Below are 55587 nucleotides of genomic sequence, written 5' to 3'. Positions count from 1 at the left end.
TGTGGCAGGTGATCCGCGATCGCCTGCCGCTGCTGGACGGCATCAGCGACGATGAAGACCGCTGGCTGCGTGAAGCCAGCGTGCTGTTCCTGCACGACAAACACCTGACCACCCTGGCGGGCGTCGAGCTGGACGACGAGCAGCGCCTGTTCCTCGCCGCCCAGGCCCAGCTGCCGCTGCTGCACCTGGGCGAGTTGAACTGGTACCAGGGCTTCCACGAGATCATCCTCTACCCCGACGATTTCAAGAGCCCCCAGCGCCATCGCGATGCCAGCGGCGTCGAACATGTCTGGGACGCCGAGCACAGCGGCGAGGCCTGGCAGCAGGGCCCGGTGATCCTGGCCTGGCCCGGCGTGCTGGCCAGCGGCGGCTGGGAAGCCTACAACCTGGTGATCCACGAACTGGCGCACAAGCTGGACATGCTCAACGGCGATGCCAACGGCCTGCCGCCGCTGCACCACGGCATGCGTGTCGAAGACTGGGCCCAGGCCATGCAACAGGCCTATGACGCGATGAATCGCCAGCTCGATGCCGACCCGGACGCCGAAACGGCCATCGACCCCTACGCCGCGGAAAACCCGGCCGAATTCTTCGCCGTTACCAGCGAATACTTCTTCAGCGCCCCCGACCTGCTGCACCAGGCCTGGCCGCAGGTCTACCAGCAGCTGACGCTGTTCTACCGCCAGGACCCGCTCGAGCGCCTGACGCGACTGCAGGCCGAACACCCGGACTACCGGGAACGCCACGCCTGAACGCCCGCACATCAGGCCGGGCGTGGCACCCACCGTGGGAATATGCCTATAATCGCCGCCACTTTTTTGATCAAACACGGGGGCATTGCCCAATGAGCTACAGCAAGATTCCAGCCGGCAAAGACCTGCCGAACGACATCTACGTCGCCATCGAAATCCCGGCCAACCACGCGCCGATCAAGTACGAGATCGACAAGGACAGCGATGCCCTGTTCGTCGACCGTTTCATGGCCACCCCGATGTTCTACCCGGCCAACTACGGCTACATCCCCAACACCCTGGCCGACGACGGTGATCCGCTGGACGTGCTGGTCGTGACCCCGTACCCAGTCGCTCCAGGCTCGGTGATCCGCGCCCGTCCGGTCGGCGTGCTGAACATGACCGACGACGGCGGCGGCGACGCCAAGGTCATCGCCGTACCGCACGACAAGCTGAGCCAGCTGTACGTCGACGTGAAGGAATACACCGACCTGCCAGCCCTGCTGATCCAGCAGATCGAACACTTCTTCGCGAACTACAAGGATCTCGAGAAGGGCAAGTGGGTCAAGATCGAAGGTTGGGAAGGCGCCGACGCCGCCCGCGCCGCGATCACCAAATCGGTCGCTGCCTACAAGGGCTGAGCCTGAAACACGAAAAGCCCTGCTTCTGCAGGGTTTTTTGTGGGCGCTCGCCAAGAGAATCAACCATCACCCAGACATAAAGCGAAACTTCTCACCTAGTCCTAGGCACCACCCTACAAACCGCCATTTTTCCTACAAACTCCCTCGACATCGGGTTGATTTCCACACCGTTCGAGGGCCTATAGACTCGGCACCATGAAAACATCCGGTGACCGTCTCAAAGCCCTCCTACTGGAGTGCAACCTGACCCCCTCCGACTTTGCCGCACAGCGCAAAGTTACACCGCAACACGTCAACAACTGGTTCAAGCGCGGCGTACCCCAGGCCCGGCTCGATGAAATCGCCGACCTGTTTTGCGTACGCAGGCGCTGGCTGCGCAGTGGCGAGGGAGCGAAACATCCGACGCCACTGGCCCCCGCATCAACGGCAACGCCAAACCTGGCCCTGCCGCCGCCGCTGCAAGCCCTTGACACAGATCTGCTCCACCTGCCATTGCACCAGGTACGGGAAGGCAAACTGATAGCCGTACCAGGGCACTACCAGCCAATACCCCGGAGAGCCCTGGAGTGCGTGCAGGTCAGCGCCGAAATGGCCATCTGCCTCGGCATGCCGGGCAACAACATGACACCGCTGCTGCCCCAGGGCGCCCTGTTGGCCATCGACCGCGACTGCACCCGGGTGGTCGACGGCGAATGCTACGCCCTGCTGCACAACGGCCGCCTGCGGGTACAGCACCTCACCCTTGGCCACAACGGCACGCTGTGCCTGCACAGCCATGACCGCCTCAACCACCCCAGCGAACGCTATACGGCCTATCAGCGCCGGGTGCAGAACGTGGAAATCCTCGGCTGGGTGTTCTGGTGGTCAAGCCTGCGCCCGGCACGCCCCGCCTGAAGCACCTCACTTTTTGCTGGGCATGTGTCGCACACACGGGTATGCTACGCCGCACATCACGCCCCCTGATGGTGCAAGCCGCATTCCAGAGGGCCTGGCGACGCCTCACACAGCCGTCCGCCATCTTTTTCAGGCCATGTTGCCAACCGTTTAAGGCGGTTGCGGCTTATCAAAAATGAGCCAAGACCGTCCCCGAGAAGCCGGCCACAAGCCGGCTTTTTAATGCCTGCCGAGCAGCTGCGCGCCCCTCAGAAACGCGCCACCATCCCCACCCGCCAGGTCCGCCCCGGTGCAGGCATGAAGCTCTGCGCCAGCGGGTCCAGGTAGTAACGATCCGTCAGGTTCTGCACCGATACATTCAGCTCGGTGTGCTCCAGCAGCTTGTACTTGAGGAACAGGTCGAACAACGCCACCGAGCGGTAGTCGATCTGCGGCGTGGTCGCGCCGGTCTGCCAGGGCTTATCCATCTGCGCGGTGGGCCCCGAGCTGTAGGTCATGCGCCCGCCCACGGTCAGTGCCTCGTCGAAGAAACGCATCCCGCCGAGCAGGTTGGCCGAGAAGCGCGGCGGGTTCTGGGTGTTGGTGTACGACCCCATGTAGCTGCCCGACGTGCAGTCCGGGGTGTCGTGGGTGCGCTGATACCGATTGGCGCTGGCGCGTAGCTTGGCGGCGAAGGCCGCGTCGCAGGTCTCGGTCATCAGGTAGTAGGTGGCCGAAAGGTCGGCGAACACGCGCCCGGCATCGTAGTGCGACTGCAGTTCCAGGCCACGGGTATGGAAGCTGTCGGTGTTGCTGAAGGTCATCTGGCCCCACAGGCCTGGGCTCGGGTCGTAGTAACGAGTGATGTAGTTCTTGATGTCGTTGTCGAACCAGGCCAGCTTGGCCGACGCCTCGTCGCCGGCGATCAGCAGGTCGCTGCGCAAGGCGCTCACCCCCACTTCCCAGCTGCGCGAGCGCTCGGGCTTGAGGTGCTTGCCCGGGGTGACCTGCTGGGTGCCCTGGCTGGTCTCGAACAGCGACGGCAGGCGCAGGCCTTCGGTGTAGGAGGCATAGACGAAGGTGTCCGGGAGGAACTCGACATTGATACCGAAGGCCGGTGCGAAGCCACCGCCGCGGCTTTTGCCCTGCGGGGTATAGTCGTAGCCGGTGACCACGTTGCTGATGCCTTCGGGGTGGACCTCCACGTTGGTCGCGCCGGACTCGTTGAACGGCACGCCATTGAACGGCTCGTTGCTGTTCTCGAAGACGATGCCGTTGTTCAGGCGTGGATCGGTGGCGTCGGTGTACTGGCCGTTCTGGTCGGGGAACCACATCATGCTGCCCCAGTGCCCCGGGCTGCTGGCGGTGATCCAGCGCATTTCCCGCTCCTCGCGGCGCGCCTCGGCCAGCACGGTGTTGTCCTTGGTCTGGTAGTGGGCATAGCGACCGCCGCCCCACAGCGTCAGCGTTTCAGTGGGCTTGAATTCCAGGTTGCCGTTGAAGCTGAACTCCTGGCGCGACGCGTCACGCAGCATGCGGTTGGCGTTGATGTCATGCTGGGTGGAGACCACGCTCTTCTGCGGCTGCAGGTCTTCGAGCTGGAAGGCGCCGCCCAGGTCGAGCTTGAAATCGCCATGGGCCGTGGTGAAGCGCGAAACGTTGTTCAGGTCGCCGCCGATGCGGCGATTGTCCTGGCGGGACCAGGCGCGGTCGGTACGGTACAGCTGCGACTTGGGCGCCATCCAGGCCGCGCTCAAGGTACTGGTCTTCGAGTCGGTCAGCCACAGCCTGCTGGTGAGGTCTACCCACGGATTGCCTTCGGGCAGGTAGTGATAGCGGGCGGTGTAGGTGTCGATCCGGATTTCGCTGGTGGGGTACTGGTAGATGCCGGCGGTACCGTAGCGGAAGATGTCCGACGGCATGATCTCGCCCATGTGTCCGTCGAACCGGCGGTAGCCCAGGTCCAGGGTATGGTCGTCGGCCAGCCGCCAAGTGGTCTTGAGCAGGTAGGAGTCGGTCTCGGACGACGAATTGAGCACCTCCTCGCCGGCGTTGTAGGTGTTGGCGACGCTCGGCTGTTCGTCACCGTCGCGGTCGTAGAGCCGGTAGCGGTCCTGGCCCTTCTTGCCGGAAAAGTAGTTGCCCTGGTTGCGGTGCGCATAGGCCGCCACCAGGTCGAAGCGTTCATGGGAGTAGCCGAAGGCGGCGCTGCCGGACTCGGCCTTGGAGCCGAACAGGCTGCCGCGTTGGTCGCGCGGTACCGCGCTCAGGTCCTCGTCCCTGGCGTTGCGGTTGCGGTGCTCGGGCTCCACGCCGTTGTTCCACAAGTTGCCGGTCAGGCGCACGCCGACATCCTTGCCATCGACCAGGATGTCCTCGACGCCGATGGTCTTCATCTCCACAGAGCCGCCGATCGCTCCCGAGCGGGTGCTGGGGCCCTTGTTCACGGTGACGCTGCTGATCAGGTCGGGGTCGATGTAGCTGCGCTGCTGGGTACCGCCGTAGCCCCGGTAGACATCCACCGCCTGCTCCGAGCCATCGACCCTGACCGCCACCCGGCTCTGCCCCTGGATGCCGCGGATGTTGACGTCCAGCGCGCCACCGTTGCGGCTGTCGCCCACCTGCACGCCGGCCACGCCCTTGAGCATGTCGCCCACCGAAACGGTGCTAAAGCGGTCGAGGTCTTCGCGCGACAGGTGCACCGTAGAGCGCGGCGCGCGGTAGGTGTCGCGCTGCGGGTCAACCAGCTCGCTGGCCGCGACCATGGTCGGCGTCAATTCCGTCGCTGTCGCCGATGCCTGGGCCTGTGGGATGAGGATGTACGCGCCCCGCGCGTTCGGCAGCAGTTGCAGGCCGCTGTTGGCCAGCAGCCGCCGGCCCCCTTCCTGCACGGTATAGCGCCCCTTGAGCGCCGGAGCCGCGCGGCCGCGGGTCAGCTCGGGGTCATAGGACAACAGCAGGCCCGATTGGCTGGCGAACACGCCCAGCGCGGTGCCCAGCGGCCCCTGGGCGATGTCGTAGTCGCGCGGCGTGGCATCGTCGAGCCGGGTGGACGCCACGGCCGGGGTATCGGCGGCCTGGGCCAGGGTCGAAGCCGTGCCCATCAGGCAGCCGAGCATCGCGCAACGCACGGCGAAGCTGATCGGGGACAAGTGTTGCGAAGGACGCGAAACAGGGGAAAGCCGACGAATTGCGGGCATGCTTTTCTCGCTCGTGAGGTCAGTGCCCGGCACTCGATGCGGGCTTGCACCCCTTCTGTCGCATGACGGCGAAAAAGGTATATGCGTGCGATTCGCATTTTCACTGGATCTTGTGATTTAACCAAATCTAGTGATAATTGTTTGCATTTGCGCCCTGACGCCTCCCAGCCATGACCCTTTTCAAGTCCCCGCCGCGGCCCGCCAAGCACTGCGCCGTCACCACGCTGTATATCGAGCACCACGCCTGGTTGCGCGGCTGGCTGGCGTACCGGTTGCGCTCCTGGGGGCGCGGCGTGGCCGACGATCTGGCCCAGGACATCTTCGTGCGCTTGCTCGCCAGCCGCGACAGCAACCAGCCCGACACCCTGCGCCAGCCGCGCGCCTACCTGACACGCATCGCCAACTGCGTGCTGGTCAGCTGGCGCCGCCGCCATTCGCTGGAGCAGGCCTGGCTCGAAGCGCTGGCGCTGGTGCCCGAGGCGCTGCAGCCGTCGCCCGAGCAGCAGAGCGTCATCCTCGAGACCCTGCATGAGATCGACGCGGTGCTCGACAGCCTGCGCCCACGGGTCAGGCAGGCGTTCCTGATGGCCAGCCTGGACGGCATGAAACAGAAAGACATTGCCCAGGCCCTGAACATCGCGCTGCCAACGGTGAAGAAGTACATCCACGAGGGCTACATGGCCTGCCTGAGCCAGATGCCCGATGAGTGACCAACCCGCCATTGCCCAGGCCGTGCTCGCCAAGGCCGCCGCCTGGCTGCTGCTGATGCAGGAAGGCCCGCTGACGCCAGCGCAACAGCTCGAGCTGGAACGCTGGCGGCGCCGCGACCCGGACCACGAACGCGCCTGGAAGCGCGCCGAGCGCCTGCTGACGCGCCTCGGCACCCTGCCACCGACCCTTGCCCGGCAGACACTCGTTCGCCCGCAGGACAGCAGCCGTCGCACCGTGCTGCGTGGCCTGCTGGTGCTGATCGGCGCGGCCCCGCTGGGCTGGTGGGTATGGCGGCAGACCCAGGAGGGTATCGACTACCAGACCGCAGTGGGCGAGCGCCGCGAACTGCTGCTGAGCGATGGCACCCAGGTCACTCTAAACAGCCACAGCGAGCTGCGAGTGGCGTATTCGGCCGAGGAGCGCCTGCTGCACCTGCGCCGTGGCGAGGCGTACATCGTCACCGCCGCGGACCCGTCGCGGCCGTTGCAGGTGCGGAGCGAACATGGCCTGATGCAGGCGCTGGGCACCCGCTTCAGCGTGCGCCAACGCCCTCGCGAGACTCAGCTCGCGGTCTATGAAGGCGCCGTGCGCGTCACCCCCGAGGCCGGCAGTGCCACCGTCATCCACGCAGGCTCGCAGGTGCGCTTCGACCGCGACCGGCTCGGCCTGGTGGAAATCGCCCGCGACACCCAGCTGGCCTGGCGCAATGGCTTGCTGGTGGTCGACGACATGCCGCTGTTGCAGTGGGCCCAGGAATTGATGCGCTACAGCGACCAGCGTCTGGTCTGCGACCCGGCCGTGGCCGAGTTGCGGGTCTCCGGCAGCTTCCCGGTCGATGACCTGCCTCTGGCCTTGGCCATGCTGAGCGAGAGCCATGGCCTGCGCGCGCGCGGCGAAGCTGGCGGGATGTTCATCAGTCGCTGAAACAGGGGCCAAAGGCCTCAACCACGCGACGAAATGCCAGCATCCGGCCATTGCCCCGGCACCATCGCCAATGGGATGATTCGTATTTGCAACGAATTCTCATCAAGGTCATGCCCGTGCCCCCCAAGCTCCTCCTCGCCGAAGACGACCCGCGCCTGCGCCAGGACCTGGAACAGCACTTCATGCGCCGTGGCTTCAGCGTCCGGACCTGCGAGAACGGCACCCAGGCATTGAACACGATGCAGCAGGCCCCCTTCGACCTGCTACTGCTGGACATCATGCTTCCCGGCATCGATGGCCTGAGCCTGCTCGACGAACTGCGCCGGCACCAGGCGGTACCGGTAATGCTGATGTCGGCCCTGGGCGCCGAGCAGGACCGCATCAGCGGCTTCACCCGCGGCGCCGACGACTACCTGCCCAAGCCCTTCAGCCTGGCCGAACTGGATGCCCGGATCGATGCGCTGCTGCGCCGGGTGGCGCTGGACCGGCGCCCGTCCATGCCACGCAATGCCTGCACGCTGACCTTCGATACCGCCAACCATGATGTCGCCCAGCATGGCCAGAGTGCCGGGCTGACCGGTTCCGAATACCGCTTGCTGGTGACCCTGCAAGCCCATCCCGGCGAGGCGCTGAGCAAGGCATTTCTGTACCAGAGCGTCCTGCACCGGGCCTATACCCGCCTCGACCGCGGCCTGGATGTGCATGTGTGCAACCTGCGCCGCAAGCTCGCCGCCATCGGCGCCAGCCACCTGGAAATCCAGGCCGTGCGCGGCCAGGGCTATATCCTGGTCGATGCGGGCAACACCTGATGCGCCGTCATCCGCTGCTGTGGAAACTGGCGCTGTTGCAGGTGTGCTTCTGCCTGCTGCTGACCTGGCTGATCTGGACCTGGGGCCTGTCGGTCGAACGCAGCACCTACTTCCTGGCCCCCGCCGACCGGGTGTTCCTCGCCGGCTTCGCCGAACAGGCCGAGCAGGCCTGGCGCGCGGAAGGTGCCGATGGCGTGGAACGCTTGCGCCGTCGGCTCGAAGCCGATGAGAACACCTGGGTCGCCATCATCGGCCCTCATCTGCAAAGCCTAGGCACTACCGCGCTGAGCGCCGATGAAGCCAGCCGCCTGACCTTCATGCGCAAACTCGACTGGCCGATGAGCCGGCGCCTGCAGGACGAGCTGCCATACGTGAGCATTGCCTTCCCCGAACACCCCGAGGACGGCCGCCTGGTCATCCAGCTCCCCGAACACCTGCTACCCACCGGCCTGACACCCTGGACCCACGTAGTCACCCACGGCGTGGCCCCCGCCCTGCTCGCCCTGTTGCTGGGCCTGGCGCTGTACCGCCATCTGGTCGTGCCACTCAATCGCCTTCGCGACCGCGCCGACGCCCTGCGGGCTGATGACCTGGATGGCCCCAGGCTGCCCCTGCAGGAACGCCGCGACGAACTGGGCGAGCTGGCCCAGGCCTTCGAGCACATGGCCGTGCGCCTGCGCAAAAGCCTCGACCAGCAACGCCTGCTGCTACGTACCCTGTCCCATGAACTGCGCACGCCGCTGGCGCGCCTGCGCATCGCCCACGACAGCGAATTGCCGGCGGAGCAACTGCGACAGCGCCTGGACCGCGAGGTGGACGACATGCAGAAACTGCTGGAGGACACCCTCGATCTGGCCTGGCTGGACACCGAGCAACCGCAACTGGCGACCGAGCCGGTACTGGTGCTCTCGGTCTGGGAGGCGCTGATCCAGGACAGCTGCTTCGAAAGCGGCTGGCCGGTCGAACGGCTGCCCTGCTCACTCGGCCTCGACTGCCAGGTGCAGGCGCACCTGGACAGCCTGGCCCAGGCCTTGGAAAACCTGCTGCGCAACGCCATCCGCCATTCGCCCGCCATTGGCCGGGTCGGCCTGGACGGTTGGCGCGAGGGCGCCTTCTGGCACCTGTGCCTGCGCGACCAAGGGCCCGGAGTACCAGAGGATGAACTTGAGCAGATCTTCCAGCCCTACCGCCGCCTGCCCGGCAGCGGCGCCGGCTTCGGCCTGGGCCTGGCCATCGCCCGGCGCGCCATCGAGCTGCAGGGCGGGCGCCTGTGGGCGAGCAATGGGCATCCTGGCCTGTGCCTGCACCTACTGTTGCCGGCAAGCGAAAGTGTTTAGAAAGTTAATGCGCTTTACTCTCAAATACGATTTATTAGCATCTGTGATTTCTTGAATTCAGCCCGCCGTGCCGGAGATCACACATGTCGCCCCGCCCGCTTCCTCTCGCCCCCTTCCTGCTGCTGTCCAGCTGCCTGCTGAGCAGCGCCGTACAGGCCGCCAACCAGCCAGAACCGATCGTGCTGGAAAGCCAGAACGTAGTGGCCACCGCCCTGGAGGAGACCAAGCAGGCGCCGGGTGTGTCGGTCATCACCGCCGAGGACATCCAGAAACGCCCACCGGCCAACGACCTGTCGCAGATCATCCGCACCATGCCAGGGGTCAACCTGACCGGCAACTCCACCAGCGGCCAGCGCGGCAACAACCGGCAGATCGATATCCGCGGCATGGGGCCGGAGAACACTCTGATCCTGGTCGACGGCAAGCCGGTCAGCAGCCGCAGCTCGGTGCGCTACGGCTGGCGCGGCGAACGCGACTCGCGCGGCGACACCAACTGGGTGCCGGCCGACCAGGTCGAGCGCATCGAGGTGATCCGCGGCCCGGCGGCGGCACGCTACGGCTCCGGCGCCATGGGCGGGGTGATCAACATCATCACCAAGCAACCGACGGGCGAACCCCACGGCAACATGACCGTGTACCAGAACTTCCCGCAGCACGGTGACGAAGGCGCCACCAAGCGCGTGAGCTTCGGCCTCAACGGCCCACTGACCGACACCCTGAGCTACCGCGTCTACGGCAACGTGGCCAAGACCGACGCGGACGACTGGGACATCAACGCCGGCCACCAGTCCGCGCGCACCGGCACCCAGGCCGGTACCTTGCCCGCCGGCCGCGAAGGCGTGCGCAACAAGGACCTCAACGGCCTGCTGAGCTGGCGCCTGACGCCGGAACAGACCCTGGAGCTCGAAGCCGGCTTCAGCCGCCAGGGCAACCTGTACGCGGGCGATACGCAGAACACCAACTCCAACGCCAACGTCAAAAGCATGCTCGGCAAGGAGACCAACATTCTTTACCGCGAGAACTTCGCCATCACCCACCGTGGCGATTGGGACTTCGGCAGCAGCATGGCCTTCCTGCAATACGAGAAGACCCGCAACCAGCGCATCAACGAAGGCCTGGCCGGCGGCACCGAAGGCATCTTCAGCAACACCAACTTCTACACATCGACGCTGCGCGACCTGACCGCCCACGGTGAGCTCAACCTGCCACTGCACGCCTGGCGCGACCAGACCCTGACCCTGGGCAGCGAGTGGAGCCAGCAGAAACTGGACGACCCCAGCGCCAACACCCAGACCACCAGCGAAGGCGGCAGCGTGCCCGGCCTGGCCAGCAGCGGCCGCAGCACCAGCAGCCAGGCGCAGATCTTCTCGCTGTTCGCCGAGGACAACATCGAACTGCTGCCCGGCACCATGCTCACTCCGGCGCTGCGCTTCGATCACCACAGCATCGTCGGCGACAACTGGAGCCCGTCGCTCAACCTGTCCCATGCGCTGAGCGACACCCTGACGCTCAAGGCCGGCATCGCCCGCGCCTACAAGGCGCCGAACCTGTACCAGCTCAACCCCGACTACCTGCTCTACAGCCGTGGCCAGGGCTGTTACGGGCAGAGCACCAGCTGCTACCTGCAGGGCAACGCGCACCTGGAAGCCGAGACCAGCGTCAACAAGGAACTGGGCATCGAGTTCCAGGACAACGGCTGGGTCGCCGGCCTGACGTACTTTCGCAACGACTACAAGAACAAGATCGACTCGGGCCTGAGCGGCATCGGACAGGCATCCGGCGGCGTCGGCGCCAACGCCAACGCCACCCTCTACCAGTGGGAGAACATCCCCAAGGCGTTGGTCGAGGGCCTCGAGGGTACCCTGACCATCCCGCTGAGCGAACAGCTGAAGTGGAGCAACAACTTCACCTACATGCTGCAGTCGAAGAACAAGACTACCGGTGAGACCCTGTCGGTGACTCCGGCCTACACCCTCAACTCGATGCTCGACTGGCAAGCATCGGGCGACCTGTCGCTGCAGCTGAGCGTGGCGTGGTACGGCAAGCAGACGCCGAAGAAGTACGACTACCAGGGCAAACGGGTCACCGGCACCGCCAACGACCAGGTGGCCCCTTACGCCCTGGTCGGCGCCAGCGGCACCTATGCGCTCACTAAAAACCTGAGCGTGACCGCCGGCATCGACAACCTGTTCGACAAACGCCTGTACCGGGCCGGCAACGCCCAGGCGGTGAACGGTATCGAGGGCGCGGGCGCGGCCACCTACAACGAACCCGGGCGCACCTTCTACACCAGCCTGACCGCCTCCTTCTGAACACGTGCCGCCGTTGCATCCGACGATGCCGCGGCGGCCTGTCAATGGATGACCTCACGAGAACGCCCGATGAAGATCCTTACCCTTGTCCTGGCACTGGTGCTGAGCGGTTCGGCCCTGGCCCAGCCGCAACCCGAGCAGAAGATGGACACGACCCTGCTGCAGCGCCAGGACCTGGCCTATCGCTTCAGCCACCTCGACCTGGATTCTCGCGACGGCCAGCGCCATTACCGCCTGTGGATCGGCCAGCCCCGGCGCCCGGCCCCCGCCAGCGGTTACCCGGTGCTATGGATGCTCGACGGCAACGCCGCCATCAGCGCCCTTGAGCCAGAGCAACTGCAGGCGCTGGCCGGCGGCCAGGCACCGCTGCTGGTCGCCATCGGTTACCAGACTGACCAACGCATCGAGCGTGCCGCCCGTACCTACGACTACACCCCCGTGGTGCCCGGGCTGGCCGAGCAACGCGATCCCCTGACCGGCCAGGCCAGCGGTGGCGCCGATGAATTCCTCGATCTGCTGGAGCAACGCATGCGTCCGATGGTCGCCGCTGTGGCGCCCGTCGACCCGCAACGACAGACACTTTGGGGCCACTCCTATGGCGGGCTGTTGACGCTGCACACACTGTTCACCCGCCCGTGGCTGTTCAGCGACTATGCAGCGGCCAGCCCATCGTTATGGTGGAACGACGGCGCCATCGTGGCCGAGATGCAAGGGTTGCAGGAGCGGCTGGGCAGCCACCAGCCTAGCCTGCTGCTGATGCGCGGCACGCGGGAACCGGCCAACCCCCGAGGGCCGCTGCAGGGCGATGTGCAACGACCTGCCCGGGCGCTGGTGGCCAGTCTGGCCGGAGTGAAGGGATTGTCAGCGACTTTCCAGCCATTCGACGGCCTGGACCACGGGCCAATGCTGCCGGCATCGCTGTGGTTCGTGATGGACAGGATGTCCAAGTCGGCTCAGTGAGCCGTCATCCAGCCTGGCGCACGGTGTCCCGCAGAAAATCATCCAGCAACCCGGTGTCCCCCCTCGTCACCGGTACTTCCCGCGCCTCTCCTGCCCGCGCCAGCTCGGCCTCGATGAACCCATGCAATACCTCATCCCGCGGTCCGTGCTCGGCCTCGCCGCTGCGGCGCTTCACAACCAGCAGCGCGTCGATCGCCGCCTGCAGCCGCGGGTCATCGACGGTACGCGCCATCAACGCGGCGAACGCCGTCGGCGGCATGCCCAGTCCCTGGTCGATCCAGCGCACCGCCAGCAACGGTCGCAGCACATACAGGTACTTCTTGAAACGCACCGTCTCGCCCATCAGGTAGCCGCGCAGGTTCTTGCGTGCCATCGACAGGTAGTGGTGGCGCACGGCGCGCGGCGAGTAGAAAGCCTCGCCCAGCTCGCGCAAACGCCCGGTAGCTTCGGCGTCGGCGCGGTACACCAGCGGCGAGCCCAGCCACTCGAGCAAGCTCGGGTTGGCGCCGCGCATCAGGCGCAGGGCCTTGCGCAGCTCCCAGCCGCTGATGTCCAGTTCGTCGCAGAGCGGCCGCTCGATCACATCGCGAGGCTCGTCCACCCGCAAGTACCAGTCGTTGCGCGGCACGTAGACAAAGCGCACATCATAATCGCTGTCCGGCGAAGCGAAGCCCCAGGCACGGCTGCCGGACTCGCAGGCATAGAGCACGTTCACCTCGTGCTCGCGCTCGATACGTTGCAATTCATCGAGCACCCGGGCATGCATGGCCTCGGGCAATGGGTGGGGGTCGTCCTGATACATGTCTTCGTTCCTTGTACAGGGCGCCATAGGGCGCCCATTTCAACCTTTCACGCACACCACCTGACGCAGGGTATGCACCACTTCGACCAACTCCCGCTGGGCCTGCATCACCGCATCGATGTCCTTGTAGGCCATCGGGATCTCGTCGATCACATCCTTGTCCTTGCGGCACTCCACATGGGCGGTGGCACGCTGCTGGTCCTCGACGGTGAAGCGGCTCTTGGCTTTGGTACGGCTCATCACCCGGCCCGCGCCGTGGCTGCACGAACAGAACGCCTCCTCGTTACCCAGACCACGGACGATGAAGCTCTTGGCGCCCATGGAGCCGGGAATGATGCCCAACTGGCCCTTCTGCGCCGACACCGCACCCTTGCGGGTCACCAGCACCTCGCGGCCGAAGTGCTGCTCCTTCTGCACATAGTTATGGTGGCAGTTGACCGCCTCGAGGCTGGCCTCGAACGGTTTGCCCAGCACCTTTCGGGTGGCGGCAACCACCGCCTGCATCATCAGCTCGCGGTTGTGCCGGGCGAAGTCCTGCGCCCACTCGACCGCCTCGACATAGTCAGCGAAATGCCGGCTGCCTTCCTCGAAGTACGCCAGGTCCCGGTCCGGCAGGTTGACCATGTGCTGGCGCATGTCGGCCTGTGCCAGTTCGATGAACAGGTTGCCGATGGCGTTACCGACACCACGCGAGCCGCTGTGCAGCATGAACCAGACCCGGTCGGCCTCGTCCAGGCAAACTTCGATGAAATGGTTGCCGCCCCCCAGTGTCCCCAGGTGCTGGCGGTTGTTGGTCTTCTCCAGCCGCGGTTGCTTGTCGGTGATCGCCTTGAAGCGCCCGGCCAGGCCGCTCCATACCTGGTCGGCCTGGTTCGGCACATTGTCCCAGGCGCCCTGGTCACGACGACCGAAGGTCTTGCCATGGGGCACGGCTTTTTCGATGGCCGTGCGCAGGCCGTGCAGGTTGTCCGGCAGGTCGCGGGCGTGCAGCGAGGTGCGGGCGGCGATCATGCCGCAGCCGATGTCCACGCCCACCGCCGCCGGAATGATCGCGCCCACGGTGGGGATCACGCTGCCGATGGTCGAGCCCTTGCCCAGGTGCACATCCGGCATCACCGCCAGGTGCTTGAAGATGAACGGCATCTTCGCCGTGTTCATCAGTTGCTTGCGGGCGTCGTCCTCGACCGGCACGCCGTCGGTCCACAGTTTGATCGGCTTGCCGCCCGCCACTTCGAGTATGTTCATTGCCTTGTTCCTTGTTGCGCTACGTCGTGTCGCAAAGGGTCAACCCGCCTTGAGGCTGACCATTCCATTCAATACCTGATCCAGACCACCGAACACCGAAATCCGGTCGATGCGCTCGGCCACCCGCTCCAGGGTTTCCAGCTCCTTCAGGCGCAGGGCCGTCGGGTTGCCTTCCATCACCTTGGCGGTGTTGAGCAGCGAACGGGTCGCCTGGGTTTCCTCACGGCGCCGGATCACGTTGGCCTGGGCGGCCTTTTCCGCCTCCACCACCTGCGCCAGCAGGGTCTTCATTTCGCCCGGCAGGATGATGTCGCGCAGCCCGAGGCTGCCCACCTCCAGGCCACTGCCCGGCAACTGCGCCTGCAGGTGCTCGGTAACGCTGTCGTCGATCAGTTGTTTGTTCTCCAACAGCTCATCGAGGGTGCGGGTACCCACCGCCGCACGCAGGCCGAACTGCAGCTCGCGGTACAGGTGCTCAACTGGCTTGCTCATCTGCCCATGGGCACCGAGCACGTCGGTATAACGCCAGTTGGCCACCAGGCTCAGGCGCAGGTTGACCTTGTCGCGGGTGAGGATCTCCTGGCCGCTCACCTCCAGCGCCTGCAGGCGGGTGTCGACCATCTCCACCGCTACCTGGCTGCCGCAGCGCCAGTAGCCATGCTGCCCGGGCTCGAGCAAACCGGCCACCACGCCGTCAATCTTCAGCACGCCGACATGGAAAGCCGGCACCAGCGCCAGCAGTACATGGTCCATGCCGGCGATTCCAGGACGATTCAGGCGGGTCACCAACTCGGCGTCCAGGCACTGGCCGTGGGTCAGGTCGATACGTTGCAGCTCGTGCCTGGCCTGGTCTTTCCAGTAGGCACGGCGGCTGTCCGGCGGCAGCACTTCGACCAGCTTGCCGTCCTCGAAGCGCAGCCCGACCTCATGCTCGCTCAGGTCCATGCACACCAGGTGCTGGTCCATGCCACGGGCGAGCAACTCCCGGACGTTGACGTCCGAAACCGGGCGACGCGTGTCCACCGTGTCCACCACCACCTGGGCGCCACAGCGCCAGAAGCCGTGCTGCCCGGCCGGCAGCAGGTCGACCACGACACCGTCGATGCGCAGCACACCGACACTGAAGGTCGGCACCGTCACCAGCAGCACGTTGTCCATGCCGGCGATTCCCGGTTTGTTCAGGCGTGCCAGCAGTTCGGCGTCCAGGCGCCGCCCCTGGGCCAGGTCGATCCGCGTCAGGCTCTGCCGGGTCGGGCCTTTCCATTGCAGGCGGCGGCTGTCGGCTGCCAGCAGTTCCTTCAACTGACCATCCTCGAAACGCAGGCCCACTTCGTTTTCGGCCATGTCCAGGGTAAGGAAATACTGCTCGACCAACGCCGGCTCATGTTGGCGCAGATAGCGCTCGAGGGGATAGTCGTGCAGCGGGGAATCCTGGGGGCAGTTCTTCAGCGTCAGCCGCCCCTGCCAATCGAAACGCTTGTACTGGCCCGGCTCGAGGATCGCCTCGAAATCGCCATCGTTCAGCAACAGGCCGTGTTCGTTCTTCTTCACTACAAAGCGCTTCAACATGTTCATCTTGCTCATCCTTTGTTCAATGTCCTTGGTTGCCGGTGGTCGCCAACCCAGCGGGCGTCGCGAGCGAAGCCTGGCGGAGTCCGGGGCCGGGAGCGTTGCTCCAGCGGCCACCCTCGTTGCGCCAAGCCCGGCCGGCGAGCCGGGTGGGCCAGCGGTGGGCCAGGCGTCCTTCGCAGTGACGGGCCGTCCTGGCCCTGCTTGCGTTGCCTGTGCCCCACCGGCGGGTGTTGCGGTTACAGCTACCTTAGGAGGGTAGTGCCGGGGCTTTGCCCGGCGAGCGTCTGCGCCAGCCTTTCCAGGGGCCCAGCGCAGCAATGACCGGTCGTTGCGGCGGCGGCATGCACGACACCGACACCTGAAGGTGGGTACGTGCACCGGCGGGGGGTTCCCCTTTCCCGAGGGCCTGCCTGGCGATGCGGTCGAGAGGGATATAGCGAGCGGCGTGCCAGGTTTTCATTTGGCATAGATAAGATTATTTAACTTATTGTTTTATATAGAATTATTTTTATCTTATTCATTTGCACACCACTGCAAGCACTCATGGAGATTCTTTTTTCGTATATCATCGGATAGCAATTTATCTTTTAGGATAATCAAGGATGCGCAAGCCTCTCGTCGCCATCGGCTTCCTCGGTACCACCCTCGACCGCAACGGCAAGGGCGCCGCACGCTGGAACCGCTGGCGGCCAACCATCGGCCTGTGCCAGCAAGCCGACCTGCCTCTGGACCGCCTGGAACTTATCCACGGCCACGGCGCCCGCGACCTCGGCCTGGCCGAGCGGATTCGCGCCGACATCCAGCAGGTCTCGCCCGGCACCGAAGTGCGCCTGCACCCGCTGGCGCTGCGCAACCCGTGGGACTTCGAGGAGGTCTACGGCGCCCTGCACGACTTCGCCAGCGGCTATACCTTCGACACCGAGCGCGAGGACTATCTGGTGCACATCACCACCGGTACCCACGTCGCGCAGATCTGCTGGTTCCTGCTCACCGAGGCGCGCTACCTGCCAGCGCGCCTGGTACAGACCTCGCCCTCGCGCAAGCAGGACGAAAACAGTGACCCGGCCGGCATCGCCACCCTGATCGACCTCGACCTGTCGCGCTACGACCCGATCGCCTCGCGCTTTCGCCGCGAGCAGGTCGAGGGGCAGTCGCTGCTCAAGTCCGGTATCGCCACGCGCAACCAGGATTTCAACCGCACCATCGAACAGATCGAGCGGGTCGCCCTGCGCTCGAAGGCCCCCATGCTGCTAGTCGGCCCGACCGGCGCCGGGAAGTCATTTCTGGCCCGCCGCGTCCATGAGCTCAAGCGCGGGCGCCATCAGCTGGGCGGGCGCTTCATCGAAGTGAACTGCGCCACCCTGCGCGGCGACGGTGCCATGTCGACCCTGTTCGGTCACGCCAAGGGCGCCTTCACCGGCGCCCAGAACGCCCGCGACGGCCTGCTGCGCGCCGCCGACGGAGGCATGCTGTTCCTCGACGAGATCGGTGAACTGGGCGCTGATGAGCAGGCCATGCTGCTCAAGGCCATCGAGGAAAAACGCTTCTTCCCGCTGGGCGCGGACCGCGAAGTGGAAAGCGACTTCCAGCTGATCGCCGGCACCCATCGCGACCTGCGCGCCAAGGTCGCCGACGGCTCGTTCCGCGAGGACCTGTTCGCCCGCATCAACCTGTGGACCTTCGCCCTCCCCGGCCTGGCCGAACGCCGCGAGGACATCGAGCCGAACCTCGATTTCGAACTGCAGCGCCATGCCCGCGAACAAGGGCGTCAGGTGCGTTTCAACCTCGAGGCCAAGCGCCGCTACCTGGCTTTCGCCCATGCCGGCGAGGCCCGCTGGGCCGGCAACTTCCGCGAGCTATCGGCGTCGATCACGCGCATGGCGACCCTGGCCGACAGCGGGCGTATCGATGAGGAAATGGTCGAGGAAGAGATTGCCCGGCTGCGCTATGCATGGGGCCTGGAGTCGGCCAGCGAGCCACTTTTGGCCGACCGCGCACTCGACCTGTTCGACCAGGTGCAGTTACAGGCGGTGATCGACGTCTGCCGCCGCGCACCGAGCCTGTCAGAAGCCGGGCGTCAGCTGTTCGCGGTATCGCGTCAGGAGAAGGCCAACCCCAACGACGCCGACCGCCTGCGCAAGTACCTGGCCCGCTTCGGGCTGGAGTGGCAGCAACTAAAGTCGTAGGGCTTGCCAGCCCGCTGGCACAGTGCTGTATGCTTGGCCGGTCTTCAGGGCGGGGTGAAAGTCCCCACCGGCGGTAAATCGAAAGATGAGCCCGCGAGCGCCCCGGCCATGCCGGGGGTCAGCAGATCTGGTGCGACTCCAGAGCCGACGGTCATAGTCCGGATGAAAGAAGGCGTTTGGCAGGGGCCGTCCGGGCGCCCCTGCGCGCGCATTATGTTCGCCCCGAGACGTTCATCGATCATTCACGAGGAGCGTTTCATGTCCACCATGCTCAACACGCAATTCCCCAACGTCAGTGCCGCCATCGCCGCCTTCCAGGCCGGGCGCCCCGTGCTGCTGCTCGACGACGACGACCGCGAGGACGAAGCCGATATCGTCGCCGCCGCCGAGAACCTTTCGCTGCAGACCATGGCCATGATGATCCGCGACTGCAGCGGCATCGTCTGCCTGTGCCTGGACGAAGCCACCGTCGACGCCCTGCAGCTGGCGCCGATGGTGCAAAACAACCAGGCCCGCCATGGCACCGGCTTCACCGTCACCATCGAGGCCGCCGAAGGGGTCAGCACCGGCGTGTCGGCACAGGACCGCATCACCACCATCGAAGCCGCGCTGCGCTCGACCGCGCAGGAACGTCATATCGTCAGCCCAGGCCATGTGTTCCCGCTGCGCGCTCGCGATGGCGGCGTACTGACCCGCCGCGGCCACACCGAAGGCTCGGTGGACCTGGCCCGCCTGGCCGGCCTGCGCCCGGCGGCGGTGCTGTGCGAACTGATGAACCCCGACGGCAGCATGGCCCGCGGCGAGCAGGTGGCGGTGTATGCGCGGCAGTACAACCTGCCGGTGCTGACCATCGAGGAACTGGCGCGCTATCGCGAGACGATGGTCGAGTTGCAGGCCGAGCCGGCCTGATACCTGAGCAAGCCCGCCCCCGGTCAGCGTGGGAGCGGGCTTGCCCCGCGATGAGGCCAGGCCTCAACGCAACCCCAGCGGCCCCTTCAGAAACTCGTACAACCCCGCCGCACTCTTGCGATAGCCATCAGCCGTCAGGTGCACCAGATCCGGCCGCGCCAACCCACCTGCCTGCCAGCCGGCAATCGAGCACGGCCCACCCATGAACCCTTGCCAATCCCAGAACAGCGCCTTGTGCTTGTGCGCCATCTGCTTCTGGATACGGATCACCGAGGCCAGCGGTTGCGGCTGGCGCGCCGCACAGCTGCGCGCCTTGCGCTGCTTGATCGAGTCTGGCGGACCGACCAGCAGGATCGCCGCCTGCGGCAGGTCCTTGCGCAGGCCCGTGAGGGTCGCGTCCAGTTGCGTCTGGTACAGCGCCAGGTCGAGCTTGTCGTCGAACGCTTCATTGGTGCCGTAAGCCAGGATCACCAGGTCAGGCCGCACGACCTTGAGGCTGTCGCGCCAGCCCGGCTGCCACTTGTCCACCACGTCCAGGCGCGCGCCGTTGATGCCCAGCGCCGAGTAGGTCACCCCGGCATGCTTCTGCCCCTGGATGTACCAGCCACCCAAAGCGACACCCCGACCGCCCTCGACACTCAACTGCACCGGCAGGCCGACATTGGCGTAGGCCGGACTGAAGCGCCACTGGCCATTGCTGGCCGGCAGCACGCGGCGCTGGCCGCCATTGACGAAGAGGCTGGCGCTGGTGGTCGACTGGTACAGCGCCGAAACCTTGTAGCGCTGGCGATCCTCGTCCCGCGCCTGCAGCACCACGCTGGCACGATTGGCCAACGGCAGCGACAGGTAGCCCCCCAACGGAAACTGCGAGCTCTGCTGGTTGCGCGCCGACACCAGCTCCCACTGGCGCTTCTCGCTCTTGATGATCACCCGGTCGTTGCGGATCCCCGGCACTGGCGAAGCCGGCACCAGGCCGATGCCACCGTCGCCGTAGCGCGCCTGCAACAGCTTGCGCAGCTCGCCGCTGAACAGGTCGGCGGCGGTATGCGAGTCTCCCAGCTGGACGATGGCGACCGGCGCCCGGCCGGCATTGCGCAGCTTGCCGGCGAGCAAGGCCAGGTTGCCGTCCTGGCGGGTGGCTGGCGCGGCGGCTGGCCGGGCCGTGGGCTGGGCGCTCACGCTGTTGGCGCCGGTGCTGCAACCCGGCGCGGCGCTGATCAGCAGGGCCAGGCCCAGCAGGTGATGCCATTGGCGCATCTCAATGTCCTGTAACGGTCAGGCCCGGAAAACTGATCAGCGACAGAACCTGTTCGGCGATCATCTTCTGGCCTGTGATGGTGAAATGAATGCCGTCGTCGACCCGCACCTTGACCCGCTTGCCCTGCGGTGTCTGCACCGTATACGAGAAGTTGGCGTCGGGGTAGCCGAGGATCGGGTTGGCCGAGACATAGTGCTGGCCGAACAGCGCGGTCTGCTCCTGGTATAGCCCGCTGAGGTAGCCCATGGCCGTGGACAATCGCGCCTTCTCCATGTTCGGCGGCCCGACCCAGATCACCTGCACGTTGTGCGCGCGGGCCTGCTCGAGGATCGAATCGATACGGGCGCGGTAGGCGACCTCCCACTCCGGCGACTTGAAGCGCAGGAACGGCTTGCCCTTGCCCTGGGGCATGTCCCACGGGTCGTTGGGGCCGAGGAACACCACCATCAGGCGCACGTTCGGTTCGTGATCAAGGGTGTCGGCCACGGTCTTCGGCCAGTTGAAGAAGCCCGGGTAAGCAAGGCCGGTGCTTTGCTTGCTGAGGTTGACGGTGCGGATCTGGTAGCGCTTGCGCAGGCTGTTGGCCAGGTGCGGCGCCACGCCCTGCATCAGCGAGTCACCGACCAGGAACACGTCGTCGCCAGCGGCCAGCGAGGCCACGGTACCCGGCTGCAGCAATGCGGGTGCAGGCGCGGGCGGCGCAGGCTGGGCGACAACGACGGGGGCTGGCGCATGAAGCGGCGCAGGCGTCGGCTGCACATGCGCCGGCGTCGACACCGGTGGCAACGGCTTGGCCACGGCCGCCGGGGTTTCCAGATCGACCGTGACCACCGGCTGCGGTGCGGGCAGAACCTCGACCGCCGGCCCCTCGGCCAGTTGCGCCGCGGGCAGCAACTGCTCGAGCAGGTTATCGCGCTGCGCCTCCAGCATGGCCGTCAACTGCGCACCCATGCGCCAGGCCGGCATCTGGCCTAGCAGCGGTATCTCGCAGCTCTGGTGGTATTTCTGCTGGCAGTAGAGCTTGATCGAGTCCTGGTTCAGCCAGAACAGCAATGCGGTGGTGACCACGATCGCATACAAGCCACGGGCGGCGCCCATCTGCACCTGGAACAGCTGTTTGCTATCAGAAGCTTGCATAGATGAACCCCGGCACGCCCGACTGCGAAGCGAAAATCACCAGCGACACGCCGACCCCGAGCGGGATCGGGTACAGCTGCCACGGCAGACGCTGGAACAGCGCGCCACTCTGGCGCAACAGCGCCAGCCACTGTGGATAACTGGCCACGAACAGCACGCAGGCCAACAGCATCAGGCCGGTGGCGCTGTTCAGCCCCGCCAGGCTCAGCTGGCCGATGTCGCCGAGCATCTCAAGCGCGCCGTCCAGCGTCGGACTGCGGAAGAAGATCCAGGCGAAGGCCACGTAGTGGAAGGTCATCAGGCGCGCCAGCAGGCCGGAGCCCGGCAGCCGTGCGAAGCCCGGAAACCACTGGCTGAACAGCTTGGAAATGGCCAGGCCGACACCATGCAGCGCGCCCCAGATGATGAAGTTCACGCTCGCCCCGTGCCACAGGCCGGACACCAGCATCGCCAGCAGCATGTTCAGGTTGCCGCGCCATGCGCCCTTGCGATTGCCGCCCAGCGGGATGTACACGTAGTCGCGGATGAAGCGCGACAGGCTGATGTGCCAGCGCCCCCAGAATTCCTTGAGGTTGTGCGCGGCGTACGGCGCGTCGAAGTTGTCCGGCAGGCGAAAGCCCAGCAGCAGGGCGATACCGGTGACCAGGTTGGTGTAGCCGCTGAAGTTGAAGTAGATCAGCAAGCTGTAGCCGTACACGCTCAACAGCACCTGTTCGGGGCTGGCGCTGCCCGGGGTGTCGAACACCGGGTCGACCCACTCGCTGCCCAGCCAGGCGCTGAGGAAGAACAGCTTGACCACCGCCATCGCGATCAACCCCAGCGCCCGCTGCGGCTCCAGCACCTGGCGCATGGCCGGCGGACGGATCTGCGGCAGCATGTGCAGGGCACGGTTGACCGGCCCGGCCACCAGGCTGGGGAAGAACGCCAGGTACAGGGCCAGGTCCAGCGGCGCCGCCGGCGCCAGTTCGCGGCGGTTGATCGACACCAGGTAGCTGACCGAATGGAAGGTATAGAACGACAGCCCGATCGGCACCAGCACTTCCAGCAGCGGCAGCGACACCTCGAACCCGGCCGCCGCCAGGGCGCCCTGGGCGCCGCCGACGAAGAACTCCTGGTACTTGAACAGGTAGAAGCAGCCCAGCACCAGGGTCAGCAGCAGCACGCGACTGAACCAGCGCCCGGGATAGCGCCCCGCCAGCAGGCCGAGCAGGTACACCAGCGCGCTGTAGCCCAGCAGGATGTACAACGACTGCAGGCTGAAGCTCGCCACCAGGCCATAGCTGGCGGTCAGCAGCAGCAGGTTCTGCAACCGCACGCTCCAGCACAGGCTCCAATAAAGAATGAAGAACAGCGTGAAACAGAGGCCGAATTCGATCGAGAGGAAGCTCACAACGTAGTCCATTACATGACGTCGGGAAGAAAGGTCCCTGACCCTCGGGCCAGAGCGCGCGGATTATGGCAGAGGGCCGTCACCCCCACAATTCGATTGCATCGCCGATTGCAAGATGGCTCGCACCGAACAAGTGCAACAAAATGCGACGAACGATAGGCCCATGCAATTTGCTCCCCCTGCCCCGCTCTGCTAGTGTCGCGCCGTTCTGAATGCCACCGAGACAGTCGCCATGGCCCGCAAAAAAACCTCCATCGATTTCGAACAATCCCTCGCCGACCTGCAAGCCCTGGTCGAACGCCTGGAGAACGGCGAACTGTCGCTGGAAGAGTCGCTGGCCGCCTTCGAGCAGGGCATCGCCCTGACCCGCGATTGCCAGGGCGCCCTGGCCCAGGCCGAGCAGAAAGTGCAGATCTTGTTGGAGCGTGACGGCGAACTGGCTGCCCAGCCGTTCGACGCGGAGCCCGAGGCATGATCGCCCAGTACCAGCAGAGCGCCCAGGCACGGGTCGACGCCGCCCTCGAACCGTTGTTCCAGGCACCGTCGAAGGAACTCGAACGCCTCTATGCCGCCATGCGCTACAGCGTGATGAACGGCGGCAAGCGCGTGCGCCCGCTGCTGGCCTATGCCGCCTGCGAAGCCTTCGGTGTGCCTGCCGAGCATGCCAACGGCGCGGCCTGCGCGGTGGAACTGATCCACGCCTACTCGCTGGTGCATGACGACTTGCCGGCGATGGACGACGACGACCTGCGTCGCGGCCAGCCCACCACCCACAAGGCGTTCGATGAAGCCTGTGCGATCCTCGCCGGCGACGGGCTGCAGAGCCTGGCCTTCAGTGCCCTGCTCGACCCTCACCTGAGCCCGCAGGCCGACGCCATCCGCCTGCAGATGGTCCAGGCCCTGGCCAAAGCCGCCGGCCCCGCCGGCATGGTCGGCGGCCAGGCCATCGACCTCGGCTCGGTGGGCGTCAAGCTGGACCAGCAAGCCCTGGAGTACATGCACCGGCACAAGACCGGCGCGCTGATCGAAGCCAGCGTTCGCCTTGGCGCCCTGGCCAGCGCCCGCGCCGATCAGGCCCAGCTTGATGCCCTGCAGACTTATGCACAGGCCATCGGCCTGGCGTTCCAGGTGCAGGACGACATTCTTGACGTGGAGAGCGACACCGCCACCCTGGGCAAGCGCCAGGGCGCCGACATCGCCCGCGACAAGCCGACCTACCCGGCGCTGCTCGGGCTGGAAGCGGCCAAGGCCTATGCCCTGGAGCTGCGCGACCAGGCGCTGGCCGCGTTGGCAGGTTTCGGCGACAACGCTGAGCCGTTGCGAGCGCTCGCCCGCTATATTGTCGAGCGCCGCCACTAAGGCCTGACACATCCCCCTGTAGGAGCGGCCTTGTGTCGCGAAAGGGCTGCAAAGCAGCCCCAGATTCAGCATCAATGCAGAAATTGCCGGGGCCGCTGTGCGGCCCTATCGCGACACAAGGCCGCTGCTACAGGATATCTGCCGCACCGGTGGCCCTCATACACCCGTCCGAATGGGCAGCTTTTCCTACAATGGGGTAAACTGCCGCGTCTTCACACCTATAACGACACGCCTGATGCCCACGACGTTTCAAGAGATCCCCCGCGAACGCCCGGTCACGCCATTGCTGGACCGCGCCGATACGCCCGCCGGCCTGCGCCGGCTGGCCGAAGCCGACCTGGAGACCCTGGCCGACGAGCTGCGCCAGGAGCTGCTCTACACCGTCGGTCAGACCGGTGGGCATTTTGGCGCGGGCCTGGGCGTCATCGAGCTGACGATCGCCCTGCACTACGTCTTCGACACACCGGATGACCGGCTGGTGTGGGACGTCGGCCACCAGGCCTACCCGCACAAGATCCTCACCGGTCGCCGCGAGCGCATGCTCAGCCTGCGCCAGAAGGACGGCATCGCCGCCTTCCCGCGCCGCAGCGAGAGCGAATACGACACCTTCGGCGTCGGTCATTCCAGCACCTCGATCAGCGCCGCCCTGGGCATGGCCATCGCCGCCCGCCTGCAGAACGACCCACGCAAGTCGATCGCCGTGATCGGCGACGGCGCACTGACCGCCGGCATGGCCTTCGAGGCGCTGAACCACGCCCAGGAAGTGGATGCCGACATGCTGGTCATCCTCAACGACAACGACATGTCGATCTCGCGCAATGTCGGCGGCCTGTCCAACTACCTGGCCAAGATCCTCTCCAGCCGCACCTATGCCAGCATGCGCGAAGGCAGCAAGAAAGTGCTGTCGCGCCTGCCCGGGGCCTGGGAGATCGCCCGCCGCACCGAAGAGTACGCCAAGGGCATGCTGGTGCCCGGCACCCTGTTCGAGGAACTGGGCTGGAACTACATCGGCCCGATCGACGGCCACGACCTGCCGACCCTGATCGCCACCCTGCGCAACATGCGCGACCTCAAGGGTCCGCAATTCCTGCATGTGGTCACCAAGAAGGGCAAGGGCTTCGCCCCGGCCGAGGTCGACCCGATCGGCTACCACGCGATCACCAAGCTGGAGCCGGCCGACAAGCCGGTGGCGCCGAAGAAGGCCAGCGGGCCGAAGTATTCCGCCGTGTTCGGCCAGTGGCTGTGCGACATGGCCGCCGCCGACAACCGCCTGGTGGGCATCACCCCGGCGATGAAGGAAGGCTCGGACCTGGTCGACTTCAGCGAACGCTACCCCGAGCGCTACTTCGACGTCGCCATCGCCGAACAGCACGCGGTGACCTTTGCCGCGGGCATGGCCTGCGAAGGCGCCAAGCCGGTGGTGGCGATCTACTCCACCTTCCTGCAGCGCGCCTACGACCAACTGATTCACGATGTGGCGGTGCAGGACCTCGATGTGCTGTTCGCCATCGACCGCGCCGGCCTGGTCGGCGAGGACGGCCCGACTCACGCCGGCGCCTACGACCTCTCCTACTTGCGCTGCATCCCCGGCATGCTGGTGATGACCCCCAGCGACGAGAACGAGCTGCGCAAGATGCTCAGCACCGGCCACCACTACAAGGGCCCGGCCGCCGTGCGCTACCCGCGCGGCACCGGCCCGAATGCACCGATCAGCGGCGACCTCGAGCCGCTGGAGATCGGCAAGGGCGTGGTCCGTCGCCAGGGCGGCAAGGTCGCCCTGCTGGTGTTCGGCGTGCAACTGGCCGAGGCCCTGCAGGTGGCCGAGCAGATCGACGCCACCGTGGTCGACATGCGTTTCGTCAAACCGCTGGACGAGGCCCTGGTACTGGAGATGGCCGCCAGCCATGAGCTGCTGGTGACCATCGAGGAGAACGCCATCATGGGTGGCGCCGGCGCTGCCGTCGGCGAGTTCCTGGCCCGCGAGGGCGTGGTCAAGCCGCTGCTGCACCTGGGCCTGCCGGACATCTATGTCGAACATGCCAAGCCTGCGCAGATGCTGGCTGAATGTGGGTTGGATGTGGCTGGTATACAGGCGGCCGTCACTGCCCGCATGACCAAGCTCGGCCTGTAAAAACCGATCGCGGGGCAAGCCCGCTCCCACGAGGCCTGTCTGGTCGTCGTGGGAGCGGGTTTGTCCCGCGATCGCAATGGAACTGCCCATGAAGATCCGCGCCTTCTTCCTGCTCTGCCTCCCCGCCAGCGCCCTGGCCGCCGAACCCTCCCGCGATGACGCCCTGAAGCTTCCCGACGTGCTGATCAGCGCCAGCCGCCAGGTCGAGTCACGCACCGCCACCAGCGCCGCCAACACAGTGTTCACCCGTGCCGATATCGACCGCCTGCAGCCGAGCGGTGTCACCGACCTGCTCGCCCGTGTCCCCGGCGTGCAGGTTGCGCCCACCGGCGGTCGCGGCAGCCTGCCCGGGATCTTCATCCGCGGCACCAAGGCTGCCCAGACCCTGGTGCTGGTCGACGGCGTGCGCATCGCCAATGCCACCTCTGGCGACAGTGGCCTGCAGTTTCTCGACGTCGACCAGATCGAACGTGTGGAAGTGCTGCGCGGCTCGCGCTCGGCGGTCTACGGCAGCGACGCCATTGGTGGGGTAATCCAGATCTTCACCCGTCGTGGCGGCGCCCCGGGCCTGCAACCGCGCCTGCGCCTGGCCGCTGGCAGCAATCAGACCTGGCAACGCAGCCTGGGGCTGTCGGGTGGCGACGACACGACCCGCTTCAACCTCGGCGCCAGCCTGGACGAGACCGCCGGCATCGATTCGACCGGGCCGTCGCACGCCAGCGATGGCGACCATGACGCCTATCGCAATCGCTCTCTCAACCTGAGCTTGAGCCATACCTTCAACGAGCGTTTCGAGGCGGGCTTGAATCTGCTCGACAGCCGTGGGCGCAGTGAATACGACAATCCGTATGGACGGCTGGATGAGGTCACCTGGCTGAGTTATCCACAGCAACCCTATACCGACTTCAGTGTCAGCAGTCTTGGCTCCTGGTTCGACGCCCAGCTCAACGACACCTGGCACTCCAGGCTGGAACTGGGCCACAGCGAAAACCGCGACGACAAACGCGACAAGCTCAGCGACCAGCGCTTCATCTACAACACCTACCGTGATCAGGTCACCTGGCAGAACGAGTTTGCCCTGGACGAGCGCAACCAGCTGATGCTGGGTGGCGACTGGTATCAGGACCGCTTCCACGGCACGGCGAGCTTCAGCGAGGACAGCCGCTGGAACCGCGCCGCTTTCGCCCAGTACCGTTTCGCGGGGGAACGCTTCTCGAGCGAGCTCGGCGTGCGTCATGACCGCAACCAGCAGTACGGCGAGCAGACCACCTGGAATGCCAGCCTCACCGCCCCCTTAAATCCACGCAACGATGTGCTGGTGTCCTACAGCGAGGGGTTCCGTGCCCCGACCTTCAACGACCTGTATGACGTACAGTACGGCAACCCGGACCTGCGTCCCGAGCACTCGAAAAGCTACGAGCTGCAATGGCGCAGCCAACTGGCCAGCCATACCCGACTGGAGGCCTCGCTGTATCGCACCGACCTGCGCGACGCGATCAACTACGACCCCGCCCGCAGGCGCCCCGGCAATGTCGACAATGCACGCATCAACGGCCTGGAACTGTCGCTCATGCAGGAGTGGGCCGGCTGGACCTCTCAGTTGGGCCTGAGCATGATCGATCCGCGAGATCGTGAAACCGGCCATACCTTGCAACGGCGCGCTCGGCGCACATTGAGCCTGGACCTGGACCGTCAGTTCGAACGCTTCAACGTGGGCGCGAGCTGGCAAGCCGTCAGCGGCAGCTACGACGATCCATCCAACAACAATCGCATCGGTGGCTACGGACTACTCGGCCTGCGCGGCGGCATGGTCCTGACGGACGAGGTGAGGTTGGAGCTGAAGCTGGACAACCTGCTGGACAAGCAATACAGCCGTGCCCTGTACAGCTTCGACGGCAGCCAGTACGGCTATCGTGAAGAAGGCCGCACCTGGCTGGTGAGCCTTACCTGGACCCCGACCCTTTAGCCTCCAGCAGCGCGCACAACCGGGCGGTGGCCTCAATCATCTGCCCGCTGGGCCGCTCCAGGCCCTTGTCCGGTACCACCAGCAAGCCTTCCTCCTGCACGGCGCTCATCTGCGGCCAGCGACGCCAGCTGGCCAGCTGCGCCGCGTCACCCGCCAGGATCACCTCGGGATTGCGCAGCAGCACCGACTCCACGCTGACCTGTGGCGCGGGTTGGGTCAGGTCGTCGAACACATTGCGCGCCCCGCAGACGCGCAAGGCATCGCTGACCACCTGGCGCCCGCCCAGGGTGTACAGCGGATTGTCCCAGACCTGGTAGAACACCCGCAGCGGCGTGTCGCGCCGGTAGCGTTCCCGCAGCGCTTGTAGTCGCTCACGCAGGCCGGCGGCATAGGCATGGCCCCGCTCGTCCCGCCCAAGGCGCCGGGCGATGGCTTCGATCTGCTCGATCAACTGGTCGAGGTCGCCGGGCTCGCCGCTGAACGTGGCGATACCCAGGCGCTTGAGCTGGTCGCGCTGGGCCGGCGCGACACTGCCGGGCCAGAGCAGCAGCAGGTCAGGCTTGAGACTGAGCAGGCGCTCCATGTCCAGCTGGCCATGGCGCCCGACCGAGGGCAGGGCCTGAAGGCTCGGCGGACGCTCACCCGCGTCCAGCACGCCCACCAATAGGTCGCCGGCCTCCAGTTCGAGGACGATCTCGGTCATCGACGGCGCCAGGCTGACCACCCGCGGCCCGGCCTCGGCCAGGGTACCGAGGCACAACAATGCGAGGGAGGCGAGAAACGCCCGCATCAGCCGAGCTGGCGCGGGATACGGTAGAGGTACAGCACCACCAAGGTGGACAGGGCAAGGAGGATCTGCGGCACCGCCTCCAGCCCGACCAGCACCGACAGCGCCGCGACCCAGGCCGGGAAGCAGGCGAACAGCATGGCCAGGCGCCTGACCCGCGCCAGCTCGATCCAGGCACCGGGTTCGTCCGGCGAGCCCAACTGCTTGTCGGTGGCGATCAACGCCCGCTTGTAGGCGCCAAAGCGCGGCAGGCTGAGGAACATGGTCGCGGCTCCGGCGATGAACAAGGGCATGGCCAGCACCGGAATCAGCGGCTCTCCCCCGCCGAACGCCCAGGCCATTATCGGCAGTGGCATAAGGCCCACGGCCAGGTACTGCCACCAGGCCAGGGCCAGCCGGCGCTTCACCTCGCCTCGGGTCACGCCTGGGGCACCTCGCCCTGGTGCTTGTTGCCCATCATGTGACCGAGCTTGTCGGCCTTGGTGGCCAGGTACAGACGGTTGTGCGGATTGTGACCGGTATGCAGCGGCACGCGCTCGGAGACCTTGATGTTCATGTCGGTCAGCGCCTTGACCTTGCGCGGGTTGTTGGTCATCAGACGCAGCGACTTCACACCCAGGTGCTCGAGCATCGGCAGGCACATGGCGTAGTCGCGCTGGTCAGCGGCGAAGCCCAGGCGCTCGTTGGCCTCGACGGTGTCGGCGCCGCCGTCCTGCAGTTCGTAGGCGCGGATCTTGTTCAGCAGGCCAATGCCACGGCCCTCCTGGCGCAGGTACAGCAGCACGCCACGGCCTTCGCGGGCGATGGCCTGCAACGCGGCTTCGAGTTGCGAGCCGCAGTCGCAGCGCTGGCTGAACAGCGCATCGCCGGTCAGGCACTCGGAATGCAGGCGCCCCAGCACCGGCTCGCCGTCCGCGATGTCACCCAGGCTGAGCACCACGTGCTCGCGGCCAGTGGCTTCGTCGAGGAAGCCATGCATGGTGAAGGTCGCAAAGGGAGTCGGGAGTTTAGAGGCGGCAACAAAGACGACGGGCACGTTGTGCTCCTGGGTAGTAGGATTTTTCAGATCGGCCGATTGTATCAGCAGCCCGGCGCAGGTGCGCAGGAGGAATAGGGTGGCTTAAGATCGAAAAGTTCGATGCTTATGGTGTTGCTGACGCCTGCTCTAACGCCCCGCTACTCAGTGAGGCTGACTATCGCTGGTAAACGGATACGGCTGCTTCCAACGCTCGAAGATCGGCTTCAGCTCGCCACTACGGACCAGTTGCGCCATGCGCCGGTCGAACAGGTCACGCAGGGCCTCGCCCTGGGCACTGCGGGTGAAGGCCAGGTACAGCGGCAGCTCGGCGACGTGGGTGCTGCGAAAACGCTGGGGCTCGGGCGCCTGTCCGAGCACATATTCGACCTCGGTCTGCGCATCGACGTAGAAATCCACCCGGTCATGCTCAAGCATGGGCAGGATCCCTTCGCGGCGCTGGACCTCGCGGAAATTGTGCACGTTCGGCAGGTAGCTGGCGTAGTCATAGCCACGTACCCAGGCCAGGCGGTACTGGCCGATGGTGTCCAGCGTCGGCTGCGGCTTGCCCGCCAGGCCCAGGGCATAGATATGGTCCATGTCGAAATGCCAGCGCGGATAGAGATTGTCGTCGTTCTCTTCCTTGTAGGAGCCGACCCAGGCATCGGCCTCGCCCCGCTTCACCAGACCGACCGAGCGGCTGTACGGCGCGCTCAGTACCTTGACCTTGACGCCGGCCGGCTCGAACACCTTGCGCAGCACGTCCCAGGCCAGCCCGCTGCCATCGGCGTTGGTGTAGTCTAGCCACTCCTCGCTGACCAGGCGCACCTGCTGCTCCTGGGCCATGACACCGGGCACTGCGCAAAGCAGCACCCACGCCAGCAACACACTCCTCACGGCCATCGCAACGCTCCCTGTATCAGGCCACCGCCCACACCAGAACCTGCATGCCCAGCCAGGCGAACACGCCGGCCAGGATATCGTCGAGCATGATCCCGAACCCACCATGCACATGGCGATCGACCCAGCGGATCGGCCACGGCTTGAGGATGTCGAAGAAGCGGAACATCAGGAACCCCGCCAGCAGCCACTGCCAGCCTTCCGGCACCAGCCACAGGGTGATCCACATGCCGACGATCTCGTCCCAGACAATGCCCTCGTGATCGTGCACGCGCAAGTCGTTGGCCACCTTGCCGCACAGCCACACGCCGAACAGCATGCTGATGCCCAGCAGCAGCCAGTAGCCCCAGTCGGGCAGCATCTGCCACAGCGGGATGAACGGCAGCGCCACCAGCGAACCCCAGGTACCGGGGGCCTTGGGCAACGTACCGGAGCCGAAGCCGAAGGCGATGAAGTGCCACGGGTTGCGCCAGACCGAAGGCGGAACGAACTCCGCAGGCACCTGGTTGGGGTGGTCGGTCACGGTGTCTCCCTGAAATGTTGATAGCCCCGCTGTACGGGGGTGATGTCCAGGCCCTGCGGGTCACGCAGGGTCACGCCCTGCCCTTGCAGCACACGGCCGATGACGTGAACCTCGCGAGCCAGGGAGGTCAGTGCGCTTTCCGGCAGGGTGAAGGCCAGCACGTAGTCGTCGCCACCGGTGAGCGCCGCCTGCACTGCCGCCTCGTGCCCAAGGAAAGCCTGTAAAGGTGCGGACACGGGGACCAGCGACAGGTTCACCTCCAGCGCAACGCCGGACGCCTTGGCGATATGCCCGCAGTCGGCCAGCAGGCCGTCGGAGATATCCAGTGCCGCCGTGGCCAGGCCGCGCAGGCGCTCGCCCAGTTGCAGCTGGGGCAAGGGCGACCAGTAGTGATCCAGCAGCGGACCGGCCACCTCGGCAGCCGCCTCGCGCTCGCCCAGCACCAGCGGCAAGGCCCCCGCTGCGTTGCCCAAAAAACCGCCGACGCACAGCAGGTCGCCCGGCTGCGCGCCGCTGCGGCGCAGGGCCTGGCCCGTCGGTACCCGGCCGAACACGGTCACGGTGATGCTCAGCGGCCCACGGGTGGTGTCACCGCCGATCAAGGTCATGCGGCAACGGTGGGCCACGCGGCCGAGGCCATCGGCGAAGGCTGCCAGCCAGTCCGGGCCGAATTCGGGCAGGGTCAGAGCGAGGGTGAAGCCGATGGGCGTGGCGCCCATGGCCGCCAGGTCGCTGGCCGCCACGGCGAGCGAACGCTGGCCCAGCAGCAGCGGATCGCAGACGGCGGGGAAATGCACACCGGCCACCAGCGTGTCGGTGGAGATCGCCAGCTGCTCGCCGGCGGGCAGGTCCAGCAGGGCACAATCGTCGCCGATCCCCAGGGCCACGCCCTCGCCGCCCTGCGCACAAGGCGCGGCGGCGAAGTAGTGACGGATCAGCTCGAACTCACCCATGGCCGGTCAGCGCCGCGATCAGCGCTTGTTCGCCTTGACTTCCGCTTCACGCAGACGCGGAGCCAGCTTGTCCAGCACGCCGTTGACGAACTTGTGGCCGTCGGTGGCGCCGAAGACCTTGGCCAGTTCCACACCTTCGTTGATAACGACGCGGTACGGCACATCGACGCGCATCATGAACTCCCAGGTGGACAGGCGCAGCACGGCCAGCTCGACCGGGTCGAGTTCTTCCAGCGGCGTGTCCAGGCAAGGCTTGAGCGCCTCGTCGATCTCGACCTTCTTCGCCGGGACCCCGTGCAGGATCTCGCGGAAGTAGGCGCCGTCGACATCGGAGAAATCGTTATCGACCCGGAACTGCGCTTCCACTTCGTTCAGCGAGTGCTTGGCCATGTGCCACTGGTAGAGCGCTTGCGTGGCGAGCTTGCGGGCTTCGCGACGCTTGGCGCTCTTCGAGGGCTTGCCGGCATCCGCAGGTTTTGGATCGCGCGGGTTGAAACGATCGCTTTCGTCGCTAATCACTTGGCCTCCAACTGCGCCAGCAGACTGACCATTTCCAGGGCCGACAGGGCAGCTTCGGCACCTTTGTTGCCGGCCTTGGTGCCGGAACGCTCGATGGCCTGCTCGATGGAGTCAACGGTCAGGACGCCGAAGGCCACCGGAACACCGAACTCCATGGACACCTGGGCCAGGCCCTTGGTGCACTCGCCCGCCACGTATTCGAAGTGCGGGGTACCGCCACGGATCACCGCGCCCAGGGCGATGATCGCGTCATAAGCACCCTGCTGGGCGACTTTCTGCGCTACCAGCGGGATTTCGAACGCGCCCGGGGCACGGATGATGGTGATGTCGCTTTCGCTGACGCCGTGGCGTACCAGGGCATCGACTGCACCGCTTACCAGGCTTTCGACGACGAAGCTGTTGAAGCGGCCAACCACCAAAGCATAGCGACCTTTGGGGGCGATGAAGGTACCTTCGATGGTCTTCAGGGTCATTCCGGAGTTCTCATCTTCAAGAGCGAGGCCGCGCTGTGGCGGCCTCGGGAGGGTTTTGACTCGAGTCTAGGGGCGATCAGGCCGCCTCAAGTCACTCGGAGGGCACGTATTCTACAACTTCCAGATCGAATCCGGATATCGCATTGAACTTCATCGGCGAACTCATCAGGCGCATCTTGCGCACACCGAGATCGCGCAGGATCTGCGAGCCGGCACCGACGGTGCTGTAAGTGGTCGGCGCCTTGGGCTGCGTATCGCCGGCGCTCTCGCGGATATGCGCCAGCAACACGTCGCCGTCCAGCGGGTGGCCCAGCAGCAGCACCACGCCGCTGCCGGCCTCGGCCACGGCGCTCATGGCCGCGCGCAGGCTCCAGCGGCCCGGCTGCTTGACCATCAGCAGGTCGCGCAGCGGGTCCATGTTGTGCACCCGCACCAGGGTCGGCTCTTCGGCGCAGATCTTGCCCAGGGTCAGGGCCATGTGCACGTCGCCCTCCACCGCGTCGCGGTAGGTGACCAGGTTGAACTGGCCCAGCTCGCTCTCGATCGGCTGTTCGGAGACGCGCTGCACGGTGCGCTCGTGGATCATGCGGTAGTGGATCAGGTCGGCGATGGTGCCGATCTTCAGGCCATGCTCGGCAGCGAACACTTCCAGTTCGGCGCGACGCGACATGGTGCCGTCGTCGTTCATCACCTCACAGATCACCCCGCTCGGCTCGAAACCGGCCATGCGCGCCAGGTCGCAGGCGGCCTCGGTGTGGCCGGCGCGAGCCAGGGTACCGCCGGGCTGGGCCATCAGCGGGAAGATATGGCCGGGGCTGACGATGTCCTCGGCCTTGGCGTCCTTGGCGGCAGCGGCCTGCACGGTGCGAGCGCGGTCGGCGGCGGAGATGCCGGTGGTGACGCCTTCGGCGGCCTCGATCGACACGGTGAACTTGGTGCCGAAGCCCGAGCCGTTGCGTGGCGCCATCAGCGGCAGCTTCAGTGTTTCGCAGCGCTCGCGGGTCATCGGCATGCAGATCAGGCCACGGGCGTGCTTGGCCATGAAGTTGATGTGCTCGGGCAGGCAGCACTCGGCCGCCATGATGATGTCGCCTTCGTTCTCGCGGTCTTCGTCATCCATGAGGATGACCATTTTGCCCTGGCGGATGTCTTCGACCAGTTCTTCGATGCTGTTGAGCGCCACGCGGCACCCCCTTCTCAATCAGGATTTCAAGAAGCCGTTGGCGGCCAGGAAGCTTTCGGTGATGCCACTGCCTTTGCTCGGCTCGGCGGCCTTGTCGCCCAGCAGCAGACGCTCCAGGTAACGGGCCAGCAGGTCGACCTCAAGGTTCACCCGACGCCCTGCGCGGTAGTCGGCCATGATGGTTTCGGACAGGGTGTGCGGGACGATGGTCAGCTCGAACTCGGCGCCATCGACTTCGTTGACCGTCAGGCTGGTGCCGTCGACGGTGATCGAGCCCTTGTGGGCGATGTACTTGGCCAGTTCCTTGGGCGCGCGCACGCGGAACTGGATGGCGCGGGCGTTATCGGCACGCGAGACGATCTCGCCGACACCGTCGACGTGGCCGCTGACCAAGTGGCCACCCAGGCGGGTGGTGGGGGTCAGGGCCTTTTCCAGGTTGACCCGGCTGCCGCTCTTGAGATCGACCATGGCGGTGCGCTTGAGGGTCTCGACGCTGACGTCGGCCCAGAAGCCGTCGCCGGGCAGTTCGACGGCGGTCAGGCACACGCCGTTGACCGCGATGCTGTCGCCGAGCTTGACGTCGCCCAGGTCGAGCTTGCCGGTCTCTACGTAGACGCGCACGTCACCGCCCTTGGGGGTGAGGCTGCGGATGGTGCCGATGGATTCGATGATGCCGGTGAACATGGTGTTCTCCTAGATACGGGCTGCGCGAGGCAAGCCAGGCATTATACGCCGGGGGGCGGCAGGGGGATGGCAGTGACTCGCCAGTCATCGCCGACCGCGCGCATTTCGGTGATCTTCAGCCGCGGCGCCTCGCTCATTTTCGACAGCGGCCAGTCCAGCAACGGGCGGGCGTCGGAGCCGAGGAAGGTGCCGGCGACGAACAGCTGGTACTCGTCGACCAGGCCCTGGCGGGCGAAGGCGCCGACCAGGCCGGCGCCAGCCTCCAGCAGGATTTCGTTGACCCCGCGCCCGGCCAGGGTGCGCAGCAGTGCCGGCAGGTCGACGCGACCCTCGCTACCGGGCAGATTGATCAGTTCATGACCGGCGGCCGCATAGCGCGGGTCTTCACCAGCGGCGGTCACCACCAGCGCCGGGCCGGCCTGGAAGAAGGGCGCGTCCAGTGGCAAGCGCAGGCGCCCGTCGACCAGCACGCGCAACGGCGGGCGCGACAGGGCCAGAGTGGTGAGCGCGTCATCCAGGCCCAGTTCCTCGCCGCGCACGGTCATGCGGGCCTGGTCGAACAGCACGCTCTCGGCGCTGGTCAGTACCACGCTGGAGCGGGCGCGCAGGCGCTGCACCGCGGCACGCGCCGCGGGGCCGGTGATCCATTGGCTTTCGCCGCTGGCCATGGCGGTGCGGCCGTCCAGGCTCATCGCCAGCTTGGCGCGCACGAACGGCAGGCCCTGCTCCATGCGCTTGAGGAACCCCGGGTTGAGCGCGCGGGCCTCGGCCTCGAGCACGCCGCTGGCGACTTCGATGCCGGCCTCGCGCAGGCGCTGCAAGCCGTTGCCGGCCACTTGCGGATTGGGGTCCTGCATGGCCGCCACCACCCGTGCCACCCCGGCCTTGACCAGCGCATCGGCGCACGGCGGCGTGCGGCCATGGTGGCTGCAGGGCTCGAGGGTGACGTAGGCACAGGCGCCGCGGGCGCGCTCGCCGGCCTGGCGCAGGGCATGGACCTCGGCGTGCGGCTCGCCGGCGCGCACATGCCAGCCTTCGCCGACCACCTCGCCGTCACGCACGATCACGCAGCCCACGCGGGGGTTGGGGTGGGTGCTGTACAGGCCCTTGCGGGCCAGTTCCACGGCGCGGGCCATGTAGTGGGCGTCGAGAATGGCTTGGCTGGACATGCTTACTCTTTAGCCGGCTCGCGGGCCAGGCGGTCGATTTCTTCGCGGAATTCGTCGAGGTCCTGGAAGCGCCGGTAGACCGAGGCGAAACGGATGTAGGCCACCTCGTCGAGCTTGCGCAGCTCGGCCATCACCATCTCACCAACCACCAGCGACTTCACTTCGCGCTCGCCGGTGGCACGCAGGCGGCTCTTGATGTGCGCCAGCGCCGCTTCCAGGCGCTCGACGCTGACCGGGCGCTTCTCCAGCGCGCGCTGCATGCCGGCGCGCAGCTTGTCTTCGTCGAAGGGCTGGCGCGTGCCGTCCTGCTTGATCAGCCGGGGCAGGACCAGCTCGGCGGTTTCAAAGGTAGTGAAGCGCTCGCCGCAGGCGACGCATTCGCGCCGGCGACGCACCTGTTCGCCCTCGGCGACCAGACGCGAGTCGATGACCTTGGTGTCGTTGGCACCGCAAAACGGACAGTGCATGGTGGCAGGCAACAAAAAAAGGGAGGGCCATGGTAGCGCATTGCACTGGCAAGACAAGCCAAAGGGTTTACCATCCATGCAAATCTGCCCGTGAAGGACTACCTCATGCACCCTCGAGCGCTCGTCGTGCTGTGTTGCGCCGCCCTGCTCGCCGCCTGCGGCAGCGACCGCCCCAAGCCGGAACAGGCCCCGGCCCCGGTGCCGGCCAAGGTGGCGAAGAAAACCGAACCCCTGGGCCCGCTGCCGGCCTACCAGCGCGAGTTGAGCGGCACCCTGCTGGAAATCCCGGCAGGCGCTGACGTGGAGCTGGCCCTGCTGGTGATCGATGAGCGTGGCCGGCCCCAGCAACTGCTGGCCAGCAGCACCCTGAGCGGCACCGGCCAGGCCCTGCCCTACCGCCTGCGCTTCAACCCCGAAGCCTTCCCCGCCGGCGCCCGGGTCGAACTGCGCGGCCGTGCCAGCCGCTCCGGCCAGCTGATCCTGCACCTGCCGCCGGTTCGCATTGCCCAGGCCCAAACCCAGGCCACCGGTCCGCTGCGTTTCGAAAAGGCACCCTAGATGGCCCCGCCAACCCTGCGACAGGCCCTGAGCGGCCTGATCGGCGAAGCGCGCCTGATCGTCAGCGAACTGCCTGGGTGCGACCTGAAACTCTGGTTGATCGATGAACAGAACATGGACCGTGAGTTCAGCCGCGAGGAAACCCGGCGCATTCTCGAGGAGCCGCCCTACTGGAGCTTCTGCTGGGCCAGCGGCCTGGCCATGGCGCGCTACCTGGCCGAGCATCCGCAATGGGTGCGCGGCAAGCGCGTGCTGGATTTCGGCGCCGGCTCCGGCATCGCCGGGATCGCCGCCGCCCGCGCCGGCGCGCGGGAGGTAGTGGCCTGCGACCTCGACCCGCTGGCCCTGGACGCCTGCCGTGCCAACGCCGCGCTGAACGGCGTGACGCTGAACTACAGCAGCGATTTCTTTGCCGAGGCCGACCGCTTCGACCTGATCCTGGTCGCCGATGTACTCTACGACCGCGCCAACCTGCCGCTGCTGGACGAGTTCCTCAGCCGAGGTCGCCAGGCGCTGGTGGCCGATTCGCGGGTGCGCGATTTCAGCCACCCGCTGTACCGCCCGCTCGGGGTGCTCGAGGCGCTGACCCTGCCTGATCTGGCCGAGCCGCACGAATTCCGCCGGGTCAGCCTGTACCACGCCAGCCGCGAGCCCTTATAGTGGGGGTATTCACGGATTTGCGAGAGTCACGATGAGCCAGGAAACACCCTTTATCTTCGATGCCACCGATGCCACCTTCCAGCAACTGGTCATCGAGAACTCCTTCCACAAGCCGGTGCTGGTCGACTTCTGGGCCGAATGGTGCGCGCCGTGCAAGGCGCTGATGCCGCTGCTGGCGAAAATCGCCGAGGGCTACCAGGGCGAGCTGCTGCTGGCCAAGATCAACTGCGACGTCGAGCAGCATGTCGTCGCCCAGTTCGGCATTCGCAGCCTGCCGACCGTGGTGCTGTTCAAGGACGGCCAGCCGGTCGACGGTTTCGCCGGCGCGCAACCCGAGTCGGCCATCCGCGCCATGCTCGAACCCCACGTGCAGATGCCCGCGCCGCCCGCCGCCGCGCCGCTGGAGCAGGCCAAGGCGCTGTTCGCCGAGAGCCGCTTCAGCGAAGCCGAAGCCCTGCTGCAGGTGCTGCTGGGTGAAGACAACAGCAATGCCGAGGCGCTGATCCTCTATGCCCGCTGCCTAGCCGAACGGGGCGAGCTGGGCGAGGCCCAAGTGGTGCTCGACGCGGTCAAGACCGACGAGCACAAGGCCGCCCTGGCCGGCGCCAAGGCCCAGCTGACCTTCCTGCGCCAGGCCGCCAGCCTGCCGGAAGCCGCCGAGCTGAAGAGCCGCCTGGCGCAGAACCCGCAGGACGACGAGGCGGCCTACCAGCTGTGCATCCAGCAGTTGGCGCGCCAGCAGTACGAGGCCGCGATGGAGGGGCTGCTGAAGCTGTTCCAGCGCAACCGCGCCTACGAGAACGGCTTGCCGCAGAAGGCGCTGCTGCAGGTGTTCGAACTACTGGGCAACGCTCACCCGCTGGTCAGCCTGTATCGCCGCAAGCTGTCCGCTGCGCTGTTCTGAGGCTGTTGGGGCTGCTTTGCAGCCCCTCACCCCACCCAGCGATAAACCGGCGCATCCACGCCGCTTTCCACCTTCACATCACTGCTGTGGCGCAAGCGCACCAGCAGCCGCTTGCCCGCCGCCACGTTCCCGGCCAGCCCCTCCAGGCGCTCCAGCAGCGCCGGCCCGCTCATCTGCCCCGCCTGGCGCAGCACGTCACGCGCCGCTGCCCATTGTCCGTCATCCTGCCGAGGTGCCGGGCTGGTGGTGACCGGCACCGCCTCGACAGACGCCGGCACTTCCAGTCGACGCCCCAGCTGCGCCCACTCCTCCGGCGCCAGCTCAATGGTCAGGTCCACCGGCCATTCACCGATCTGTCCACGAATTCTCACGATAGGTACCCTGCCTCCAGTCTCGATGCCGCCATGCTCCCACGAACATGAAACCTGTGCCAGGCAGGCTGGCGGGGCAAAGAAAAATTGTTATAACATCACATAATCTTTCCCAAACCGCCTGTGGAGCCGTCCATGCGTCGTCTGTTGCTCGCCCTGCCCTTCGCCCTGCTGCCCCTGGCCGTGGCCCATGCCCACGACGACCACGACCACGACCACGATCATGACCACGCCCATGGCTCCCTCGGTGCCCACGAGCATGGCGTGGCCAAGCTCAACGCGGTGCTCGACGGCAACACCCTCGAGCTGGAACTGGACAGCCCGGCGATGAACATTGTCGGCTTCGAGCACGTGGCCAGCAACGATACCGACAAGGCCAAGGTCGCCGCCGCCCGCCAGCAGCTCGAACAGCCCTTGAAACTGTTCGGCGTTGCCCCGGCAGCCGGCTGCAAGGAAGACGCCCAGGAGCTGGAAAGCCCGCTGTTCGGCGACGCCGCCCAGGCCGACGAGGATGGCGACAGCCATGAGCATGAGCACGGTCACGCCGACGTCAACGCCCACTACCAGCTGACCTGCGCCACCCCGGACAAACTCACCCAGATCGACCTCGGCCCGCTGTTCAAGACCTTCCCGCAGACCCAGAAGATCAACGTGCAACTGATCGGCCCCAACGGCCAGAAAGGCATCGAGGCCACCCCCGCCAAGGCCGTGGTCGCGTTCTGAATGAACCAGCCGCTGATCGAACTGCATGACCTGGTGTTCGCCTGGCCCGGCCAGGCGCCGCTGCTGGAAATCCCTGCATTTCGCCTGGAGCCCGGCGAGGCGCTGTTCCTCAAGGGCCCCAGCGGCAGCGGCAAGACCACCCTGCTCGGCCTGCTGGGAGGGGTCAACCGCCCCGGACAAGGCAGCATCCGCCTGCTTGGCCAGGACCTTGCGGCCCTGGGCCAGGGTGCGCGCGACCGTTTCCGGGTCGATCACACCGGCTACATCTTCCAGCAGTTCAACCTCCTGCCGTTCCTGTCGGTGCGGGAGAATGTCGAGCTGCCTTGTCGCTTCTCGAAAAGCCGCGCGGCCCGCGCCGCCCAGCGCCATGGCAGCATCGACCAGGCCGCTGCCCAACTGCTCGCCCACCTTGGCCTGGACAACCCGGCGCTGCTCGCCCGCCGCGCCGACAGCCTGTCGATCGGCCAGCAGCAGCGGGTTGCCGCGGCCCGGGCGCTGATCGGTCAGCCCGAGCTGGTGATTGCCGACGAGCCCACCTCGGCCCTCGACGCCGACACCCGCGAGGCCTTCATCCGCCTGCTGTTCGACGAATGCCGCGACGCGGGTGCCAGCCTGCTGTTCGTCAGCCATGACCAGAGCCTGGCGCCGCTGTTCGACCGGCACCTGTCCCTGGCCGAGCTCAACCGCGCCGCCAAGCCCCGGGAGGCCTGATGTACCTGCTTCGCCTTGCCCTGGCCAGCCTGGCCAACCGCCGCTTCACCGCCCTGCTCACCGCGTTCGCCATCGCCCTGTCGGTGTGCCTGCTGCTGGCCGTCGAGCGGGTGCGCACCGAGGCCCGCGCCAGCTTCGCCAGCACCATCAGCGGCACCGACCTGATCGTCGGCGCCCGCTCGGGGTCGGTGAACCTGCTGCTGTACTCGGTGTTTCGCATCGGCAACGCCACCAACAACATCCGCTGGGACAGCTACCAGCACTACGCCAGCGACCCGCGGGTGAAATGGGCCATCCCCATTTCCCTGGGTGACTCGCACCGTGGCTACCGGGTGATGGGCACCACCACCGACTATTTCAGCCACTACCAGTTCGGCCGCCGTCAGCACCTGGCACTCGACCAGGGCCGGGCGTTCGCCGACGATCCGTTCGAGGTGGTGCTCGGCGCCGAAGTGGCCCAGGCGCTGCACTACAAGCTCGGCGACAAGCTGGTCCTGGCGCATGGTGTAGCCGCCATCAGCCTGGTCAAGCACGACGACAAGCCGTTCACCGTGGTCGGCGTGCTCGAGCGCACCGGCACCCCGGTGGACCGCACCCTGCACATCAGCCTGGCCGGCATGGAGGCGATCCACATCGACTGGCACAACGGCGTGCCGGCCCGTGGCGCCGGGCGCATCAGCGCCGAGCAGGCCCGCACCATGGACCTGCAGCCTGCGGCCATCACCGCGTTCATGCTCGGGCTCAACAGCAAGATCGCCACGTTCAGCCTGCAGCGCGAGATCAACGAATACCGCGCCGAACCGCTGCTGGCGATCCTGCCCGGCGTGGCCCTGCAGGAGCTGTGGAGCCTGATGGGCACGGCGGAGCAGGCCTTGTTCGTGGTGTCGCTGTTCGTTGTGCTCACCGGCCTGATCGGCATGCTCACGGCCATTCTCACCAGCCTCAACGAGCGCCGCCGGGAAATGGCCATCCTGCGATCGGTGGGTGCCCGTCCCTGGCATATCGCCGGATTGCTGGTGCTCGAGGCGCTGGCCTTGGCGCTGGCAGGCATCGCCGCCGGGCTGGGGTTGCTGTACGCAGGCATAGCCCTGGCCCAGGGCTATGTGCAGGCCAACTATGGGCTATACCTGCCACTGGCCTGGCCGAGCGCCCACGAGTGGACGTTGCTGGCCATCATCCTCGGCGCGGCGCTGCTGATGGGTAGCGTGCCGGCCTGGCGCGCCTATCGGCAGTCGTTGGCCGATGGTTTGTCGATCCACCTTTAAGAGACAGACATGATCCTAGACTTCACCACCCTCTTCGCGGGTAAACCCGCGAAGAGGGCAAGACCGATCATTCAGTATCTGCTGCTCACGATCCTGCTGATGACTTCGCTGCCCCTCTGGGCCGCCGACCCGCGCGAGCTGGACTGGCCCGCCCTGATCCCCGAGGGCGCGCCGGTCATCCCGCCACAACTGACGCCCCTGCACGATCTGTCGCAGATCAGCGACGCGCTGTCCGCCGAGGCCGCCCCCGCCGCCCGCCAGCAGGCGCCCAACGCGCCGGTGGTGAAAGCCCTGGACGGCCAGCAGGTGAAGATACCCGGCTACATCGTGCCGCTGGAAGTCAGCGACGAAGGCCGCACCACCGAGTTCCTCCTGGTGCCCTACTACGGCGCCTGCATCCATGTGCCGCCACCGCCGTCGAACCAGATCGTGCATATCTTCAGCGAGATGGGCGTGCGCATCGAAGACCTGTACCAACCGTACTGGATCGAGGGCACGATGCAGGTCAAGGCCAGCAGCAGCGAACTGGCGGACGCCGGTTACCAGATGGAAGCAGAGAAAATCTACGCTTATGAGCTGAAGTGAGCATTGCGTCACCCCGATAGCACGGCTTCTTTGAGCTGGGTCAAACTTTCTGTTTAGTCAGCTTCGTACCATTGGACTACTCGATTACTCACGTCCTCTGGGAGCTTCCATGAACAAGTCCTTGCTCGGTGCCTCGCTCGTCGCGTTGGCGCTTGCAGCCCCTGTCGCCCACGCCCACCAGGCGGGGGATTTCATCCTCCGCGCCGGCGCCATCACCACCGCGCCCAACGAGAACAGCGGCGACATCAAGCTCGACGGCGCCAAGGTCTCGGGCACCAAGGCGACTCTGGACAGTGACACCCAGCTGGGCCTGGCCTTCGCCTACATGCTCACCGACCACATCGGTCTCGAGCTGCTGGCCGCCACCCCGTTCCAGCACAAAGTCGGCGTCAAGGGCCTCGGCCCTGGCCTGGACGGCAAGCTGGCCGACATCAAGCAACTGCCGCCGACCCTGTCGCTGCAGTACTACCCGATGGCGCCGTCCTCGAAGTTCCAGCCATACGCCGGCGTGGGCATCAACTACACGATGTTCTTCGATGAGGACCTGACCAGCGACCGTAAGGCCCAGGGCTTCAGCAACATGAAGCTGAAGGACTCGGTCGGCATCGCCGGCCAGTTGGGCATGGACTACATGCTCACCGACAACCTGCTGCTCAACGCCGCGGTCTGGTACGTCGACATCGACACCAAGGCCAGCATCGATGGCCCGAGCGCCCTGGGCGTCGGCAAGACCAAAGTCGACGTCGATGTCGATCCGTGGGTCTACATGGTCGGTATCGGCTACAAGTTCTGATCCGCAGGCGCGCCTGCTCCCTCTGGAGCGGGCGCGCCACGCATCGTCTCGACGCTCCAGAGATACCCCCAATAGCCCCAGGCCAGCGCGCTTATCCCCGCCCCCACCCCGCACACCGCCACCCAGCCCCACTGTCCGTAAACCCAGGTCGCCACGACCGCCCCTACCCCGCTGCCGAGCGAATAGCAGCACATGTAGGCGCCGATCAGCCGGCTGGCCATCTCGCCGCGCCCCGCCAGCAGCAGGCTCTGGTTAGTCACGTGCACCGCCTGCACGGCCAGGTCCAGCATCAGAATCCCGACTACCAGCGCCAGCAATGATTGCTCAAGGTAGGCGATGGGCAGCCACGACAGGGTCAGCAGACCCAATGCCCAGCCAGTCACCCGCCGTCCATGTCCGTGATCCGCCAGACGCCCGGCACGCGATGCCGCCAGTGCCCCCGCCACGCCGGCCAGACCGAACAGCCCGACTTGCGTGTGATCCAGTGCCAGTGGCGCGGCGCTCAAGGGCAGCACCATCGCACTCCACAGCACGCTGAACGCCGCGAACACCAGCACCGCGAACACACCGCGCTCACGCAGCAGACGGTCATGTCGATACAGCCGCAGCACCGATGCCAGCAACGCCCGATAGCGCTGCCTCTGCCCCTGCGGCCTGGCGACAGGCAAGCGCCAGGCGAGCAGCCCCGCCATTGCCAGCGCAAGCACCGCCGCCAGGCCATACACACCCTGCCAGCCGAGCAGGTCGGCTACCGCGCCTGATACCAGGCGCGCCGAGAGGATGCCCAACACCACGCCGCTGGTCACCGTGCCCACTACTTGCCCTTGTTCGGCGGGCGTGGCGAGCGTGGCGGCATGCGCCACCATCACTTGCACCACCACCGCGGCCAGGCCGATCAGGGCCATTGCGGCCAGCAGCACGGCCCAGTCCACGGCAAAGGCTACGGCCAGCAAGGCGCCGGACGAGACGAGCAATTGGCCGAGGATCAGCTGCTTGCGATCAAGCAGATCCCCCAGCGGCACGATCAGCAGCAACCCCAAGGCATAGCCAGCCTGGGTCATCCCCACTATCAGGCCGGCGCGGGCGCTACTCACCCCAAGGCTCGCTGCCATCGACTCCAGCAGCGGCTGGGCGAGATACACCGTGGCCACGGCCAGTGCGCAGGCGGCGGCCAACAACAACGTCAATCCACGGGTGAGCGTCGACATCGGAGACTTCCTTTCAAGTCTGGTTTCAATTTAAAACCACATGACTGGCTTTCTAGCAAAGGTGGTTTTATTCTGCAACCAGATAAACACCCAAGGATCGCGCCATGCTCGACGAGAACAACCAGCAATGCCCCGTGGCCCGCGCCCTGGAGGTGATCGGCGACCGTTGGGCGCTGATGATCCTGCGCGATGCCTTTGACGGCCTGCGCCGCTTCAGCGAATTGCAGAAGAACCTGGGGCTGGCGAAGAACATCCTCGCTTCGCGCTTGAAGCTGCTGGTGGAGGCGGAACTGCTGGTGCAGCAGCCGGCCTCGGATGGCAGTGCCTACAAGGAATATGTGCTGACCGAACGGGGGCGCTCGGTGTTTCCGATCGTGATCGGCTTGCGCCAGTGGGGGGAGCGCTACCTGTTCACGGCGGGGGAATCACGCTCGCAGGTGGTGGATGATCGTGGCCAAGGCCTGGAGACGCTGCAGGTGCGGGCCCGGGATGGGCGGGAGGTGCGGCCGGAGGATTGCCGGCGGCAAGTGGTCCGGCATTCGTGATGCCATCGCGGGGCAAGCCCGCTCCCACCAGCCCCCATGGCGACGTGGGAGTGGGCTTGCCCCGCGATGGGGATTCAGACCTTGCCGAGCAACCGCGCCAGCCCCTCGACGAACGGCGTCGGCTCAGGGAACGCGAAACGCGCCAGCAAGCGCGAATTGTCTGCCCGCGAATGGCGGATATCGCCCGAGCGGGCCTGACCGTAGCTGACCGCCGGCAAACCGCCCACCACCTGCTCCAGTGCCTTGAGCAACTGGTTCAGCGAAGTCGCCTGGTTCAGGCCGATATTCACCGCGCCCTCTTCCACCACCGGCTGTTCAAGTGCCTGCACCATCACCTGGACCAGATCGCCGACGAACAGGAAGTCGCGGGTCTGCTCGCCATCACCGAACACGGTGATCGGCGTACCCTGGGTGGCGCGCTCGCAGAAGATGCTGATCACCCCCGAATACGGCGAGGAAGGATCCTGGCGCGGCCCGAAGATATTGAAGAAGCGGAACACCACCGGCTCCAGCCCATGCTGGCGGCGGTAGAAGTCCAGGTACTGCTCGCTGGCCAGCTTGTCCACCGCATAGGGAGTCAACGGTGCCTTGGGCGTGTCCTCGGCAATCGACTGGCCTTCGCCATTGTTGCCGTACACCGCCGCGCTGGAGGCGAACAGCACGCGACGGATGCCATTCAGGCGCATCGCCTCGCAGACATTGAGCGTGCCGATGAAGTTGCTCTGGTGGGTCTTCACCGGATTTTCCACCGAGGCCTGCACCGAGGCTACCGCAGCCAGGTGCACTACCGCCTGGCAACCAGTGGCGGCACGGGCCACCAGGGCGGCGTCGGCGACATCGCCTTCGAGCAGTTCAAGACGCGGATGGCCGAGCTGCAGGTTGCTGCGCTTGCCGGTCGACAGGTCGTCTAGGATACGCACCGCGTAGCCTTTCTCCAGCAACGCATCGCACAGGTGGGAGCCAATGAAGCCGGCACCGCCGGTGATCAGGATGGGGGCGTCAGCCATGTCGGTAGAATCGGTCCAGTAGGGGCGGCAAGCCGGCGCGCCAGGCGCGGGGCTTGATGCCGAAAGTGTGAAGGATCTTCTTGCAGGCCAGCACCGCGTGCTGTGGCTCCTCGCTGGCATCCGGGCGGGCGGCGTGGGCCTGGGCGGTCGGCGCCTGAACGGCCAGCTTGCGCCACTGGGTGGCCTCGGTGAGGATCGCCTGGCCGAGCACCAGCGGCGTGGTAGCCTCGTTGCCAGCATAGTGGTAGGTGCCCCACAGCGGCGCCTGGCAATCGAGCTGCTTGAGCACCGAGAGGATCACCCGCGCGGCGTCGTCCACCGGCGTCGGGTTGCCGCGGCGGTCATCGGCCAGCAGCAATTCCTGGGGCTGTTCGGCGCGGGTCAGGAAGCGCCCGAGCGCGCCGTCGATGCTTTCGTCCAGCAGCCAGCCGAAGCGCAGCAGCACATGCTGCGGGCAGGTGGCGCGCACGCTCTGCTCGATGCGCCAGAGCGCCTGGCCGCGCAGGCCGAGTGGCACCGGCTCGTCCTTCTCGCTGTAGGCAGTGGCGCGCGAGCCATCGAACACACGGTAGCTGGACGGTTGCACAAGGATCATCTCGTGGTGCTGGCACAGCTCGGCGAGCCGCTCCACCGCCCGCTCCTGCTGGGCCAGGCGTTGCTCGCTGACGGACTCGGCCTGGAACCAGTCGAAATAATAGGCCAGGTTGACCACGGCGTGCGGACGTTGCTCGTCGAGCAGCAGGGTCAGGCTGGCCGGATCCCAGCCGTTTTCCGGCGGGCGAGGCGCCAGGAAGGCGATATCTTCCTCGGCCCCAAGACGAATCAGCGCTTGCCCGAGGGCATTGCCACCACCCAACAGCATCAGGCGCATACGCATAGAGTCAACAGGTCCGGTTGGTCGATGGAGGAAAGGGGTTCATTTTGCTGTTTCCGACAGGGGAAGTCCAACCCAGGCAAGGCCTGGCGCGCGCCGCGTGGCGATTGGCACCGGTCGGGGCGGTATTCCGCCTTTGCCGACAGCTACTTATACTGCGCCAGGCCTGTTCAAGGAGATCAACATGGATGCCGAACTGAACACTGCACAGCGCGCCAGATGGCAATTCGACGAGCCCGCGCCCGGCCCGGAGCGGTTCATTGACGAGGATTTTGCCGACTATCGCCAGCAGGCACGCCTGCTGCTGCCAGACGCCGAGCGTGCCCCCTCGGTATTCGTGGTCGGCGGCGCACGCTCCGACTTCACCCGCCTCAACCCGTTGCTCTACCGCCTCCAGCAGCAGGGCATCGGCTCGTTGACCGGCAACCTGTCCGGCCACAGCCTGGCCAGCGAACCAGGGGCCAAGGACGCCTCGTTGGACATCAACCTGCAGGAGGCCCTGCGCTTTCACCGGCATCTGGACACGCGCAGCGACACCCTGGTCGGCCACAGCCTGGGCGCGTCCATAGCCCTGAAGCTGGCCGCCCAGCGCCCCAGCGTGCGCAAGCTGGTGCTGATCTGCCCGGCGGTCTACCCCGACGCGGCGCATGCCGCGCCCTTCGGGCCGGCCTTCAGCGAGGCCATCCGCAAGCCTTATGCCTTCCTCGACTGCGACAGCTACGCCTTCCTGCGCCAGTTCCAGGGCCGCGTGCTGCTGGTGATCGGCGAATACGACGGGCTCAACTCCAGGGTCCACGGCCAGGGGCCCGGCACCTCGGCCGGTACCCGGCGGCTGGCGGGCGTCGAGCGCTACAGCCCGATTCCCGAGGAGGTCACCCACGCGTTGCTGCGCTCGGTGCCGGCGCCCCATGTGGAGTGCCTGATGCTCACCGACTGCGACCACGGCATCGCCGCGCACCTGCGGGCCCGGCCGGAGGTCGCGGACCAGGTGGCCGATGCGGTGGCGGCGTTCATTCTCGACTAGTCCTGCGGCGCCCGCTCCCAATGCGCGGCCAATGATGGCTCACTCGATCTCGAACAACCCGTTGCTGACCATCCCCGCGCTCAGCCGATCACGGATGTCGTCATCGATGCGCGGATCGTCCGGGCGGTATAGCTTGATCTGCCGGTAGGCGTTGATGCGGTTGATCTCCTCGCCTAGGTATTCCCACACCACCCGGGTGCACGCCGGATTGCGCCGGTCACCGCTGGAAACCCCGGTCTTGAGGCCGTTCAGGCGGCTGATGCGGCTCTTGAAGCTGGGGATGAGAATCGTCTGGCTCATCTCGTTGAAGGTCAGCGACTCGTAGTCGATCAGGAACATCCGGTCCTGCAGCTGGAACGCCGCGCCCAGGTAGCGGCAACGCACCTCGGCGTGCTGGTCGAGGCCGCTGCTGCGCTCCTGGCGTTCCTGGCGCTCGAACAAAAAGCTGCCGCGCTCCTCCCACAGATGCACCAGCGACACCAGGATCGAGCCTGGCACCGACATGCAGTTGGAATATTCGAAGTAGTAGCCGCAATAGCGCGACAGGTTGCCGGCTTCTTTATGCAGCGGCTTGAACAGTTCGCTGATCGGGTCGTCCTGAGGACCGACACGCTGTTCCTGGGTGCGTGCGCCGATCAAGCGGGCGAACTGTTCGGCCGGCAGACCCAGCTCGTAATCCTCGACGCCGAAGAAATCGCCGATGCGTTTGAGGTTGTAAGCCGTCGGACGGCTCTGACCGCTCAGGTACTTGTTGAACTGCGCGCGATTGATCGACAGCTGCCGGCAAACCTCGGAGATAGAGCGGTAGTGGCTACAGGCCAATTTGAGGTTGATAGCGAAATGATCGCCCATGATGCGCAGGTCCGGATGATGCGAGTGACGCCATTCTAGCATCAAGTCGCACCAAAACGGAGCAACCCGCGAAATTGTAACCACAGTTGTCATAGCCAACCATGCGCCCCCAATGAAAAGCGGTGCGCCTGCCGCCCGCTGGTCTTTCCACGCGAAGAATAAGAATCGAGGTCATTTTCCAATGCTCGAAGCACTCAACGATTTCCTCTCGGGGAAACTGCTCATCGTGCTGATCGTCGGACTCGGCGGTTACTTCACCATCCGCTCGCGGTTCGTCCAGTTCCGCCATTTCGGCCACATGTTCGGTGTCTTCAAGGAATCCCTTCGCGGCCAGGCAGGCCAACTGAGCTCGTTCCAGGCCTTGATGCTGAGCCTGGCCGGTCGCGTCGGCGCCGGTAACATCGCCGGTGTCGGTATCGCCGTGACCCTCGGTGGCCCGGGCGCCGTGTTCTGGATGTGGGTCACCGCGCTGGTGGGCATGTCCAGCAGCTTCTTCGAATGCACCCTGGCCCAGGTCTACAAGCGCGCCGATGGCGATGGCCTGTACCGCGGCGGCCCGGCGTACTACATCCAGCACGGCCTGAAGCTGAAAAGCATGGCGATCGTGTTCTCGATCCTGCTGCTGGTCACCTACGGCTTCGCCTTCATCGGCCTGCAGTCGTACACCGTGACCCACTCGCTGCAGAACGCCTTTGCCTTCGATCCGAAACACACCGGTATCGTCTTGGCAGCCCTGCTGGCCCTGACCTTCATCGGCGGTATCAAGCGCATCGCCGCAGTGTCCGACCTGCTGGTACCGGTCAAGACCCTGGCCTACATCGGCGTGACCCTGTACGTGATCGGCACCCAGATCGAACACGTCCCGGCCATGCTGGAAACCATCTTCAAGAGCGCCTTCGGTCTCGACCCTGCGTTCGCTGGCCTGCTCGGCAGCGCCATCGTCATGGGCGTGAAGCGTGGCGTGTTCGCCAACGAAGCAGGCCTGGGCAGCGCGCCGAACGTCGCCGCCGTGGCCGCCGTGAAGCACCCGGGCGCCCAAGGCGTAGTCCAGGCCTTCAGCGTGTTCCTCGACACCTTCGTGATCTGCACCTGCACCGCGCTGCTGATCCTGCTGTCGGGCTTCTATACCCCGGGCTTCGAAGGTGACGGCATCGTCCTGACCCAGAACTCGCTGGCCGCCGTGGTCGGTGACTGGGGCCGCATCTTCGTCAGCGTCGCGCTGTCGCTGTTCGTCTTCACCTGCATTCTCTACAACTACTACCTGGGCGAAAACAGCCTGCAGTTCCTCAGCCGCAACCGCTCCGTGCTGATGACTTTCCGCGGCCTGGTACTGGCGCTGGTGGTGTGGGGTTCGACGCAGGACCTGTCGACCGTGTTCGCCTTCGCCGACATCACCATGACCTGCCTGGCATTCGTCAACCTGATCGCCCTGGCCATGCTGTTCAAAGTCGGCCTACGCGTCATGCGCGACTACGACGCTCAGCGCAAGGCTGGTATCAAGCAGCCAGTGTTCGACTCCAGCAAGTTCACCGACCTGGACCTGGACCGTGCCGCCTGGCCGGCCAATCCGCAGGCTGAAACAGCCACTGACAAAGCCGCCGTTCAGGCGCACGCTCAGCGCTGATATTCTCCCCTGCCCCAGCCGCCCCGTCCGTGGGCGGCTGCCTCTTCCTTCGCTACATCGCTACGGAAAATTCCCATGCGTGCAGTCAAGAATCTTCTCGTCCTTTACACCGGTGGCACAATCGGCATGCTACAGACCGCCGAAGGCCTCGCGCCGGCCGGTGGCTTCGAAGCGCGCATGCGTGACCACTTCGCCAACTGCGGCGACGCGCCAAAGGTGCACTGGTCGCTGCGTGAGCTGAACCCACTGATCGACAGCGCCAACATGCAACAGGCCAACTGGCTGGCGATGCGCGATGCCATCGTCGAGGCGGTCGAGCGTGATGGCCACGACGGCGTGCTGGTGCTGCATGGCACCGATACCCTGGCCTACAGCGCCGCGGCCCTGTCGTTCCTGTTGCTGGGCCTGCCAGCACCAGTGCTGTTGACCGGTTCCATGCTACCGGCCGGCGCGCCGGACAGCGATGCCTGGGCCAACCTCGTCGGCGCCCTGAACCTGTTCGAAAACGGCCTGGAAGACGGCGTGCAGCTGTACTTCCACGGTCAGCTGCTGCACGGCTGCCGCGCCTCGAAGTTGCGCAGCGAGGCGTTCGACGCCTTCACCGTGCTGCCCCGCCATCGCGAGGGCGAACACACTTCTGAGCTGCCGACCCGCCTGGACTACCGTCAGCCACGCCAGCCGGTCAAGCTGGCGGTCATGCCGGTGTTCCCTGGCCTTGCCGCCGAACATCTGCGTGGCCTGTTCGACAGTGGCATCCAGGGGCTGGTGCTGGAGTGCTACGGCAGTGGCACCGGCCCGTCCGACGACCAGGCACTGCTCGACGTGCTGCACGACGCCCGCCAGGGTGGGGTGATGATCGTTGCCATCAGCCAGTGTCCGGAAGGTTCGGTGGTATTCGACACCTATGCCGCCGGCAGCCGTCTGCGTGACACCGGTCTGGTCAGTGGCGGTGGCATGACCCGCGAGGCGGCGCTGGGCAAGCTGTTTGCGCTGTTGGGCGCAGGGTTGGACGTGCAGGCGGCGGAACATTGGTTCGCGCTGGACCTGTGCGGCGAGCGCGCCTGACTCGCAGATCGTCCGTTCGCCATCGCGGGGCAAGCCCGCTCCCACAAATCCGTGGGAGCGGGCTTGCCCCGCGATCGTTTCAGCCTCTGGAAAAGTGGCGGAAGGCAGCGGGAGTCGAACCTGCCCGGGAACGGCTGCCGTCCCCAACCGGGTTTGAAGCCCGGCCGCGCCACCGGGCGCGATTGCCTTCCTTGAAATCAGGGCCCGCGTTACGGTTGGGCCAGGGCGCTGTCGACGCGGATATGACGCAGGTCGCCAACTCGTCGGGTCAAGCCAACGCGGTCGAAATACTCGAGAATCTGCACAGTGCGCTTGCGACCGATGGCCAAACCATCGCGAAACGCCGCGACCTGCACTATCGGCGATGTCTCGGCCTGACGCAACAGCAGCTCTGCCATGCGCTTGAACGTCGTCTCCGGGTAAAACAGGTCACGCACCACCTGGTGCACCAGGCCCAACCGGGCAAGCTTGCGCAACAGCAGGCGCACGTCAGCCTCGTCGCAGCCCTCCTCGCCGGCCAGGGTCCGCACCCAGGGCGGATCGAACTCGCCCGCCAACAGGCGGGGCAACAGACGCGCCCACAACGCGGTATCCGCCTCGCTCAGCTGGACCCGGTGATCCGGCAGGTGCAGCCACGGGCCACTGCTGCTGATCGCGCCTTCGCCCAGCAACTCATCCAACAGGCTGACAAACGCAGGCCGCTCCAACGGCAATGCGGTAAAGCGGCGCAGTCGGTCACGGTCCGGGCCAAGCTGATCAGGCTCCTGTTCATGGAACTGCGCCAGGCGCTCCAGCACTTGTCGCTTGAGCGCCTGCCACTGTAGGCAATCGAACAGCAACTGACCTTGACGCGTGGCAATCACCAGCACCGCATCCGGCAACTGCCAGGTCTCACGCAGGCGATTGAACTGACGCTCCAGACGCCGGGGCTCGAGCCCGCCCGGGGCTGCCTCCAGCAAGGCCGGCAACGCCCGCTCGAGGCCGTCGGCATTGCGCAACACCTGCAACTGGCGCAAGCGCGCCTCGCTGCGCCGCTGCCGGCTCGGGGCGAATGGATCGAGCACACGGCCACCACCCAGCGTGCGCTGGGCGCGCTGGTCGCGCAGAACCAGACGATCCCCATGCACTGCCTGCAACGGTGCATTGAGCAGCAGTTGGGCGAACATGCGCTGGCCAGCCTCGAGCCGTTCCCCTTCGAGCAACGCGACCCGGGCAGTGACATCCTGGGTCCCCAGGTGCACGTGCACCGCGCTGAAGTGCTCGAACACGCGTGTTTCTCCGGCCAGCAAGGTGAGGTCGATATCCACTCGCACGCTGGGTGCATGCAACCACTCAGGTAGCAGCCAGTCGCCGCGATGTACCTGTTCGGCCGAGAGCTTTTCCGCGCTGATATTCAATGCCACCCGCTGCCCTGCCTCGGCTACCAATGCCGCCTGGTTTTGCGCGTGCAGGCCACGCACCCGCACCGGTTTGCCTACCTTGCCCAACAGCAAGGTGTCGCCGACGCTGACCCGCCCGGCCAGCGCCGTGCCGGTGACCACCACCCCTGCCCCGGAAACCGCGAAGGCCCGGTCCACGGCCAGGCGGAAACCGCCGCGCACGCTGCGCTGGCGAACATGCGCCTCGGCCGCCAGCAAGGCCTCGCGCAGGGCGTCGATTCCCGCGCCGGACAGGCTCGAAACCGGAAATTGCCTGGCCCCGGCATAGGGCCCAGGCGCGAGCAGTTCGGTGACCTGGGCCTGGACTTCGATCAACCGCGCCGGCTCGACCCGGTCGCATTTGCTGATGACCACCAGCGCCTGGGGAATACCCAGCAGTTCGATGATCGACAGGTGCTCACGAGTCTGCGGCATCACCCCGTCGTCGGCGGCCACCACCAGCAGCACCAGGTCGATGCCATGGGCGCCGGCAAGCATGTTGTGGATAAAACGCTCGTGGCCAGGCACATCGATAAAGCCTGTCAGCGGCGCGCCTTCGGCCAACGGGGCATAGCGGTAGCCAAGATCGATGGTCATGCCCCGGGCACGCTCCTCCTGGCGTGTGTCGCCGGCTTGGCCGGTCAGGGCCTGGAGCAGCGCGGTCTTGCCGTGGTCGATGTGGCCGGCGGTACCGACGATCACTGCACCGGCCCCAACTGCAACGCCGGCAGTTGCGCCAGCCACTGGGCCTCATCGTCCAACTGGCGCAGGTCGAGCCACAGGGCATCGTCATCGATGCGGCCGAGCACCGCCACCGGCAGGTCGCGCAGCGCCCGCTCCAACACATGCAGGCTGCGCCCGCGCAGTTTCTTCGACACCTGCGGGCGCAGGCACAAGGCCGCGCTGGGCAGGCGCGCCACGGGCTGGCTGCCGCTGCCGATCATGCCCAGGGCCGGTTCGACGCTAACCGTCCATTGCGTCCCCAGCCGTGCGGCCAGTTCAGGCGCCAGGCGCTCGGCCTGGGCGGCGATCTCGGCCTGGGGCCGGGTGAGCAGGCGCAGGCTCGGCAGGCGCTCGACCAGGCGGTCCGGGTTGCGATACAGCGCCAGCACGGCTTCGAGTGCCGCAAGGGTGATCTTGTCGACCCGCAGGGCACGCTTGAGCGGATTCTTCTTGATCTTCGCGATCAGCTCCTTGCGCCCGACGATGATCCCCGCCTGCGGCCCGCCGAGCAGTTTGTCGCCACTGAACGTGACGATGTCGGCGCCATCGGCCAGGGCCTGGCGCACGGTCGGCTCGGCCGGCAAGCCCCAGCGGGTCAGGTCGAGCAGGCTGCCGCTGCCCAGGTCTTCAAGCAGCGGCAACTCATGAGCATGAGCGATGCGCGCCAGTTCCGCGGTAGGCACCTGGGTAGTGAAACCCTGGATGCTGTAGTTGCTGCAATGCACGCGCATCAGCAGGCCCGTGCGCGGGTTGATCGCGGCTTCATAGTCGCGGGCGTGAGTGCGGTTGGTGGTGCCGATCTCGTGCAGCTTCACCCCCGCGCGAGCCATGATGTCGGGGATACGGAAGGCACCGCCGATCTCGATCAGTTCGCCCCGGGAGATGATCCCTTCCTTGCGCGCGCCCAGGCTGTTGAGCGCCAGCAGCACGGCGGCGGCGTTGTTGTTGACCACGGTGACGGCCTCGGCGCCGGTCAGCTCGCGGATCAGGCTTTCGATCAGGTCGTCGCGGTCGCCGCGCTTGCCGGTGTTGAGGTCGAACTCCAGGTTCAGCGGATAGCGGGCGGCGGTCTGCATGGCCTCGACCGCTTCCTCGGGCAGCAAGGCCCGGCCCAGGTTGGTGTGCAGCACCGTGCCGGTGAGGTTGAACACCCGGCGTACCTGGCTGCGCTGCTGGATGGCCAGGCGTTCGCCGGCTCGGCCCAGGAGCACTTCGGCGGTCAGTTCGGTGGCACTCAGTTGGCCGAGGCGAGCAGGCTCGCGCAGGTCGTCGAGCAACTGGCGCAGGGTGGCCAGCGTGGCGTCACGACCATGACGGTCGATCAGCGGGGCGCAGGCCGGATGGCGCAGCAAGGTGTCGATGGAAGGCAGGCGTGGGGTGTCGCTGGCGAGGGTTGAAGACATCAGTACTACCTTAAACAAATCCGTTGTCTGTTCCGGCCTCTTCGCGGGCAAGCCCGCTCCCACAGGTACTGTACGCTTCCTGTGAGAGCGGGCTTGCCCGCAAATCAGGCGACTCGGTATTGCAGTGTAGACACTACCCCGGCGCCAA

Annotated in this window: 53 protein-coding genes, 1 tRNA gene, 1 pseudogene and 1 riboswitch (2 of these 56 cut by a window edge); of the genes and pseudogenes, 27 read left to right on the top strand and 28 right to left on the bottom strand. The window is 66.2% G+C overall.

The features are described 5' to 3' along the window. The 3 genes from AC25ND_RS19825 to AC25ND_RS19815 form a co-directional block, all read left to right on the top strand. On the top strand, positions 1 to 752 hold the 3' portion of the coding sequence (locus AC25ND_RS19825) for a M90 family metallopeptidase (RefSeq protein ID WP_186596806.1). Its footprint begins 64 nt before the window's first position; the window shows 752 of its 816 coding nt (coding positions 65-816); the start codon falls outside the window, past its left edge; it ends in the stop codon at positions 750 to 752. 92 nt (positions 753 to 844) lie between these two features. Further along, a complete protein-coding gene (gene ppa / locus AC25ND_RS19820) occupies positions 845 to 1372 on the top strand; it encodes an inorganic diphosphatase (protein ID WP_028690314.1) in 528 nt (175 codons plus the stop codon). A gap of 195 nt (positions 1373 to 1567) precedes the next feature. Beyond that, positions 1568 to 2266 (top strand): LexA family transcriptional regulator, encoded by a 699-nt coding sequence (locus tag AC25ND_RS19815; RefSeq protein WP_486976539.1) that lies wholly within the window; start codon positions 1568 to 1570, stop codon positions 2264 to 2266. A 248-nt stretch (positions 2267 to 2514) separates the two neighbouring features. Here AC25ND_RS19815 and AC25ND_RS19810 read toward each other — a convergent pair whose 3' ends face one another. Beyond that, on the bottom strand, positions 2515 to 5445 hold the full coding sequence (locus tag AC25ND_RS19810; RefSeq protein ID WP_182323831.1) for a TonB-dependent receptor: 2931 nt from the start codon (positions 5443 to 5445) through the stop codon (positions 2515 to 2517). A 170-nt stretch (positions 5446 to 5615) separates the two neighbouring features. Here AC25ND_RS19810 and AC25ND_RS19805 point away from each other — a divergent pair, with 170 nt between their 5' ends. From AC25ND_RS19805 to AC25ND_RS19780, 6 genes are all read left to right on the top strand, one after another. Further along, positions 5616 to 6155 carry a sigma-70 family RNA polymerase sigma factor gene (locus tag AC25ND_RS19805; RefSeq protein WP_028690300.1) on the top strand — a complete coding sequence of 180 codons (540 nt, stop codon included), beginning with the start codon at positions 5616 to 5618 and terminating at the stop codon, positions 6153 to 6155. Next, positions 6148 to 7080, top strand: a complete 933-nt coding sequence (locus tag AC25ND_RS19800) for a FecR family protein (protein ID WP_028690299.1) — start codon at positions 6148 to 6150, stop codon at positions 7078 to 7080. Before AC25ND_RS19805 ends, AC25ND_RS19800 begins: the two co-directional genes overlap by 8 nt. Positions 7081 to 7196: 116 nt before the next feature. Continuing rightward, on the top strand, positions 7197 to 7889 hold the full coding sequence (locus AC25ND_RS19795; protein ID WP_028690298.1) for a response regulator transcription factor: 693 nt from the start codon (positions 7197 to 7199) through the stop codon (positions 7887 to 7889). Continuing rightward, complete coding sequence (locus tag AC25ND_RS19790) at positions 7889 to 9226, top strand: HAMP domain-containing sensor histidine kinase (RefSeq protein WP_486976538.1); 1338 nt, start codon at positions 7889 to 7891, stop codon at positions 9224 to 9226. The genes AC25ND_RS19795 and AC25ND_RS19790 overlap by 1 nt, the downstream gene beginning before the upstream one ends. A gap of 83 nt (positions 9227 to 9309) precedes the next feature. Further along, entirely contained in the window at positions 9310 to 11538 is a 2229-nt protein-coding gene (locus tag AC25ND_RS19785) for a TonB-dependent siderophore receptor (protein ID WP_486976537.1), read from the top strand. A gap of 69 nt (positions 11539 to 11607) precedes the next feature. After that, positions 11608 to 12498, top strand: coding sequence for an alpha/beta hydrolase (locus tag AC25ND_RS19780; protein ID WP_069016301.1), 891 nt, complete (start codon positions 11608 to 11610; stop codon positions 12496 to 12498). 4 nt (positions 12499 to 12502) lie between these two features. On the opposite strand, the gene AC25ND_RS19775 is transcribed toward AC25ND_RS19780, so the two are convergent. The 3 genes and pseudogenes from AC25ND_RS19775 to AC25ND_RS19765 all read right to left on the bottom strand — a co-directional run. Next, complete coding sequence (locus AC25ND_RS19775) at positions 12503 to 13300, bottom strand: nucleotidyltransferase domain-containing protein (protein WP_028690294.1); 798 nt, start codon at positions 13298 to 13300, stop codon at positions 12503 to 12505. A 39-nt stretch (positions 13301 to 13339) separates the two neighbouring features. Further along, the gene (locus tag AC25ND_RS19770; protein WP_069016302.1) at positions 13340 to 14545 is read right to left on the bottom strand and encodes an RtcB family protein; all 1206 of its coding nucleotides are present in this window, start codon (positions 14543 to 14545) and stop codon (positions 13340 to 13342) included. A gap of 39 nt (positions 14546 to 14584) precedes the next feature. Beyond that, positions 14585 to 15493, bottom strand: a pseudogene (locus tag AC25ND_RS19765) (slipin family protein); the annotation flags it as partial. A gap of 1226 nt (positions 15494 to 16719) precedes the next feature. Here AC25ND_RS19765 and rtcR point away from each other — a divergent pair. After that, positions 16720 to 18303, top strand: a complete 1584-nt coding sequence (gene rtcR, locus AC25ND_RS19760; RefSeq protein WP_486976536.1) for an RNA repair transcriptional activator RtcR — start codon at positions 16720 to 16722, stop codon at positions 18301 to 18303. 36 nt (positions 18304 to 18339) lie between these two features. Continuing rightward, positions 18340 to 18481, top strand: a riboswitch (FMN riboswitch). A gap of 80 nt (positions 18482 to 18561) precedes the next feature. Continuing rightward, positions 18562 to 19212: a 3,4-dihydroxy-2-butanone-4-phosphate synthase gene (gene ribB / locus AC25ND_RS19755; RefSeq protein ID WP_028690291.1), complete on the top strand. Its 651-nt coding sequence runs from the start codon at positions 18562 to 18564 to the stop codon at positions 19210 to 19212. A gap of 63 nt (positions 19213 to 19275) precedes the next feature. On the opposite strand, the gene AC25ND_RS19750 is transcribed toward ribB, so the two are convergent. Genes AC25ND_RS19750 through AC25ND_RS19740 form a run of 3 tightly spaced genes read right to left on the bottom strand, consistent with a single transcriptional unit; the run spans position 19276 to position 23009 of the window. Continuing rightward, entirely contained in the window at positions 19276 to 20469 is a 1194-nt protein-coding gene (locus AC25ND_RS19750; RefSeq protein ID WP_062361904.1) for an SGNH/GDSL hydrolase family protein, read from the bottom strand. Position 20470: 1 nt separating this feature from the next. Beyond that, positions 20471 to 21607, bottom strand: coding sequence for an SGNH/GDSL hydrolase family protein (locus AC25ND_RS19745; protein WP_062361901.1), 1137 nt, complete (start codon positions 21605 to 21607; stop codon positions 20471 to 20473). Continuing rightward, entirely contained in the window at positions 21594 to 23009 is a 1416-nt protein-coding gene (locus tag AC25ND_RS19740) for an MBOAT family O-acyltransferase (protein ID WP_232853696.1), read from the bottom strand. The genes AC25ND_RS19745 and AC25ND_RS19740 overlap by 14 nt, the downstream gene beginning before the upstream one ends. A 220-nt stretch (positions 23010 to 23229) precedes the next feature. On the opposite strand from AC25ND_RS19740, the gene AC25ND_RS19735 reads away from it, so the two are divergent. The 4 genes from AC25ND_RS19735 (at position 23230) to AC25ND_RS19720 (ending at position 28453) form a co-directional block, all read left to right on the top strand. Next, positions 23230 to 23472: an exodeoxyribonuclease VII small subunit gene (locus AC25ND_RS19735; protein WP_028690287.1), complete on the top strand. Its 243-nt coding sequence runs from the start codon at positions 23230 to 23232 to the stop codon at positions 23470 to 23472. Next, positions 23469 to 24356, top strand: coding sequence for a (2E,6E)-farnesyl diphosphate synthase (ispA, locus tag AC25ND_RS19730; RefSeq protein WP_069016307.1), 888 nt, complete (start codon positions 23469 to 23471; stop codon positions 24354 to 24356). Before AC25ND_RS19735 ends, ispA begins: the two co-directional genes overlap by 4 nt. A 235-nt stretch (positions 24357 to 24591) precedes the next feature. Then, on the top strand, positions 24592 to 26487 hold the full coding sequence (dxs, locus tag AC25ND_RS19725) for a 1-deoxy-D-xylulose-5-phosphate synthase (protein ID WP_028690285.1): 1896 nt from the start codon (positions 24592 to 24594) through the stop codon (positions 26485 to 26487). A gap of 76 nt (positions 26488 to 26563) precedes the next feature. Continuing rightward, positions 26564 to 28453, top strand: coding sequence for a TonB-dependent receptor plug domain-containing protein (locus tag AC25ND_RS19720; RefSeq protein WP_486976535.1), 1890 nt, complete (start codon positions 26564 to 26566; stop codon positions 28451 to 28453). Here AC25ND_RS19720 and AC25ND_RS19715 read toward each other — a convergent pair. The 12 genes from AC25ND_RS19715 to nrdR all read right to left on the bottom strand — a co-directional run bounded on the left by AC25ND_RS19715 (position 28431) and on the right by nrdR (position 37126). Then, a complete protein-coding gene (locus AC25ND_RS19715) occupies positions 28431 to 29243 on the bottom strand; it encodes a cobalamin-binding protein (RefSeq protein WP_463402180.1) in 813 nt (270 codons plus the stop codon). The two genes, AC25ND_RS19720 and AC25ND_RS19715, sit on opposite strands and share 23 nt — an antisense overlap. Then, complete coding sequence (locus AC25ND_RS19710) at positions 29243 to 29662, bottom strand: hypothetical protein (protein ID WP_028690282.1); 420 nt, start codon at positions 29660 to 29662, stop codon at positions 29243 to 29245. Before AC25ND_RS19710 ends, AC25ND_RS19715 begins: the two co-directional genes overlap by 1 nt. Beyond that, on the bottom strand, positions 29659 to 30276 hold the full coding sequence (gene ribA / locus AC25ND_RS19705) for a GTP cyclohydrolase II (RefSeq protein ID WP_028690281.1): 618 nt from the start codon (positions 30274 to 30276) through the stop codon (positions 29659 to 29661). The genes AC25ND_RS19710 and ribA overlap by 4 nt, the downstream gene beginning before the upstream one ends. A 144-nt stretch (positions 30277 to 30420) precedes the next feature. Further along, positions 30421 to 31158, bottom strand: coding sequence for a substrate-binding periplasmic protein (locus AC25ND_RS19700; protein ID WP_028690280.1), 738 nt, complete (start codon positions 31156 to 31158; stop codon positions 30421 to 30423). 16 nt (positions 31159 to 31174) lie between these two features. Continuing rightward, positions 31175 to 31678: a phosphatidylglycerophosphatase A family protein gene (locus AC25ND_RS19695; protein ID WP_023632630.1), complete on the bottom strand. Its 504-nt coding sequence runs from the start codon at positions 31676 to 31678 to the stop codon at positions 31175 to 31177. Continuing rightward, complete coding sequence (gene thiL, locus AC25ND_RS19690; protein ID WP_486976534.1) at positions 31675 to 32631, bottom strand: thiamine-phosphate kinase; 957 nt, start codon at positions 32629 to 32631, stop codon at positions 31675 to 31677. The genes AC25ND_RS19695 and thiL overlap by 4 nt, the downstream gene beginning before the upstream one ends. Before the next feature lie 18 nt (positions 32632 to 32649). Further along, entirely contained in the window at positions 32650 to 33150 is a 501-nt protein-coding gene (gene nusB / locus AC25ND_RS19685) for a transcription antitermination factor NusB (RefSeq protein ID WP_028690278.1), read from the bottom strand. Continuing rightward, complete coding sequence (ribH, locus tag AC25ND_RS19680; RefSeq protein ID WP_003255395.1) at positions 33147 to 33623, bottom strand: 6,7-dimethyl-8-ribityllumazine synthase; 477 nt, start codon at positions 33621 to 33623, stop codon at positions 33147 to 33149. The genes nusB and ribH overlap by 4 nt, the downstream gene beginning before the upstream one ends. 91 nt (positions 33624 to 33714) lie before the next feature. Further along, positions 33715 to 34806 carry a bifunctional 3,4-dihydroxy-2-butanone-4-phosphate synthase/GTP cyclohydrolase II gene (gene ribBA, locus AC25ND_RS19675; protein ID WP_028690277.1) on the bottom strand — a complete coding sequence of 364 codons (1092 nt, stop codon included), beginning with the start codon at positions 34804 to 34806 and terminating at the stop codon, positions 33715 to 33717. A gap of 18 nt (positions 34807 to 34824) precedes the next feature. After that, positions 34825 to 35490 carry a riboflavin synthase gene (locus AC25ND_RS19670; protein ID WP_028690276.1) on the bottom strand — a complete coding sequence of 222 codons (666 nt, stop codon included), beginning with the start codon at positions 35488 to 35490 and terminating at the stop codon, positions 34825 to 34827. A gap of 41 nt (positions 35491 to 35531) precedes the next feature. After that, on the bottom strand, positions 35532 to 36659 hold the full coding sequence (ribD, locus tag AC25ND_RS19665) for a bifunctional diaminohydroxyphosphoribosylaminopyrimidine deaminase/5-amino-6-(5-phosphoribosylamino)uracil reductase RibD (protein ID WP_028690275.1): 1128 nt from the start codon (positions 36657 to 36659) through the stop codon (positions 35532 to 35534). Positions 36660 to 36661: 2 nt separating this feature from the next. Next, entirely contained in the window at positions 36662 to 37126 is a 465-nt protein-coding gene (gene nrdR / locus AC25ND_RS19660; RefSeq protein WP_009685710.1) for a transcriptional regulator NrdR, read from the bottom strand. 105 nt (positions 37127 to 37231) lie between these two features. On the opposite strand from nrdR, the gene AC25ND_RS19655 reads away from it, so the two are divergent. Genes AC25ND_RS19655 through trxA form a run of 3 tightly spaced genes read left to right on the top strand, consistent with a single transcriptional unit; the run spans position 37232 to position 39248 of the window. Then, positions 37232 to 37684: a YbaY family lipoprotein gene (locus tag AC25ND_RS19655; protein ID WP_028690274.1), complete on the top strand. Its 453-nt coding sequence runs from the start codon at positions 37232 to 37234 to the stop codon at positions 37682 to 37684. Continuing rightward, positions 37685 to 38344, top strand: coding sequence for a class I SAM-dependent methyltransferase (locus AC25ND_RS19650; RefSeq protein ID WP_028690273.1), 660 nt, complete (start codon positions 37685 to 37687; stop codon positions 38342 to 38344). Between the two features lie 31 nt (positions 38345 to 38375). Then, complete coding sequence (gene trxA, locus AC25ND_RS19645) at positions 38376 to 39248, top strand: thioredoxin (RefSeq protein ID WP_486976533.1); 873 nt, start codon at positions 38376 to 38378, stop codon at positions 39246 to 39248. 26 nt (positions 39249 to 39274) lie between these two features. Here trxA and AC25ND_RS19640 read toward each other — a convergent pair whose 3' ends face one another. Then, complete coding sequence (locus tag AC25ND_RS19640; protein ID WP_486976532.1) at positions 39275 to 39619, bottom strand: hypothetical protein; 345 nt, start codon at positions 39617 to 39619, stop codon at positions 39275 to 39277. Between the two features lie 135 nt (positions 39620 to 39754). Here AC25ND_RS19640 and AC25ND_RS19635 point away from each other — a divergent pair, with 135 nt between their 5' ends. The 5 genes from AC25ND_RS19635 to AC25ND_RS19615 all read left to right on the top strand — a co-directional run bounded on the left by AC25ND_RS19635 (position 39755) and on the right by AC25ND_RS19615 (position 43696). Then, positions 39755 to 40342, top strand: coding sequence for a DUF2796 domain-containing protein (locus tag AC25ND_RS19635; protein WP_069016310.1), 588 nt, complete (start codon positions 39755 to 39757; stop codon positions 40340 to 40342). Then, entirely contained in the window at positions 40343 to 41053 is a 711-nt protein-coding gene (locus AC25ND_RS19630) for an ABC transporter ATP-binding protein (protein WP_062361880.1), read from the top strand. Beyond that, positions 41053 to 42318: an ABC transporter permease gene (locus AC25ND_RS19625; protein WP_062361877.1), complete on the top strand. Its 1266-nt coding sequence runs from the start codon at positions 41053 to 41055 to the stop codon at positions 42316 to 42318. The genes AC25ND_RS19630 and AC25ND_RS19625 overlap by 1 nt, the downstream gene beginning before the upstream one ends. A 99-nt stretch (positions 42319 to 42417) precedes the next feature. Further along, complete coding sequence (locus AC25ND_RS19620) at positions 42418 to 42903, top strand: DUF3299 domain-containing protein (RefSeq protein ID WP_036985990.1); 486 nt, start codon at positions 42418 to 42420, stop codon at positions 42901 to 42903. 109 nt (positions 42904 to 43012) lie between these two features. Continuing rightward, complete coding sequence (locus tag AC25ND_RS19615) at positions 43013 to 43696, top strand: OmpW/AlkL family protein (protein ID WP_028690266.1); 684 nt, start codon at positions 43013 to 43015, stop codon at positions 43694 to 43696. Here AC25ND_RS19615 and AC25ND_RS19610 read toward each other — a convergent pair. Further along, positions 43684 to 44904: an MFS transporter gene (locus tag AC25ND_RS19610; RefSeq protein ID WP_486976531.1), complete on the bottom strand. Its 1221-nt coding sequence runs from the start codon at positions 44902 to 44904 to the stop codon at positions 43684 to 43686. The genes AC25ND_RS19615 and AC25ND_RS19610 overlap by 13 nt on opposite strands. A gap of 104 nt (positions 44905 to 45008) precedes the next feature. Here AC25ND_RS19610 and AC25ND_RS19605 point away from each other — a divergent pair, with 104 nt between their 5' ends. Further along, the gene (locus AC25ND_RS19605) at positions 45009 to 45449 is read left to right on the top strand and encodes a winged helix-turn-helix transcriptional regulator (RefSeq protein ID WP_486976530.1); all 441 of its coding nucleotides are present in this window, start codon (positions 45009 to 45011) and stop codon (positions 45447 to 45449) included. A 74-nt stretch (positions 45450 to 45523) separates the two neighbouring features. Here AC25ND_RS19605 and AC25ND_RS19600 read toward each other — a convergent pair whose 3' ends face one another. Next, a complete protein-coding gene (locus AC25ND_RS19600) occupies positions 45524 to 46456 on the bottom strand; it encodes an NAD-dependent epimerase/dehydratase family protein (RefSeq protein WP_028690263.1) in 933 nt (310 codons plus the stop codon). Continuing rightward, positions 46449 to 47333, bottom strand: coding sequence for a sugar nucleotide-binding protein (locus tag AC25ND_RS19595; protein ID WP_028690262.1), 885 nt, complete (start codon positions 47331 to 47333; stop codon positions 46449 to 46451). The genes AC25ND_RS19600 and AC25ND_RS19595 overlap by 8 nt, the downstream gene beginning before the upstream one ends. A 181-nt stretch (positions 47334 to 47514) precedes the next feature. On the opposite strand from AC25ND_RS19595, the gene AC25ND_RS19590 reads away from it, so the two are divergent. Continuing rightward, positions 47515 to 48354 carry an alpha/beta hydrolase gene (locus tag AC25ND_RS19590; RefSeq protein WP_062361868.1) on the top strand — a complete coding sequence of 280 codons (840 nt, stop codon included), beginning with the start codon at positions 47515 to 47517 and terminating at the stop codon, positions 48352 to 48354. A gap of 39 nt (positions 48355 to 48393) precedes the next feature. On the opposite strand, the gene AC25ND_RS19585 is transcribed toward AC25ND_RS19590, so the two are convergent. Continuing rightward, positions 48394 to 49206: a helix-turn-helix domain-containing protein gene (locus AC25ND_RS19585; RefSeq protein ID WP_062361865.1), complete on the bottom strand. Its 813-nt coding sequence runs from the start codon at positions 49204 to 49206 to the stop codon at positions 48394 to 48396. A gap of 181 nt (positions 49207 to 49387) precedes the next feature. On the opposite strand from AC25ND_RS19585, the gene AC25ND_RS19580 reads away from it, so the two are divergent. After that, positions 49388 to 50830 (top strand): alanine/glycine:cation symporter family protein, encoded by a 1443-nt coding sequence (locus tag AC25ND_RS19580; RefSeq protein WP_028690259.1) that lies wholly within the window; start codon positions 49388 to 49390, stop codon positions 50828 to 50830. Between the two features lie 75 nt (positions 50831 to 50905). After that, positions 50906 to 51895, top strand: a complete 990-nt coding sequence (locus tag AC25ND_RS19575; RefSeq protein ID WP_028690258.1) for an asparaginase — start codon at positions 50906 to 50908, stop codon at positions 51893 to 51895. A gap of 95 nt (positions 51896 to 51990) precedes the next feature. Here AC25ND_RS19575 and AC25ND_RS19570 read toward each other — a convergent pair. The 4 genes from AC25ND_RS19570 to fdhE form a co-directional block, all read right to left on the bottom strand. Continuing rightward, positions 51991 to 52086 (bottom strand) — tRNA-Sec (locus AC25ND_RS19570). An 18-nt stretch (positions 52087 to 52104) separates the two neighbouring features. Then, complete coding sequence (selB, locus tag AC25ND_RS19565; protein ID WP_028690257.1) at positions 52105 to 54015, bottom strand: selenocysteine-specific translation elongation factor; 1911 nt, start codon at positions 54013 to 54015, stop codon at positions 52105 to 52107. Then, positions 54012 to 55439, bottom strand: a complete 1428-nt coding sequence (gene selA, locus AC25ND_RS19560) for an L-seryl-tRNA(Sec) selenium transferase (protein WP_062361862.1) — start codon at positions 55437 to 55439, stop codon at positions 54012 to 54014. The genes selB and selA overlap by 4 nt, the downstream gene beginning before the upstream one ends. A 133-nt stretch (positions 55440 to 55572) precedes the next feature. Then, on the bottom strand, positions 55573 to 55587 hold the final stretch of the coding sequence (gene fdhE, locus AC25ND_RS19555; RefSeq protein ID WP_028690255.1) for a formate dehydrogenase accessory protein FdhE. It continues 906 nt past the right edge of the window; 15 of the gene's 921 nt are visible here — the last part of the coding sequence; the start codon falls outside the window, past its right edge; it ends in the stop codon at positions 55573 to 55575.

This window comes from Pseudomonas sp. P110(2024) (assembly GCF_057480795.1).
The sequence above is the reverse complement of the archived record's forward strand: the minus strand, read 5'-3'. Positions and strand labels throughout refer to the sequence as shown.

Bases quoted from the DNA above. Each gene is read 5' to 3' on its own strand.
- ppa (WP_028690314.1), top strand. From the start codon at position 845: ATGAGCTACAGCAAGATTCCAGCCGGCAAAGACCTGCCGAACGACATC.
- AC25ND_RS19650 (WP_028690273.1), top strand. From the start codon at position 37,685: ATGGCCCCGCCAACCCTGCGACAGGCCCTGAGCGGCCTGATCGGCGAA.
- trxA (WP_486976533.1), top strand. From the start codon at position 38,376: ATGAGCCAGGAAACACCCTTTATCTTCGATGCCACCGATGCCACCTTC.
- AC25ND_RS19600 (WP_028690263.1), bottom strand. From the start codon at position 46,456: ATGGCTGACGCCCCCATCCTGATCACCGGCGGTGCCGGCTTCATTGGC.
- AC25ND_RS19800 (WP_028690299.1), top strand. From the start codon at position 6,148: ATGAGTGACCAACCCGCCATTGCCCAGGCCGTGCTCGCCAAGGCCGCC.
- AC25ND_RS19780 (WP_069016301.1), top strand. From the start codon at position 11,608: ATGAAGATCCTTACCCTTGTCCTGGCACTGGTGCTGAGCGGTTCGGCC.
- AC25ND_RS19630 (WP_062361880.1), top strand. From the start codon at position 40,343: ATGAACCAGCCGCTGATCGAACTGCATGACCTGGTGTTCGCCTGGCCC.
- selA (WP_062361862.1), bottom strand. From the start codon at position 55,439: ATGTCTTCAACCCTCGCCAGCGACACCCCACGCCTGCCTTCCATCGAC.
- rtcR (WP_486976536.1), top strand. From the start codon at position 16,720: ATGCGCAAGCCTCTCGTCGCCATCGGCTTCCTCGGTACCACCCTCGAC.
- AC25ND_RS19605 (WP_486976530.1), top strand. From the start codon at position 45,009: ATGCTCGACGAGAACAACCAGCAATGCCCCGTGGCCCGCGCCCTGGAG.
- AC25ND_RS19620 (WP_036985990.1), top strand. From the start codon at position 42,418: ATGACTTCGCTGCCCCTCTGGGCCGCCGACCCGCGCGAGCTGGACTGG.
- AC25ND_RS19775 (WP_028690294.1), bottom strand. From the start codon at position 13,300: ATGTATCAGGACGACCCCCACCCATTGCCCGAGGCCATGCATGCCCGG.
- AC25ND_RS19655 (WP_028690274.1), top strand. From the start codon at position 37,232: ATGCACCCTCGAGCGCTCGTCGTGCTGTGTTGCGCCGCCCTGCTCGCC.
- AC25ND_RS19700 (WP_028690280.1), bottom strand. From the start codon at position 31,158: ATGGCCGTGAGGAGTGTGTTGCTGGCGTGGGTGCTGCTTTGCGCAGTG.
- ribB (WP_028690291.1), top strand. From the start codon at position 18,562: ATGTCCACCATGCTCAACACGCAATTCCCCAACGTCAGTGCCGCCATC.
- dxs (WP_028690285.1), top strand. From the start codon at position 24,592: ATGCCCACGACGTTTCAAGAGATCCCCCGCGAACGCCCGGTCACGCCA.
- AC25ND_RS19735 (WP_028690287.1), top strand. From the start codon at position 23,230: ATGGCCCGCAAAAAAACCTCCATCGATTTCGAACAATCCCTCGCCGAC.
- ribD (WP_028690275.1), bottom strand. From the start codon at position 36,659: ATGTCCAGCCAAGCCATTCTCGACGCCCACTACATGGCCCGCGCCGTG.
- AC25ND_RS19585 (WP_062361865.1), bottom strand. From the start codon at position 49,206: ATGGGCGATCATTTCGCTATCAACCTCAAATTGGCCTGTAGCCACTAC.
- AC25ND_RS19785 (WP_486976537.1), top strand. From the start codon at position 9,310: ATGTCGCCCCGCCCGCTTCCTCTCGCCCCCTTCCTGCTGCTGTCCAGC.
- AC25ND_RS19790 (WP_486976538.1), top strand. From the start codon at position 7,889: ATGCGCCGTCATCCGCTGCTGTGGAAACTGGCGCTGTTGCAGGTGTGC.
- AC25ND_RS19745 (WP_062361901.1), bottom strand. From the start codon at position 21,607: ATGCAAGCTTCTGATAGCAAACAGCTGTTCCAGGTGCAGATGGGCGCC.
- AC25ND_RS19805 (WP_028690300.1), top strand. From the start codon at position 5,616: ATGACCCTTTTCAAGTCCCCGCCGCGGCCCGCCAAGCACTGCGCCGTC.
- AC25ND_RS19575 (WP_028690258.1), top strand. From the start codon at position 50,906: ATGCGTGCAGTCAAGAATCTTCTCGTCCTTTACACCGGTGGCACAATC.
- AC25ND_RS19740 (WP_232853696.1), bottom strand. From the start codon at position 23,009: ATGGACTACGTTGTGAGCTTCCTCTCGATCGAATTCGGCCTCTGTTTC.
- AC25ND_RS19615 (WP_028690266.1), top strand. From the start codon at position 43,013: ATGAACAAGTCCTTGCTCGGTGCCTCGCTCGTCGCGTTGGCGCTTGCA.
- ribH (WP_003255395.1), bottom strand. From the start codon at position 33,623: ATGACCCTGAAGACCATCGAAGGTACCTTCATCGCCCCCAAAGGTCGC.
- AC25ND_RS19610 (WP_486976531.1), bottom strand. From the start codon at position 44,904: ATGTCGACGCTCACCCGTGGATTGACGTTGTTGTTGGCCGCCGCCTGC.
- thiL (WP_486976534.1), bottom strand. From the start codon at position 32,631: ATGGGTGAGTTCGAGCTGATCCGTCACTACTTCGCCGCCGCGCCTTGT.
- AC25ND_RS19720 (WP_486976535.1), top strand. From the start codon at position 26,564: ATGGAACTGCCCATGAAGATCCGCGCCTTCTTCCTGCTCTGCCTCCCC.
- AC25ND_RS19715 (WP_463402180.1), bottom strand. From the start codon at position 29,243: ATGCGGGCGTTTCTCGCCTCCCTCGCATTGTTGTGCCTCGGTACCCTG.
- ispA (WP_069016307.1), top strand. From the start codon at position 23,469: ATGATCGCCCAGTACCAGCAGAGCGCCCAGGCACGGGTCGACGCCGCC.
- AC25ND_RS19635 (WP_069016310.1), top strand. From the start codon at position 39,755: ATGCGTCGTCTGTTGCTCGCCCTGCCCTTCGCCCTGCTGCCCCTGGCC.
- AC25ND_RS19815 (WP_486976539.1), top strand. From the start codon at position 1,568: ATGAAAACATCCGGTGACCGTCTCAAAGCCCTCCTACTGGAGTGCAAC.
- AC25ND_RS19590 (WP_062361868.1), top strand. From the start codon at position 47,515: ATGGATGCCGAACTGAACACTGCACAGCGCGCCAGATGGCAATTCGAC.
- AC25ND_RS19810 (WP_182323831.1), bottom strand. From the start codon at position 5,445: ATGCCCGCAATTCGTCGGCTTTCCCCTGTTTCGCGTCCTTCGCAACAC.
- AC25ND_RS19770 (WP_069016302.1), bottom strand. From the start codon at position 14,545: ATGAACATACTCGAAGTGGCGGGCGGCAAGCCGATCAAACTGTGGACC.
- nrdR (WP_009685710.1), bottom strand. From the start codon at position 37,126: ATGCACTGTCCGTTTTGCGGTGCCAACGACACCAAGGTCATCGACTCG.
- AC25ND_RS19625 (WP_062361877.1), top strand. From the start codon at position 41,053: ATGTACCTGCTTCGCCTTGCCCTGGCCAGCCTGGCCAACCGCCGCTTC.
- AC25ND_RS19750 (WP_062361904.1), bottom strand. From the start codon at position 20,469: ATGCGCCAATGGCATCACCTGCTGGGCCTGGCCCTGCTGATCAGCGCC.
- AC25ND_RS19595 (WP_028690262.1), bottom strand. From the start codon at position 47,333: ATGCGTATGCGCCTGATGCTGTTGGGTGGTGGCAATGCCCTCGGGCAA.
- AC25ND_RS19670 (WP_028690276.1), bottom strand. From the start codon at position 35,490: ATGTTCACCGGCATCATCGAATCCATCGGCACCATCCGCAGCCTCACC.
- AC25ND_RS19580 (WP_028690259.1), top strand. From the start codon at position 49,388: ATGCTCGAAGCACTCAACGATTTCCTCTCGGGGAAACTGCTCATCGTG.